At 64.2% G+C, this 56000-nt stretch carries 52 protein-coding genes and 1 pseudogene (2 of these 53 running past the window's edge); 35 read left to right on the top strand and 18 right to left on the bottom strand.

Features of this window, described 5'->3' with window-relative positions:
* The 10 genes from BMY68_RS18805 to pcaC all read left to right on the top strand — a co-directional run.
* Positions 1 to 489, top strand: the 3' portion of a protein-coding gene (locus tag BMY68_RS18805) for a 4-hydroxybenzoate transporter PcaK (protein ID WP_085530014.1). 858 nt of this gene lie to the left of the window's left edge; 489 of the gene's 1347 nt are visible here — the last part of the coding sequence; the start codon falls outside the window, past its left edge; it ends in the stop codon at positions 487 to 489.
* 311 nt (positions 490 to 800) lie between these two features.
* Positions 801 to 1658: a CoA transferase subunit A gene (locus BMY68_RS18800; protein ID WP_009042497.1), complete on the top strand. Its 858-nt coding sequence runs from the start codon at positions 801 to 803 to the stop codon at positions 1656 to 1658.
* Positions 1655 to 2437: a CoA-transferase subunit beta gene (locus BMY68_RS18795; protein WP_175534862.1), complete on the top strand. Its 783-nt coding sequence runs from the start codon at positions 1655 to 1657 to the stop codon at positions 2435 to 2437. The genes BMY68_RS18800 and BMY68_RS18795 overlap by 4 nt, the downstream gene beginning before the upstream one ends.
* Positions 2434 to 3639 (top strand): 3-oxoadipyl-CoA thiolase, encoded by a 1206-nt coding sequence (pcaF, locus tag BMY68_RS18790; RefSeq protein ID WP_175534861.1) that lies wholly within the window; start codon positions 2434 to 2436, stop codon positions 3637 to 3639. Before BMY68_RS18795 ends, pcaF begins: the two co-directional genes overlap by 4 nt.
* A gap of 29 nt (positions 3640 to 3668) precedes the next feature.
* Complete coding sequence (gene pcaH / locus BMY68_RS18785; RefSeq protein ID WP_007926590.1) at positions 3669 to 4373, top strand: protocatechuate 3,4-dioxygenase subunit beta; 705 nt, start codon at positions 3669 to 3671, stop codon at positions 4371 to 4373.
* 1 nt (position 4374) lies between these two features.
* Positions 4375 to 4941: a protocatechuate 3,4-dioxygenase subunit alpha gene (gene pcaG, locus BMY68_RS18780; protein ID WP_085530017.1), complete on the top strand. Its 567-nt coding sequence runs from the start codon at positions 4375 to 4377 to the stop codon at positions 4939 to 4941.
* A gap of 199 nt (positions 4942 to 5140) precedes the next feature.
* On the top strand, positions 5141 to 6436 hold the full coding sequence (locus BMY68_RS18775; RefSeq protein ID WP_016702068.1) for an MFS family transporter: 1296 nt from the start codon (positions 5141 to 5143) through the stop codon (positions 6434 to 6436).
* Positions 6437 to 6483: 47 nt separating this feature from the next.
* Complete coding sequence (locus tag BMY68_RS18770) at positions 6484 to 7848, top strand: 3-carboxy-cis,cis-muconate cycloisomerase (RefSeq protein WP_085530018.1); 1365 nt, start codon at positions 6484 to 6486, stop codon at positions 7846 to 7848.
* 11 nt (positions 7849 to 7859) lie between these two features.
* On the top strand, positions 7860 to 8660 hold the full coding sequence (pcaD, locus tag BMY68_RS18765) for a 3-oxoadipate enol-lactonase (RefSeq protein WP_085530019.1): 801 nt from the start codon (positions 7860 to 7862) through the stop codon (positions 8658 to 8660).
* Between the two features lie 10 nt (positions 8661 to 8670).
* Positions 8671 to 9063, top strand: a complete 393-nt coding sequence (gene pcaC / locus BMY68_RS18760) for a 4-carboxymuconolactone decarboxylase (RefSeq protein ID WP_009042505.1) — start codon at positions 8671 to 8673, stop codon at positions 9061 to 9063.
* Positions 9064 to 9286: 223 nt separating this feature from the next.
* Here the strand turns inward: pcaC and BMY68_RS18755 are convergent, their stop codons facing one another.
* The 4 genes from BMY68_RS18755 to emhA all read right to left on the bottom strand — a co-directional run bounded on the left by BMY68_RS18755 (position 9287) and on the right by emhA (position 16616).
* Positions 9287 to 10552 (bottom strand): OprD family porin, encoded by a 1266-nt coding sequence (locus BMY68_RS18755; protein ID WP_085530020.1) that lies wholly within the window; start codon positions 10550 to 10552, stop codon positions 9287 to 9289.
* A gap of 299 nt (positions 10553 to 10851) precedes the next feature.
* Complete coding sequence (gene adeC, locus BMY68_RS18750) at positions 10852 to 12312, bottom strand: AdeC/AdeK/OprM family multidrug efflux complex outer membrane factor (protein WP_062823453.1); 1461 nt, start codon at positions 12310 to 12312, stop codon at positions 10852 to 10854.
* Positions 12309 to 15455: an efflux RND transporter permease subunit EmhB gene (gene emhB, locus BMY68_RS18745; RefSeq protein WP_085530021.1), complete on the bottom strand. Its 3147-nt coding sequence runs from the start codon at positions 15453 to 15455 to the stop codon at positions 12309 to 12311. The genes adeC and emhB overlap by 4 nt, the downstream gene beginning before the upstream one ends.
* Positions 15456 to 15458: 3 nt before the next feature.
* A complete protein-coding gene (emhA, locus tag BMY68_RS18740; RefSeq protein ID WP_009042509.1) occupies positions 15459 to 16616 on the bottom strand; it encodes an efflux RND transporter periplasmic adaptor subunit EmhA in 1158 nt (385 codons plus the stop codon).
* 264 nt (positions 16617 to 16880) lie between these two features.
* Here emhA and emhR point away from each other — a divergent pair, with 264 nt between their 5' ends.
* Together emhR and BMY68_RS18730 are read left to right on the top strand one after the other, a co-directional pair.
* Positions 16881 to 17513: an efflux system transcriptional repressor EmhR gene (gene emhR, locus BMY68_RS18735; protein ID WP_009042510.1), complete on the top strand. Its 633-nt coding sequence runs from the start codon at positions 16881 to 16883 to the stop codon at positions 17511 to 17513.
* Between the two features lie 162 nt (positions 17514 to 17675).
* Positions 17676 to 18563 (top strand): DMT family transporter, encoded by an 888-nt coding sequence (locus tag BMY68_RS18730; protein ID WP_009042511.1) that lies wholly within the window; start codon positions 17676 to 17678, stop codon positions 18561 to 18563.
* A 117-nt stretch (positions 18564 to 18680) separates the two neighbouring features.
* Here BMY68_RS18730 and BMY68_RS18725 read toward each other — a convergent pair whose 3' ends face one another.
* The 3 genes from BMY68_RS18725 to BMY68_RS18715 are packed head-to-tail and all read right to left on the bottom strand — an operon-like array spanning position 18681 to position 21253.
* A complete protein-coding gene (locus tag BMY68_RS18725) occupies positions 18681 to 19730 on the bottom strand; it encodes an alkene reductase (RefSeq protein ID WP_009042512.1) in 1050 nt (349 codons plus the stop codon).
* A 28-nt stretch (positions 19731 to 19758) separates the two neighbouring features.
* The gene (locus tag BMY68_RS18720; RefSeq protein WP_085530022.1) at positions 19759 to 20925 is read right to left on the bottom strand and encodes an MFS transporter; all 1167 of its coding nucleotides are present in this window, start codon (positions 20923 to 20925) and stop codon (positions 19759 to 19761) included.
* Between the two features lie 13 nt (positions 20926 to 20938).
* Complete coding sequence (locus BMY68_RS18715; RefSeq protein WP_007926562.1) at positions 20939 to 21253, bottom strand: ArsR/SmtB family transcription factor; 315 nt, start codon at positions 21251 to 21253, stop codon at positions 20939 to 20941.
* Between the two features lie 153 nt (positions 21254 to 21406).
* Here BMY68_RS18715 and BMY68_RS18710 point away from each other — a divergent pair, with 153 nt between their 5' ends.
* On the top strand, positions 21407 to 21988 hold the full coding sequence (locus BMY68_RS18710) for an acyl carrier protein phosphodiesterase (RefSeq protein WP_009042514.1): 582 nt from the start codon (positions 21407 to 21409) through the stop codon (positions 21986 to 21988).
* 26 nt (positions 21989 to 22014) lie between these two features.
* Here BMY68_RS18710 and BMY68_RS18705 read toward each other — a convergent pair whose 3' ends face one another.
* Both BMY68_RS18705 and olsB read right to left on the bottom strand, forming a co-directional pair.
* Positions 22015 to 22809 (bottom strand): lysophospholipid acyltransferase family protein, encoded by a 795-nt coding sequence (locus BMY68_RS18705; RefSeq protein ID WP_009042515.1) that lies wholly within the window; start codon positions 22807 to 22809, stop codon positions 22015 to 22017.
* On the bottom strand, positions 22809 to 23564 hold the full coding sequence (olsB, locus tag BMY68_RS18700; RefSeq protein ID WP_007926556.1) for an L-ornithine N(alpha)-acyltransferase: 756 nt from the start codon (positions 23562 to 23564) through the stop codon (positions 22809 to 22811). Before olsB ends, BMY68_RS18705 begins: the two co-directional genes overlap by 1 nt.
* Positions 23565 to 23704: 140 nt before the next feature.
* On the opposite strand from olsB, the gene BMY68_RS18695 reads away from it, so the two are divergent.
* From BMY68_RS18695 to BMY68_RS18655, 9 genes and pseudogenes are all read left to right on the top strand, one after another.
* Positions 23705 to 24580: an acyl-CoA dehydrogenase family protein gene (locus BMY68_RS18695; protein ID WP_085530023.1), complete on the top strand. Its 876-nt coding sequence runs from the start codon at positions 23705 to 23707 to the stop codon at positions 24578 to 24580.
* Between the two features lie 167 nt (positions 24581 to 24747).
* On the top strand, positions 24748 to 25845 hold the full coding sequence (locus BMY68_RS18690) for a serine hydrolase domain-containing protein (protein WP_085530024.1): 1098 nt from the start codon (positions 24748 to 24750) through the stop codon (positions 25843 to 25845).
* The gene (locus BMY68_RS18685; protein WP_085530025.1) at positions 25842 to 26171 is read left to right on the top strand and encodes an amidase; all 330 of its coding nucleotides are present in this window, start codon (positions 25842 to 25844) and stop codon (positions 26169 to 26171) included. Before BMY68_RS18690 ends, BMY68_RS18685 begins: the two co-directional genes overlap by 4 nt.
* Before the next feature lie 214 nt (positions 26172 to 26385).
* A pseudogene (locus BMY68_RS18680) lies at positions 26386 to 27595 on the top strand (M20 aminoacylase family protein); the annotation flags it as partial.
* A 74-nt stretch (positions 27596 to 27669) separates the two neighbouring features.
* Positions 27670 to 28980, top strand: a complete 1311-nt coding sequence (locus BMY68_RS18675; RefSeq protein ID WP_092160507.1) for a citrate-proton symporter — start codon at positions 27670 to 27672, stop codon at positions 28978 to 28980.
* Positions 28980 to 30437, top strand: coding sequence for an amidase (locus BMY68_RS18670; RefSeq protein WP_085530027.1), 1458 nt, complete (start codon positions 28980 to 28982; stop codon positions 30435 to 30437). The genes BMY68_RS18675 and BMY68_RS18670 overlap by 1 nt, the downstream gene beginning before the upstream one ends.
* An 86-nt stretch (positions 30438 to 30523) precedes the next feature.
* Complete coding sequence (locus BMY68_RS18665) at positions 30524 to 31291, top strand: IclR family transcriptional regulator (protein WP_007927441.1); 768 nt, start codon at positions 30524 to 30526, stop codon at positions 31289 to 31291.
* A gap of 185 nt (positions 31292 to 31476) precedes the next feature.
* Positions 31477 to 32067 carry a YceI family protein gene (locus BMY68_RS18660; RefSeq protein WP_085530028.1) on the top strand — a complete coding sequence of 197 codons (591 nt, stop codon included), beginning with the start codon at positions 31477 to 31479 and terminating at the stop codon, positions 32065 to 32067.
* Between the two features lies 1 nt (position 32068).
* Entirely contained in the window at positions 32069 to 33226 is a 1158-nt protein-coding gene (locus BMY68_RS18655) for a phospholipase D-like domain-containing protein (RefSeq protein ID WP_062823445.1), read from the top strand.
* Between the two features lie 61 nt (positions 33227 to 33287).
* Here the strand turns inward: BMY68_RS18655 and bglX are convergent, their stop codons facing one another.
* Positions 33288 to 35609 carry a beta-glucosidase BglX gene (gene bglX / locus BMY68_RS18650; protein WP_009042524.1) on the bottom strand — a complete coding sequence of 774 codons (2322 nt, stop codon included), beginning with the start codon at positions 35607 to 35609 and terminating at the stop codon, positions 33288 to 33290.
* Positions 35610 to 35863: 254 nt separating this feature from the next.
* Here bglX and BMY68_RS18645 point away from each other — a divergent pair, with 254 nt between their 5' ends.
* The 6 genes from BMY68_RS18645 (at position 35864) to BMY68_RS18620 (ending at position 40609) form a co-directional block, all read left to right on the top strand.
* Positions 35864 to 36472, top strand: a complete 609-nt coding sequence (locus tag BMY68_RS18645; protein ID WP_085530029.1) for a LemA family protein — start codon at positions 35864 to 35866, stop codon at positions 36470 to 36472.
* Positions 36473 to 36545: 73 nt separating this feature from the next.
* A complete protein-coding gene (locus tag BMY68_RS18640) occupies positions 36546 to 37295 on the top strand; it encodes a TPM domain-containing protein (RefSeq protein ID WP_062823442.1) in 750 nt (249 codons plus the stop codon).
* 29 nt (positions 37296 to 37324) lie between these two features.
* Complete coding sequence (locus BMY68_RS18635; protein ID WP_085530030.1) at positions 37325 to 37942, top strand: TPM domain-containing protein; 618 nt, start codon at positions 37325 to 37327, stop codon at positions 37940 to 37942.
* Positions 37943 to 38179: 237 nt separating this feature from the next.
* Positions 38180 to 39397 (top strand): class I SAM-dependent methyltransferase, encoded by a 1218-nt coding sequence (locus BMY68_RS18630; RefSeq protein WP_085530031.1) that lies wholly within the window; start codon positions 38180 to 38182, stop codon positions 39395 to 39397.
* A 248-nt stretch (positions 39398 to 39645) separates the two neighbouring features.
* Positions 39646 to 40227, top strand: coding sequence for a DJ-1/PfpI family protein (locus tag BMY68_RS18625; RefSeq protein ID WP_025806788.1), 582 nt, complete (start codon positions 39646 to 39648; stop codon positions 40225 to 40227).
* Between the two features lie 76 nt (positions 40228 to 40303).
* Positions 40304 to 40609 (top strand): ribbon-helix-helix domain-containing protein, encoded by a 306-nt coding sequence (locus BMY68_RS18620; RefSeq protein WP_009042529.1) that lies wholly within the window; start codon positions 40304 to 40306, stop codon positions 40607 to 40609.
* 178 nt (positions 40610 to 40787) lie between these two features.
* On the opposite strand, the gene BMY68_RS18615 is transcribed toward BMY68_RS18620, so the two are convergent.
* From BMY68_RS18615 to BMY68_RS18600, 4 genes are all read right to left on the bottom strand, one after another.
* Complete coding sequence (locus BMY68_RS18615; RefSeq protein WP_062823440.1) at positions 40788 to 41141, bottom strand: DUF6124 family protein; 354 nt, start codon at positions 41139 to 41141, stop codon at positions 40788 to 40790.
* A 529-nt stretch (positions 41142 to 41670) separates the two neighbouring features.
* The gene (locus tag BMY68_RS18610; protein WP_085530032.1) at positions 41671 to 44244 is read right to left on the bottom strand and encodes a TonB-dependent receptor; all 2574 of its coding nucleotides are present in this window, start codon (positions 44242 to 44244) and stop codon (positions 41671 to 41673) included.
* A 120-nt stretch (positions 44245 to 44364) separates the two neighbouring features.
* Positions 44365 to 45336, bottom strand: coding sequence for a FecR family protein (locus tag BMY68_RS18605; RefSeq protein WP_085530033.1), 972 nt, complete (start codon positions 45334 to 45336; stop codon positions 44365 to 44367).
* Complete coding sequence (locus tag BMY68_RS18600; RefSeq protein WP_062823437.1) at positions 45333 to 45872, bottom strand: RNA polymerase sigma factor; 540 nt, start codon at positions 45870 to 45872, stop codon at positions 45333 to 45335. The genes BMY68_RS18605 and BMY68_RS18600 overlap by 4 nt, the downstream gene beginning before the upstream one ends.
* Before the next feature lie 216 nt (positions 45873 to 46088).
* Between BMY68_RS18600 and BMY68_RS18595 the strand changes: the two genes are divergently transcribed.
* On the top strand, positions 46089 to 46424 hold the full coding sequence (locus tag BMY68_RS18595; protein ID WP_085530034.1) for a YegP family protein: 336 nt from the start codon (positions 46089 to 46091) through the stop codon (positions 46422 to 46424).
* Between the two features lie 171 nt (positions 46425 to 46595).
* On the opposite strand, the gene BMY68_RS18590 is transcribed toward BMY68_RS18595, so the two are convergent.
* Together BMY68_RS18590 and BMY68_RS18585 are read right to left on the bottom strand one after the other, a co-directional pair.
* On the bottom strand, positions 46596 to 47483 hold the full coding sequence (locus BMY68_RS18590; RefSeq protein WP_085530035.1) for a dihydrodipicolinate synthase family protein: 888 nt from the start codon (positions 47481 to 47483) through the stop codon (positions 46596 to 46598).
* Between the two features lie 30 nt (positions 47484 to 47513).
* Complete coding sequence (locus BMY68_RS18585) at positions 47514 to 48296, bottom strand: aldolase (RefSeq protein WP_009042534.1); 783 nt, start codon at positions 48294 to 48296, stop codon at positions 47514 to 47516.
* 159 nt (positions 48297 to 48455) lie between these two features.
* On the opposite strand from BMY68_RS18585, the gene BMY68_RS18580 reads away from it, so the two are divergent.
* Entirely contained in the window at positions 48456 to 48998 is a 543-nt protein-coding gene (locus BMY68_RS18580) for a helix-turn-helix domain-containing protein (RefSeq protein ID WP_085530036.1), read from the top strand.
* A 134-nt stretch (positions 48999 to 49132) separates the two neighbouring features.
* Here BMY68_RS18580 and BMY68_RS18575 read toward each other — a convergent pair whose 3' ends face one another.
* Positions 49133 to 50152, bottom strand: coding sequence for a DUF4917 family protein (locus tag BMY68_RS18575; RefSeq protein ID WP_085530037.1), 1020 nt, complete (start codon positions 50150 to 50152; stop codon positions 49133 to 49135).
* A 157-nt stretch (positions 50153 to 50309) separates the two neighbouring features.
* Between BMY68_RS18575 and yiaY the strand changes: the two genes are divergently transcribed.
* The 5 genes from yiaY (at position 50310) to BMY68_RS18550 (ending at position 54903) form a co-directional block, all read left to right on the top strand.
* Entirely contained in the window at positions 50310 to 51458 is a 1149-nt protein-coding gene (yiaY, locus tag BMY68_RS18570; RefSeq protein WP_085530038.1) for an L-threonine dehydrogenase, read from the top strand.
* Between the two features lie 142 nt (positions 51459 to 51600).
* Entirely contained in the window at positions 51601 to 52017 is a 417-nt protein-coding gene (gene fos / locus BMY68_RS18565; protein ID WP_085530039.1) for a fosfomycin resistance glutathione transferase, read from the top strand.
* Positions 52018 to 52144: 127 nt separating this feature from the next.
* Positions 52145 to 52783 carry a LysE family translocator gene (locus BMY68_RS18560; protein WP_085530040.1) on the top strand — a complete coding sequence of 213 codons (639 nt, stop codon included), beginning with the start codon at positions 52145 to 52147 and terminating at the stop codon, positions 52781 to 52783.
* A 110-nt stretch (positions 52784 to 52893) separates the two neighbouring features.
* A complete protein-coding gene (locus BMY68_RS18555) occupies positions 52894 to 54240 on the top strand; it encodes a sensor domain-containing protein (protein ID WP_085530041.1) in 1347 nt (448 codons plus the stop codon).
* A gap of 138 nt (positions 54241 to 54378) precedes the next feature.
* Positions 54379 to 54903: a DUF4142 domain-containing protein gene (locus tag BMY68_RS18550; protein WP_053259906.1), complete on the top strand. Its 525-nt coding sequence runs from the start codon at positions 54379 to 54381 to the stop codon at positions 54901 to 54903.
* Between the two features lie 16 nt (positions 54904 to 54919).
* On the opposite strand, the gene BMY68_RS18545 is transcribed toward BMY68_RS18550, so the two are convergent.
* Positions 54920 to 56000 carry the 3' portion of an MFS transporter gene (locus BMY68_RS18545; protein ID WP_225970762.1) on the bottom strand. The gene runs 161 nt beyond the window's last position, so 1081 of the gene's 1242 nt are visible here — the last part of the coding sequence; its start codon lies off the right edge, out of view; it ends in the stop codon at positions 54920 to 54922.

Raw genomic sequence — 56000 nt, 5'->3', positions numbered from 1 at the left:
CCGACCCTGATGCGCGACAGCGGCGCGAGCATGGAGCAGGCGGCCTTTATCGGCGCGCTGTTCCAGTTCGGCGGGGTACTCAGCGCGGTGGCGGTGGGCTGGGCCATGGACCGCTTCAACCCGCACAAGGTCATCGGCACCTTCTACCTGCTGGCCGGGATCTTCGCCTACGCGGTCGGGCAAAGCCTGGGCAACATCACCTTGCTGGCGACCCTGGTGCTGGTCGCCGGCATGTGCGTCAACGGCGCGCAATCGGCGATGCCATCCCTGGCCGCGCGCTTCTACCCGACCCAGGGCCGCGCCACCGGCGTGTCGTGGATGCTCGGCATCGGTCGCTTCGGGGCGATCCTCGGGGCCTGGATGGGCGCCACGCTGCTGGGGCTGGGCTGGAACTTCGAGCAAGTGCTGACCGCGCTGGTGATCCCAGCCGCGCTGGCGACCACGGCGGTGGTGATCAAGGGCATGGTCAGCCATGCGGACGCGACCTGAGCGAATGAGCAAGGCGCTCCCGAAGGGGGCGCTGAATACCTGTAGCCGCTGCCGCAGGCTGCGATAAGGCCGAAGGCCTTCAGCGTCCTGAGATCTTCGCGACCGTTCTCCGAACGCGGCCCGGGTCGATCGCAGCCTGCGGCAGCGGCCACAACACAATCGATAGTCAGACAACAATCTGTTCGATAAACGAACGCTCAGTCGATTATCGGATTGTTTGGCTTTTTCCCTCGGCTTAATCTTCAGTCACTCCGGCGCATCCTTCGGCGCCTTTTTCTTCCAGTCGCTCAATAACAATCGGGAGATCCCCCATGGCTGAAATCCTTTCGCTGCACGACGCGGTGAAGCAGTTCGTCAACGACGGCGATACCGTCGCGCTCGAAGGCTTCACCCACCTGATCCCCACGGCCGCGGGTCATGAAATCATTCGCCAGGGCAAAAAAGACCTGACCCTGGTACGGATGACCCCTGACCTGATCTACGACCAGTTGATCGGTGCCGGTTGTGCCCGCAAGCTGATTTTCTCCTGGGGCGGCAACCCGGGCGTCGGCTCCCTGCATCGCCTGCGGGACGCGGTCGAGAAGCAATGGCCGCACCCCCTGGAAATCGAAGAGCACAGCCACGCCGACCTGGCCAACGCCTACGTGGCGGGCGCCTCGGGCCTGCCGTTCGCGGTCTTGCGCGCTTATGCCGGTTCCGACCTGCCGAAGGTCAACCCGCTGATCAAGAGCGTGACCTGCCCATTCACCGGTGAAGTGCTGGCGGCGGTGCCATCGGTACGTCCTGACGTCACCGTGATCCATGCGCAGAAAGCCGACCGCAAGGGCAATGTGCTGTTGTGGGGCATTCTTGGCGTACAGAAGGAAGCCGCCCTGGCCGCCAAGCGCTGCATCGTCACCGTGGAAGAAATCGTCGACGACCTGAACGCCCCGATGAACGCCTGCGTGCTGCCGACCTGGGCCCTGAGCGCGGTCTGCCATGTGCCGGGCGGCGCCCATCCGTCCTACGCCCACGGGTACACCGAGCGCGACAACATCTTCTACCAGGCCTGGGACCCGATCGCCCGCGACCGTGAAACCTTCACCGCCTGGATCAACGAATACATCCGCGGCAGTGCTGACTTCAGCGAATTCCAGGCCAAGCTGGCCGCAGCAACGGGGGCCAAATAATGACTTACTCCACCAATGAAATGATGACCGTTGCCGCCGCCCGCCGCCTGCAGAACGGCTCGGTGTGTTTTGTCGGGATCGGCCTGCCGTCCAAGGCCGCCAACCTGGCGCGCCTGACCTCGTCGCCGGACGTGGTGCTGATCTACGAGTCCGGCCCGATCGGCGCCAAGCCCAGCGTGCTGCCGCTGTCCATCGGTGACGGCGAGCTGGCCGAGACCGCGGACACCGTGGTGCCGACCGGCGAGATCTTCCGCTACTGGCTGCAAGGCGGGCGGATCGACGTCGGTTTCCTCGGCGCCGCCCAGGTCGACCGTTTCGGCAACATCAACACCACGGTGGTCGGCGATTACCACCAGCCGAAAGTCCGCCTGCCGGGCGCCGGCGGCGCGCCGGAGATCGCCGGCTCGGCCAAGAGCGTGCTGATCATCCTCAAGCAATCGTCGCGTTCCTTTGTCGACAAGCTCGACTTCATCACCTCGGTCGGTCACGGCGAAGGCGGCGATTCGCGCAAGCGCCTGGGCCTGCCAGGGGCCGGGCCGGTGGGGATCATCACCGACCTGTGCATCATGGAGCCGGAAGCCGGCACCCATGAATTCGTGGTGACCTCGCTGCACCCGGGCGTGACCCGCGAGCAGGTGGTCGCCGCCACTGGCTGGGCGATTCGTTTCGCCGACCAGGTGGCGGAAACCGCTGCCCCGACCGAGGTCGAATTGACCGCCCTGCGAGACCTGGAAACCCGCACCGCCGCGGCCCATGGCCAAACCCCGGGAGAAGCCTGATGCGCGAAGTGTTTATCTGTGACGCCATTCGTACCCCCATCGGCCGCTTTGGTGGCGGCCTGTCGACGGTGCGGGCCGACGATCTGGCCGCCGCGCCGATCAAGGCACTGATCGAGCGCAACCCGTCGGTGGACTGGAACGCGGTGGACGAGGTGTTCCTCGGTTGCGCCAACCAGGCCGGCGAAGACAATCGCAACGTGGCGCGCATGGCGCTGCTGCTGGCCGGGCTGCCGGAAACCATTCCGGGCGTGACCCTCAACCGCCTGTGCGCTTCGGGCATGGATGCCATCGGCACCGCCTTCCGCGCCATCGCCAGTGGCGAGATGGAGCTGGCCATCGCCGGCGGCGTCGAGTCGATGTCCCGCGCGCCCTTTGTCATGGGCAAGGCCGATACCGCTTTTTCGCGCAACATGAAACTGGAAGACACCACCATCGGCTGGCGCTTCATCAACCCGTTGATGAAGGCCCAGTACGGCGTGGATGCGATGCCGCAGACCGCCGACAACGTCGCCGACGATTATCAGGTGTCGCGTGCCGACCAGGATGCGTTCGCCCTGCGCAGCCAGCAGCGTACCGCCGCGGCGCAGGCCGCCGGGTTCTTCGCCGAGGAAATCGTCCCGGTGCGTATCGTCCACAAGAAGGGCGAGACCCTGGTCGAGCAGGATGAGCACCCGCGGGCCGATACCTCGCTGGAAACCCTGAGCAAACTCAAGCCGGTCAACGGCCCGGACAAGACCGTCACCGCCGGCAACGCCTCGGGCGTCAACGATGGGGCGGCGGCGCTGATCCTGGCGTCGGCCGAGGCGGTGAAAAAGCACGGCCTGACCGCCCGTGCCCGGGTGCTGGGCATGGCCAGCGCCGGCGTGGCGCCACGGGTGATGGGCATCGGCCCGGTGCCGGCGGTGCGCAAGTTGACCGAACGCCTGGGCGTGGCGGTCAGCGATTTCGATGTGATCGAACTCAACGAAGCCTTCGCCAGCCAGGGCCTGGCAGTATTGCGCGAACTGGGCCTGGCGGACGACGCGCCACAGGTCAACCCCAACGGCGGCGCCATCGCCCTCGGCCATCCGCTGGGCATGAGCGGTGCGCGCCTGGTATTGACCGCGCTGCACCAGCTGGAAAAGACCGGTGGCAAGAAAGGCCTGGCGACCATGTGCGTGGGTGTCGGCCAGGGCCTGGCATTGGCCATCGAGCGCGTCTGACGCGCTTCTTATAAGAACGAGGAACGAGCATGACCGACAAGCCCGGTTACCGGCGCCCGCAACCAGGTACTCAGCCTGATTACCTGCACCCGGCCTACAAATCCACCAACACCCGCTCGCCGTCCAAGCCGCTGGTGTTCCTGCCCCATTCGCTGTCGGAAATCACCGGCCCGACCATCGGCGCCGATTACCTGCAGGACAAGGACAATGACCTGACCGCCCAGCATGCCGGCGAGCCCCAGGGCGAGCGCATCATCATCCACGGCCGGGTGCTGGACGAGAACGGCCTGCCGGTGCCGGGGATCCTGGTGGAGATCTGGCAGGCCAACGCCGCCGGTCGCTACAACCACGACCGCGACCTGCACGACGCACCGCTGGACCCGAATTTCACCGGCACCGGGCGCACCGTCACCGATGCCGATGGCTGGTACCAGTTCCAGACCATCAAGCCCGGTGCCTACCCCTGGGGTAACCACCACAATGCCTGGCGTCCGGCGCATATCCACTTCTCGCTGTTCGGCCCGAGTATCCTCACGCGCCTGGTGACCCAGATGTATTTCCCGGGCGACCCGCTGCTGGCCTACGACCCGATCTACAACTGCGTGCCGGACACCCGCGCCAAGGAACGCCTGATCGCCAGCTTCGACCTGGAGAAAACCATTCCGTCCTACGCCCTTGGCTACCGTTGGGACATCGTCTTGCGCGGCCGCGATGCCACGCCGATGGAGAAATAAGATGACGCTGACTGCGACCACATCCCACACCGTCGGCCCGTACTACCACATCGGCCTGACCTGGCTGAACCGCGAAGACCTGACCCAGGCCGAGACCCTCGGCGAACGGGTGGCGATCAGCGGCCAGGTGGTGGATGGCAACGGCGATTTCGTCAACGACGCCATGCTGGAAATCTGGCAGGCCAACGCGGCCGGCAAGTACGACCACCCGGAAGACGATCAGGCCAAGGCCCTGGACCCGAACTTCCAGGGCTTCGGCCGGGTGCCGGTGGATGGAGAAGGGCGTTTTTGCTTCACCACTATCAAGCCGGGTACCGTACCTGGCCTGAAAGGCTCGACCCAGGCGCCGCACCTGGTGGTGCTGGTGTTTGCCCGGGGCCTGGTCAAGCACCTGCTGACCCGTATCTACTTCGACGGCGAGCCGGCCAACGCCGCCGATCCGCTGCTGGCCTGCGTGCCCGAAGAGCGTCGCGCCACCTTGCTGGCCAAGGCCGATGCGCCGGGCCACTACCAATGGAACGTGATCCTGCAGGGTACCGACGCGGAAACGGTGTTCTTCGATTATTGAGTGTGCCTGGGGGGATCGCGAGCAAGCTCGCTCCTACATGACCGCAGTTGAATCACGGCATCGTGACCGACCCATATCCTGTAGGAGCGAGCTTGCTCGCGATAAGGCCGAATAGGCCGACATCTCCAAGGTCGTCTTGCGGAACGGGACTGTTACAAAGTATGTCTAGACTCACCACGTCCCCAAAGAGTGAAAAGCCATGACAACGTTAACCAGTCACTACACGACCGAGGAGCGCAGCAAGAGGATCTTCGCGATCGTCGGCGCTTCCTCCGGCAACCTGGTCGAATGGTTCGACTTCTACGTCTACGCCTTCTGCGCGATCTACTTCGCCCCGGCGTTTTTCCCCTCCGACGACCCCACGGTGCAACTGCTCAATACCGCCGGCGTGTTCGCCGCCGGATTCCTGATGCGTCCTATCGGCGGCTGGCTGTTCGGCCGGGTGGCCGACAAGCACGGGCGCAAGAATTCCATGATGATCTCGGTACTGATGATGTGCGCCGGCTCCTTGGTCATCGCCTTCCTGCCGACCTACGCCAGCATCGGTGCCTGGGCACCGGCGCTGCTGCTGATGGCGCGGCTGTTCCAGGGCCTGTCGGTGGGCGGTGAATATGGCACCACCGCGACCTACATGAGCGAAGTCGCGCTCAAGGGCCAGCGCGGGTTCTTCGCGTCCTTCCAGTATGTGACCCTGATCGGCGGGCAACTGCTGGCGGTGCTGGTGGTGGTGATCCTGCAACAGTTCCTCGACGAGGCGGAGCTCAAGGCCTGGGGCTGGCGGATTCCGTTCGTGATCGGCGCCATTGCCGCCCTGATCTCCCTGCTGCTGCGGCGCTCGCTGAAAGAAACCACCAGCAAGGAAATGCGTGAAGACAAGGACGCCGGCAGCGTGGCCGCGCTGTTCAAGCATCACTCGAAGGCCTTTGTCACCGTGCTGGGCTACACCGCTGGCGGTTCGCTGATTTTCTACACCTTCACCACCTATATGCAGAAATACCTGGTGAACACCGCCGGCATGCACGCCAAGACCGCCAGCTACATCATGACCGGCGCGCTGTTCCTTTATATGTGCATGCAGCCGCTGTTCGGCATGCTGGCGGACAAGATCGGCCGGCGTAACTCGATGCTCTGGTTCGGCGCGTTGGGCACACTGTGCACCGTGCCTATCCTGCTGACCTTGAAAACCGTTACCAGCCCGTTCCTGGCCTTTGTGCTGATCACCCTGGCCCTGGCGATCGTCAGTTTCTACACCTCCATCAGCGGCCTGGTAAAAGCCGAGATGTTCCCGCCGCAAGTGCGGGCGCTGGGGGTCGGCCTGGCCTATGCGGTGGCCAACGCGCTGTTCGGCGGTTCGGCGGAATACGTGGCCCTGGGCCTGAAATCCCTGGGCATGGAAAACACCTTCTACTGGTACGTGACGGCGATGATGGCGATTGCCTTCCTGTTCAGCCTGCGCCTGCCGAAACAGGCGGCGTACCTGCACCACGATCTGTGACCTGTCCGCGTGCGTCCGTCGCGGACGCACGCCCCAAAGGATTGTTTATGAGCACACCGGCGAGCAACCAACTGTTCGATGCCTACTTCACCACCCGCGATATGCGCGCGGTGTTCTGCGACCAGGGGCGGGTCCAGGCCATGCTCGACTTCGAGGCCGCGCTGGCCCGGGCCGAGGCCCGGGTCGGGGTGATCCCGGCCGCGGCGGTGGCGCCGATCGAGGCGGCCTGCCGGGCCGGACTCTATGATTTTTTCGCCCTGGGCCAGGCCATCGCCACGGCGGGCAACTCGGCGATTCCGCTGGTCAAGGCCCTGGGCAAACAGATCGCCAAGAGCGACGCCAGCGCCGAGCGTTATGTGCACCTGGGCGCCACCAGCCAGGATGTGATGGACAGTGGGCTGGTCCTGCAACTGCGGCAGGCGCTGAGCCTGATCGACAACGACCTGGCGCGCCTCGGCGGCATCCTGGCCGCCCAGGCCCAGCGCTATGCCGACACGCCCATGGCCGGCCGCACCTGGCTGCAACATGCCACGCCGGTCACCCTCGGTATGAAGATCGCCGGATGGCTGGGGGCAGTGACACGCAGTCGCGAGCGCCTGGCGCAGCTCAAGCCACGTCTGCTGGTGCTGCAGTTCGGTGGTGCCTCCGGCACCCTCGCGGCCCTGGGCGAGCAGGCCCTGCCGATTGCCCAGGCCCTGGCCGAGGAGTTGCAACTGAGCCTGCCGGAACAGCCCTGGCATACCCAGCGCGACCGGCTGGTGGAGTTCGCTTCGGTGCTCGGCCTGATCGCCGGCAGCCTCGGCAAGCTCGGCCGTGACATCAGCCTCCTGATGCAGACCGAGGCGGCGGAAGTCTTCGAGCCGTCGGCGCCGGGCAAGGGCGGTTCCTCGACCATGCCGCACAAGCGCAACCCGGTGGGCGCGGCGGTGTTGATCGGCGCGGCGACCCGGGTTCCCGGGCTGCTGGCGACAATGTTCAGCGCCATGCCCCAGGAGCACGAACGCAGCCTGGGCCTGTGGCACGCCGAATGGGAAACCCTGCCGGAGATCTGCTGCCTGGTGTCCGGCGCCTTGCAACAGGCGCTGCTGGTGGCCGACGGGCTGGAAGTCGACGCCGCGCGCATGGCCAGGAACCTCGACCTGACCCAGGGGCTGGTGCTGGCGGAGGCCGTGAGCATCGCCCTGGCCCAGCGCCTGGGCCGCGAGACCGCGCACCATCTGCTGGAGCAATGCTGCAAGCGCGCGGTGGCCGAACAGCGGCATCTGCGCGTGGTGCTGGGGGATGAGCCGCAAGTGACCGCCGAGCTGTCGGCGGCGGAACTGGATCGCCTGCTGGACCCGGCGCATTACCTCGGCCAGGCGCACGCCTGGGTCGAGCGCGCCGTGGCCGAACATTTAGCCTTGAACGCCTGAAGGAGACTGCCGTGGCATTCGTACAACTCGCCGATGGCGAACTGCATTACCAACTGGACGGCCCGGCCGATGCGCCGGCGCTGGTCCTGTCCAACTCCCTGGGTACCGACCTGCACATGTGGGACATGCAGATTCCGGTCTTTACCAAGCACTTCCGGGTGCTGCGTTTCGACACTCGCGGCCACGGCAAATCCCTGGTTACCGAAGGCCCCTACAGCATCGAGCAATTGGGGCACGATGCGCTGGCGCTACTGGACGCGCTGCATATCCAGCGTGCGCATTTCTGCGGCCTGTCCATGGGCGGGCTGATCGGCCAGTGGCTGGGTATCAATGCCGGCGAGCGCCTGAACAAACTGGTGGTGTGCAACACCGCGGCGAAGATCGGCGACCCGTCGGTATGGAATCCACGGATCGAAACCGTACTGCGTGACGGCCAGGCGGCCATGGTCGCATTGCGCGACGCCTCGATCGCCCGCTGGTTCACCCCGGACTTCGCCGCGGCCCACCCGGACCAGGCCAAGCTGATCACCGACATGCTGGCGGCCACCTCGCCCGAGGGTTATGCCGCCAACTGCGCGGCGGTGCGCGATGCGGATTTCCGCGAGCAACTGTCGGCTATCGAGGCGCCGACCCTGGTGGTGTCCGGCACCGAAGACGCGGTCACGCCGCCCTCGGGCGGGCACTTCATCCAGGAGCGCGTGCGCGGCGCCGAATACGCCGAGTTCCATGCGGCGCACCTGTCCAACGTCCAGGCTGGCGCTGCGTTCAGCGAGCGGGTCGTGGCATTTTTGCTGGCCGACCAGCGTATTTAAGGAGCCCCCCGTGGACGAGAAACAACGTTACGCCGAAGGCATGCAAGTGCGTCGCGCGGTGCTGGGCGATGCCCATGTCGATCGCAGCCTGAGCACCCTGACCGAGTTCAACTCGGAGTTCCAGGAAATGATCACCCGGCACGCCTGGGGCGATATCTGGACGCGTCCGGGCCTGCCGCGCCATACCCGCAGCCTGATCACCATCGCCATGCTGATCGGCATGAACCGCAACGAAGAGCTCAAGCTGCACCTGCGCGCCGCCGCCAACAATGGCGTGAGCCGCGCCGAGATCAAGGAAGTGATCATGCAGAGCGCGATCTACTGCGGCATTCCGGCGGCCAACGCGACCTTCCACCTGGCCGAGTCGGTGTGGGACGAGCTGGGCGTCGAATCCCGCGCCTGATAACCCACGACTTATAAAGAAACGCGGCGCCGAGCAACTCGGCGCCGCTGCGTTTTCCCTGTCGGAGCGAGCGTGCTTGCGATGAGCCTGAGAGCGCCGCGTTCAGCCCGTCAGTACGCGCCATCGTTGACGGTCATCGCGAGCAAGCTTCGCTCCTATAAAAACAAGGCCAGCCCCGGGGAATGGGGCTGGCCTTGTTTTTGGTGTGGCCGAGCGAGTGGGCTTACAGCAGGCTGATCGGGTAGCTGATGATCAGGCGGTTCTCGTCGAACTCGTTGGTGCTGAAGTCGCGGCGCATGGTCGAGTTGCGCCATTTGACGTTGAGGTTCTTGAGCGTGCCGCTCTGCACGGTGTAGGCCAGTTCGCTCTCGCGTCCCCATTCCTTGCCGTCGGTGATGGTGCCGGTGTGCACGTTGTCGCCCTTGATGTAGCGGTTCATCAGGGTCAGGCCGGGGATGCCGACCGCGACGAAGTTGTAGTCATGGCGCAGCTGCCAGGATCTTTCCTGGGCATTGTCGTAGCTGGCGTTGTAGCTGTCGTTGGCCAGGGTACCGCCGCTGGTGCCGTTGACGCGCATCCAGGCGTTGTCGCCGGTGAGTTTCTGCAGGCCGACGTAAAAGGTGTGGCCGCCGTACTTGGCCGAGAACAGGCCTGACCAGGTCTTGTTGTCCAGGTCGCCGGCGCGGGCGCTGCCATCCTCCTTGCCGTAGAAGAAGCCGATGTTGGCGCCCAGGGTCCAGTCGCCCAGCGGCTGGCTGTGGATCAGGTTGAGGTATTGCTGGCTGTAGATGTCCTTGAGCTGGGCGTTCCACACCCCGACCTGGGTGCGCTTGTCGTTGAAGCTGTATTCGCCGCCCTGGAAGTTGAAGCGGTCGGAGGTGAAGGCCGCTTTGCCGGTCATCGACATGTCGCTCATGCTGCTGTCGTCACGCGGGCTGTTGGCGCGGAACTGGCCGCCGTAGAGGGTCAGGCCGTCAATTTCCTTCGAGGTGATCTGGCCGCCGCGGAAGGTCTGGGGCAGGGAGCGACCGTCGTCCGAGCGCAGGATCGGCAGCACCGGCATCCATTCGCCGACCTTGACCTCGGTCTGCGACAGGCGGGCCTTGAATGCCACGCCCGTGCGGCCGAAGTGGTCGGCCGGGCGCCCGTCGTGATCCAGCGGCAATAACTGGGTACCGCCGGTGCCTTTGCCGCCATCGAGCTTCAACGAGTACAGCCCCAGTACGTCCATGCCGAACCCGACGGTGCCTTGGGTGAAGCCGGATTTGGCGTCGAGGATGAAGCTCTGCGTCCATTCTTCAGCCTTGCCCTGGGCCTTGCCCGGGTTGGTGAAGTTGCGGTTGATGTAGAAGTTGCGCAGGTTCAGGTTGACCTTGGCGTCTTCGAGAAAGCCGGACTCCGCGGCCATGACCGGCAGGGCCGTGCCGGCGATGCCGACGGCCAGCAGGCTGGGCAGCAGTGAATAGGGAGTGCAAGTGGATGGCTTCATGGATCGGGCTCTCTAATTGTTAGGGGTGAGGCTGGGCGCTGCGGCAACGTCAAGTTGCAGACAAGGTTGAAACCGGGAGGGTGGAGGGAACGGAATCAGCCGGAGCGGGCAGGGCGCGGGGTCATGATGACGAACCTGTTGTTATTGGTTTTTGCAGGTGCGGGGAATGGTGCGTTGGATCAACGACCCTGTTCAATTGGCCTTGGCGGGTTTTGGGCGATTAACGAACACAAGTGGCGACTGCCTTCGGCCCATAAAAAAACCCACCGCAAGGTGGGTTTTTTTCAAGCGGCATGCACTCAGAACAGCTTCAGTGGCGGTGCCTCTTTGCTCACTTCCACTTTCTGCGAACCTTGCTCGTTCCAACCGCCGCCCAGGGCCTTGTACAGATTGACCTCGCTGGTCAGCTGCGCAAGCCGGTCGGTGATCAACGCTTGCTGCGCGCTGAACAGCGAGCGCTGGGCGTCGAGGAAGGTCAGGTTGCTGTCGACACCGATGCGGTAGCGACGCTCGGCCAGGCGGTAGTAGTCCTGGTTGGCGTTGACGAAGTCACGCTGGGCCTGCAACTGCTGGTTGTAGGTCTGGCGTGCGGCCAGGCCATCGGAGACTTCCTGGAAGGCGGTCTGGATGGACTTCTCGTACTGCGCGACGTTGATGTCTTTCTGGATTTTCGAGTAATCCAGGCTGGCGCGCAGGCTGCCGGCGTTGAAGATCGGGATATTGATCTGCGGCGCGAACGACCAGGTGCCCGAGCCGCCCTTGAACAGGCCGCCCATATCCGGGCTCAAGGTCCCGGCATTGGCGGTCAGGCTGATGCTCGGGAAGAACGCCGCGCGTGCCGCGCCAATACTGGCGTTGGCGGCTTTCAGGTTGTGCTCGGCGGCGAGGATGTCCGGACGGCGTTGCAGCAGTTCCGACGGCAGGCCGGCGGGCAACTCGCTGAGCAGGTCGGCCGACAACGGCTGCGGGCTCGGCAGGTTGGCCGGGATCGAGGTACCCAGCAGCAGGGTCAGGCTGTTTTCGTCCTGGGCCACCTGGCGGGTATAACGCGCCAGTTGCACCCGGGCGTTTTCCACCGAGGTCCGCGCCTGGCTCAGGTCCAGGGCCGAGGCCACGCCGACTTCGTTGCTGCGCGAGGTGAGGCGGTAGCTCTCCTCGTAGGCCGCCAGGGTGTCCTGGGTCAGCTTGAGCAGTTCCTTGTCGGCCTGCCAGGTCAGGTAGGCATTGGCCACGCTGGCCACCAGGCTGATCTGCGTGCTGCGCCGGGCCTCTTCGCTGGAGAAGTAGGTCTGCAAGGCCTGCTCGCTCAAGCTGCGAACGCGACCGAACAGGTCCAGCTCATAAGCACTGACACCCAGGGTTGCCGAGTACTGGCTGGAGATGGCCGCTTCACCGGTCTGCGACAACCGTGCCGGGGTGCGTTGACGGCTGCCGCTGCCGTTGGCCGAAACCGCCGGGAACAGGTCCGCGCGCTGGATCTGGTACTGCGCGGCGTAGGCGTCGATGTTCAGCGCCGCGACCCGCAGGTCGCGGTTGTTCACCAGCGCGGTCTGGATCAACTGCTGCAGGGCAGGGTCATGGAAGAACTGCCGCCAGCCCTGTTCGGCGGCTGCCTGGTTGGCAGCCTCCGCAGGCGAATAGGCCGGCCCTTGCGGGTATTGCGCCGCGACCGGCGCTTGCGGCTGCTGATAATCCGGTATCAGCGAGCAACCACTCAGCACGGCGGCGGTGATTGCGAGGGAGAGTAGCGACTTGCTCATTGGCCAGCCTCTTCAGGAGTTTCAGTAGTTTGCGCTTCGTCTGCCTTGCGACGACCCATCTTGGACACGGTGACGAAGAACAAAGGCACCCAGAATATCGCCAGGACAGTCGCGGTGAGCATACCGCCAATCACCCCGGTACCGATCGCATGCTGGCTACCCGAGCCTGCGCCGGTGGAGATGGCCAGCGGTACCACACCGAGCACGAAGGCCAGGGAGGTCATGATGATCGGACGCAGACGCATGCGGCAGGCTTCGATCGCCGCGTCCACCAGGCTGCGACCCTGCTCGTGCAGTTCCTTGGCGAACTCGACGATCAGAATGGCGTTTTTCGCCGCCAGGCCGATGGTTACCAACAGCCCCACCTGGAAGTACACGTCGTTGGACAGGCCGCGCAGGCTGGTCGCCATCAGCGCACCGATGATCCCCAGCGGCACCACCAGCATGACCGCGATCGGAATCGACCAGCTTTCATACAGCGCCGCCAGGCACAGGAACACCATCAGCAGCGACAAGGCGTACAGCGCGGGAGCTTGCGAGCCCGACAGGCGTTCCTCGTAGGACAGCCCGGTCCAGGAGATACCGACACCGGCCGGAAGCTTCTTGGCGATGGCTTCGACTTCGGCCATGGCTTCACCGGTACTGTAGCCCGGCGCCGGGGCACCCAGGACTTCCACCGCTTCCACGCCGTTGTAACGAGCCAGTTTCGGCGAACCGTAGATCCACGTGCCCTTGGCGAAGGAGGCGAACGGTACCATGGTCCCGGCGCTGTTGCGCACGTACCACTTCTTCAGGTCCTCGGGGCTCATGCGAGCGTTAGGCTGACCCTGGATGTACACCTTCTTCACCCGACCGCGGTCGATGAAGTCGTTGACGTAGCTACTGCCCAGGGCAATCGACAAGGTGTTGTTGATGTCGGAGATGGTCACGCCCAGGGCGCTGGCCTTCTCGTCATCGATTTCCAGCTGGTACTGCGGCTCGTCGTTCAGGCCGTTCGGACGCACCTGGGACAGGATCTTGCTTTGCGCCGCCATGCCGAGGAACTGGTTGCGCGCTTCCATCAGTTTTTCGTGGCCGATACCGGCGCGGTCCTGCAGGAACACGTCGAAACCGGTGGCGTTACCCAGCTCCAGTACCGCCGGCGGGGCGAAGGCGAACACCATCGCATCGCGGAAGCTGAAGAAGTGCTGCTGGGCCCGGGCCGCCAGGTTGAACACGCTGTTTTCCACGGAGCGTTCGTCCCACGGCTTGAGCATGATGAACGCCATGCCCGAACTCTGGCCACGACCGGCGAAGTTGAAGCCGTTCACGGTGAAGACCGAGGCCACGGTGTCCTTTTCCTTGTCCAGCAGGTAGGCGCGCATTTCATCGACTACCACCTGGGTCCGCTCGGAACTGGAGCCGGCCGGGGTCTGTACCTGGGCGAACAGTACGCCCTGGTCTTCTTCCGGAAGGAACGCGGACGGGATGCGCATGAACAGCCAGATCATGCCGACCACGATCAGCACGTAGGCCAGCAGGTAAGGCGCCTTGTGTCGCAGGATGTTGCCCACGCCACGCTCGTAGCTTTTGACGCTGCGGTCGAAGTTACGGTTGAACCAGCCGAAGAAACCTTTTTTCGGCGTGCCGTGCTCGCCGTGGGGAATGGCCTTGAGCATGGTGGCGCACAGGGCCGGAGTGAAGATCAGGGCAACCAGGACCGACAACGCCATGGCCGAGACCACGGTGATCGAGAACTGCTTGTAGATCACACCGGTGGAACCGCTGAAGAACGCCATTGGCAGCAGTACCGCCGACAGCACCAGGGCAATACCGACCAGGGCGCCCTGGATCTGGCCCATGGACTTCTTGGTCGCTTCCTTGGGCGACAGGCCTTCCTCGGCCATTACCCGCTCGACGTTTTCCACCACGACGATGGCGTCGTCCACCAGCAAGCCGATGGCCAGCACCATGCCGAACATGGTCAGGGTGTTGATGCTGAAGCCGGCGGCCGCAAGGATACCGAAGGTACCCAGCAACACCACCGGAACGGTCATGGTGGTGATGACGGTGGCGCGGAAGTTCTGCAGGAACAGGAACATCACCAGGAACACCAGCACGATCGCTTCGACCAGGGTTTCAACCACACCCTTGATCGACTCGGTCACCACCGGGGTGGTGTCGTACGGGAACACCACTTTCATCCCTTGCGGGAAGAACGGTTCCAGGTCGCTGATGGTCTTGCGCAGGGCCTTGGCGGTGTCCAGGGCGTTGGCGCCGTTGGCCAGTTTCACGGCCAGGCCGGAAGCCGGGGCACCGTTGAACTGGGCACTGACGGAGTAGTTTTCACCGCCCAGAGCCACATCCGCGACATCGCCCAGACGCACTTGCGAGCCGTCCGCGTTGACCTTCAGCAGGATGGCCTTGAACTGCTCGGCAGTCTGCAGGCGGGTCTTGCCGATGATGGTGGCGTTCAGTTGCTGGCCTGGCAGGGCTGGCAAGCCACCGATCTGGCCGGACGACACCTGGACGTTCTGCGCCGCCACGGCGTTTTTCACGTCGACCGGAGTCAGGTTGAAGTTGTTCAGCTTGGCCGGGTCGAGCCAGATACGCATGGCGTACTGGGCACCGAACACCTGGAAGTCACCCACGCCCGCGGTCCGCGAGATCGGGTCCTGCATGTTGGACACGATGTAGTTCGAGAGGTCGTCCTTGGACATGCTGCCGTCCTCGGAAACCACACCGATCACCAACAGGAAGTTCTTCACCGCCTTGGTTACGCGGATACCCTGTTGCTGCACTTCTTGCGGCAGCAGCGGGGTGGCCAGGTTCAGCTTGTTCTGCACCTGGACCTGCGCGGTGTCCGAGTTGGTGCCCTGCTCGAAGGTCGCAGTAATGGTCATGCTGCCGTCGGAGTTACTTTCCGAGGACACATAACGCAGGTTGTCGATACCGTTGAGCTGCTGCTCGATGACCTGGACCACGGTGTCCTGCACGGTCTGTGCGGAAGCGCCTGGGTAGGTCACGGAGATGGCGATCGCTGGAGGCGCGATGCTCGGGTATTGGTTGATCGGCAATTTGAGGATCGATAGAGCCCCGACCAGCATGATCACCAGGGCGATTACCCAGGCGAAAATCGGACGGTCGATAAAAAATTTCGACATGGTTTACTCCCCTTTGCCGCCTGCAGCTTTGTCAGTTGCCTGTGCAGTGGCCGGGTTTTTTGCTGGAACGTTGGTCGCTTCGCTGGCTTTGACTTCGACGCCAGGTCGGACGAATTGCAGCCCTTCGGTGATCAGGCGATCACCGGCCTTCAGGCCGTCCTCGATCAGCCACTGGTTGCCGACGGTGCGGCTGGCCTTGAGCTGACGCAGTTCAACCTTGTTGTCCGGACCAACCACCAGGGCGGTCGGTGTGCCCTTGAGGTCGCGGGTCACGCCTTGTTGCGGGGCGAGGATCGCCGCGGCATTCACGCCGGCCTGCAGTTGCGCGTGCACGAACATGCCGGGCAGCAGGGTGTGTTCCGGGTTCGGGAACACCGCGCGCAGGGTCACGGAACCGGTGGTTTCGTCGACCGACACTTCGGAGAACTCCAGCTTGCCGTCGAGCTTGTACTGGCTGCCGTCTTCCAGGGTCAGCTTGACCTTGGCGGCGTTGTCGCCGGCCTTCTGCAGGCGACCGCTTTCCAGCTCGCGGCGCAGCTCGAGCAGTTCCACCGACGACTGGGTGACGTCGACGTAGATCGGGTCGAGTTGCTGGATGGTCGCCATGGCGGTGGACTGACCGTTGCTGACCAATGCGCCTTCGGTGACCGAAGAACGGCCGATACGCCCGGAGATCGGCGACAGCACCTTGGTGTAGCGCAGGTCGATCTGGGCGCTCTGCAGCGCGGCTTCCGATTGCAGGCGATTGGCGACGGCGGTGTCGTATTCCTGGCGGCTTACGGCTTGCTCGTCGACCAGCTGCTTGTAGCGATCGGAGATCGACTTGGTCGATTGCAGGTTGGCCTGGGCGCTCTTGAGGGTCGACTCATAGACCGACGGATCGATCTGATAGAGCTGCTGACCTTCCTTGACGTCGCCGCCTTCCTTGAACAGACGCTTGAGAATGATGCCGTTGACCTGAGGACGGACTTCGGCGATCCGGAACGCAGTGGTGCGCCCTGGAAGCTCGGACGTCAGGGTAAAGGCTTGAGGTTGCAGGGTGACTACGCCGACCTGAGGGGCTTGTGGGGCGGGAGCCGCCTCTTCCTTTTTACATCCGCTGAGCAGCGATGCCAGGGCGACGGCAGTGACCAGAGCGGTAACAGCTGGCTTGAGTTGCATGAAGATCCTCGGGTCAGGCGCGCAAAATGCGCACTCGAAAAGTGGAAGGGTAAAAAACGAGTGCTGAGTGGATAAGTAGCTTGCTAAGGAATATACTTACGTTCATGGTTGTTTGTAAATACCTTGGCGGCGTACCCATTCGGTTACAAAAGCCGTTGCAAGTGTCGAATTGTAGGTTGGGCAAACGGCACCCGAGATGCCGTTCCATATTTATTCAGATGAGCTTCATGCATCGCTGAAACATCCTGATCGAGGTTTACTGCCATGGTCCGTCGTACCAAAGAGGAAGCTCAAGAAACCCGCAAACAGATACTCGAGGCGGCCGAAAAAGCCTTCTATGAGCGCGGTGTGGCGCGTACCACCCTGGCCGATATCGCGACTTTGGCCGGTGTCACGCGTGGAGCTATTTACTGGCATTTCAGCAACAAGGCGGATCTGGTGCAGGCCATGCTCGATACCTTGCGCGAGCCGCTGAATGAAATGGCCAGGGCCAGTGAAGACGAAGAGGAAGTCGATCCGCTGGGATGCATGCGCAAGCTGCTGATTCATTTGTTTCATCAAATTGCCCTGGACCCGAAAACCCGACGCATTAATGAGATTTTGTTTCACAAGTGCGAATTCACCGATGAAATGTGCGACTTGCGGCGCCAGCGTCGCGCGGCCAGCCTGGATTGCAACGTGCATATCGAGCTGGCGTTGCGCAATGCCGTGAAGCGGGGACAACTGCCCGAGAACCTCGATACTGCCCGGGCGGCCATCAGTATCCACGCCTATATTGATGGCATTCTTTATCAGTGGCTGTTGGCGCCGGACAGTTTCGAACTCCATAAGGAAGCGGAGCGCTGGATCGATACCGGATTGGACATGCTGCGCCTGAGTCCCAGCCTGCGTAATTGAGACAAAATGCGGAATTACGTCGGCAGATGTCAACGTTTGCGCGTTATAAAACGCGATGTTTTATTCGTCACGGCTCACCGGGATGCCTTTATATACGTGCCGACTTTATCTTGATAGATAGCGAGCTACGTATTTTGTAGGGAAATTGTTGCGAGTATGTGAATGAGTGTGAGTACCGCGGCTTATAAGGGCACCGAGCAACCGGTCAAAGGTATAGCACTGATTTGCCTGGCGGTTTTGCTGTTCGCCAGTCATGACACCCTGTCCAAATACCTGTCCGGGTTCTACCCCATCGTTATGGTGGTCTGGGCCCGGTATGTGGTGCACACGCTGTTGATGCTGGTGGTGTTCGTGCCACGCAGCGGTTTCTCCGCCGTGGTGCGCACCAAGCGCCCGGGCCTGCAACTGTTGCGCGCCTTGTGCCTGATCGGCACCAGCCTGTTTTTCACCACCGGCCTGCGTTATATCCCCCTGGCCGAGGCCACCGCGGTTAACTTCCTCGCGCCTTTGCTGGTTACCGCCTTGTCCGTGCCGCTGCTGGGCGAGCGGGTGACCCGCAGCCAGTGGCTGGCGGTGCTGGCCGGTTTCGTCGGGGTATTGATAGTGATTCGTCCGGGCGGTGCCTTGTTCACCCCGGCGATCCTGCTGCCGCTGTGCTCGGCCTTGTGTTTCGGCTTCTACCAGTTGCTCACCCGCAAGCTCAGCGGGGTCGACAGCCCCACCACCAGCAACTTCCTCACCGGGATTCTCAACAGCCTGATCATGAGCGCGGCGCTGCCGTTCTTCTGGAGCACGCCGACCCTGGGGCACGCCCTCTTCATGATCGGCCTCGGTACCTGCGGCATGCTCGGCCACCTGTTGCTGACCCAGGCTTTCCGCCATGCCGCGCCGGCGATGCTGGCGCCATTCAGTTACGGGCAGATCCTGTTCGCCGGCATGTACGGCTACCTGATCTTCGATCACACCCCGGACAGCTTCGGCATAGTCGGGATCGCGGTGATCTGCCTCAGCGGCCTGGCCGTGGCCTGGGGCCAGCGCAAACGCGGTTGATTGCCTGGCGCCTGTGTCACCTTGGCAGGCATCCCCTTGCTCCTATGGAGGCATGTTTGCGTGACGCAGTAAAAAGCCCCGGCTCTTGCGAGTCCGGGGCTTTTTTATTGAAGCGTCTTACAGCGTCGGGTAGTCGATATAGCCGACCGGGCCCTTGGCGTAGAACAGCTCGGGACGCGCGTCGTTCAGCGGTGCATCGGCCTTCAGGCGGGCCGGCAGGTCCGGGTTGGCGATGAAGGGCACACCGAAGGCCACGGCATCGGCCTTGCCGCTGGCCAGCCAGGCATTGGCGCTGTCCTTGGTGAAGCGTTCGTTGGCGATGTAGGGGCCGCCGAAGGCTTCTTTCAGTTGCGGGCCAAGGCTGTCGGCGCCTTCTTTCTCGCGCGAGCAGATAAAGGCGATACCGCGTTTGCCCAGCTCGCGAGCGACATAGGTGAAGGTTTCGGCCAGATTGTCGTCGCCCATGTCATGGGAGTCGGCCCGTGGCGCCAGGTGTACGCCGACACGGCCAGCGCCCCAGACTTCGATGGCGGCGTCAGTCACTTCCAGCAGCAGGCGGGCGCGGTTTTCCAGGGAGCCGCCGTACTGGTCGGTGCGCTGGTTGGTGGAGCTTTGCAGGAACTGGTCGAGCAGGTAGCCGTTGGCGCCGTGGATTTCCACGCCGTCGAAGCCGGCAGCCTTGGCGTTCTCGGCGCCAACGCGGTAGGCGTCGACGATGTCGGCGATTTCAGCGGTTTCCAGGGCGCGCGGGGTCGGGTAGTCGGCCAGCGGACGCACCAGGCTGACGTGGCCCTTGGGCTGGATGGCGCTGGGCGCGACCGGCGCTTCGCCGTTCAGGTAGCTCGGGTGGGAAACCCGGCCCACGTGCCACAGCTGCAGGAAGATCTTGCCGCCCGCGCCGTGAACGGCCTTGGTCACATTGCTCCAGCCGCGCACCTGGTCGTTGGACCAGATGCCCGGGGTGTCCGGGTAGCCGACGCCCATCGGGGTCACCGAGGTGGCTTCGCTGAGGATCAGGCCGGCGGAGGCGCGTTGTACGTAGTACTCGGCCATCAGCGCGTTCGGCACGCGGCCCTCGTCGGCGCGGCAGCGGGTCAGCGGCGCCATGATGATGCGGTTGGCCAGCTCGAGGTCGCCGAGTTTGATCGGATCGAAAATAGTCGTCATGAAATACACCCTTCTTTAGATGAACGTATCAGTTGGTGGCAGGAGCCAGATCGGCGTTGCCGCCCTGGCGAAAGGTAATCAGCGTCACCAGCAGGGCCAGGACCGCCAGCGCGGCGGCCGCCAGCGGCACGTTGACCAGGCCGTAGCCGTGGGCAATGACGCTGCCGCCGACCCAGGCGCCCAGGGCGTTGCCGATGTTGAAGGCGCCGATGTTCAGCGTGGACACCAGGTTCGGCGCGGCCTTGCCGAAGGTCACCACGTTGACCTGCAGGGCGGGCACCGCGGCGAAGCAGGCGGTGGCCCAGAGGAACAGGGTGACTTCGGTGGGGATCAGCGCGACGCTGGTCCAGGTCAGCACGGAGCTGGTCACGGCCATGGCGATCAGCACGCCGACCAGGGTTCCCGACAGGCTCTTGTCGGCCATCTTGCCGCCGATGATATTGCCCAGGGTCAGGCCCAGGCCGATCAGCACCAGGGTCCAGGTCACGCCCTGGGGCGAGACGCCAGTCACCTCGCCCAGCAGCGGGGCGACATAGGTGAACAGGGTGAACACCGAGGCGGAGAACAGCGCGGTCATGCTCAGCGACAGCCAGATCCCGGCGCCCTTGAGGGCGATCAGTTCCGAACGCATGTCGAGCTTCTCTTCGTCGCGCTTGGCGGGCAGGAAGCGGATCAGGCCGATCAGGGCAATCACGCCGATCACGGTCACCGCCCAGAAGGTCGAACGCCAGCCGGCCTGCTGGCCCAGGGCGGTGCCCAGCGGTACGCCGAGCACGTTGGCCAGGGTCAGGCCGGTGAACATCAGGGCCACGGCGGAAGCACGCTTGTTGGCGGGCACCAGGCCTGCCGCCACCACCGAACCGATACCAAAGAAGGCGCCATGGCACAGGGCGGTGACCACACGGGCGAACATCAGCACGTCGTAGTCACTGGCCAGCGCACACAGCAGGTTGCCGACGATGAAAATCCCCATCAACGCCACCAGGGCGGCCTTGCGCGGCAGCCTGGCGGTGGCCAGGGCCATGAACGGCGCGCCGATCGCCACGCCCAGGGCGTAGCCGGTCACCAGCCAGCCGGCGCCGGGGATCGACACACCCAGGTCGTTCGCCACATCGGGCAGCAGGCCCATGATGACGAACTCGGTGGTGCCGATGGCGAAGGCGCTCAAGGCCAGGATGAGGAGCGAGAGGGGCATTGTCGGGTCCTTGTCAGTCTTTGATGCGAAGTTCTGCGGTCAGCTTCTCGAGGAAGGCCTGGATCACATCTTCGTTGCGTTTGAAAAAGTGCCATTGGCCGGCTTTCTGGCTGCTGATCAGGCCGGCCCGTTGCAAGGTCGCCAGGTGCGCGGAGACGGTCGACTGCGACAGGCCGCAGCGTTGGTCGATCTGTCCGGCGCAGATGCCGTACTCATGGTTGTGGGTCTGATCGGGGAACTGGACCTTCGGGTCCTTGAGCCAGATAAGGATGTCTCGTCGTACTGGGTGCGCCAGGGCTTTTATTATTTCGTCGAGGTCGATGGACATGGCGGTGCTCGTTTTCCGTAAAACGTTATATCGCGATGAGGCGAACTTTAAATCGCTATTTCGCGATATACCAATATGATTTTGATCTGAGATCAGCGTTAATCGGTATATCGGGTTATAACGATATGTGAGGCGCGGTGCTAAGCTGCGCGAATGAATTATCTCGCACATCTGCATCTCGGCGGCCAGCGCCCCGGTCAATTACTCGGCAGTTTGTATGGCGACTTCGTCAAAGGGCGCCTGCAGGGCCAGTTCGACCCGGAAATCGAGGCGGCGATCCAGCTGCATCGCAGCATCGACATCTTTACCGACCGCCATCCGTTGGTGGGCGAGTCGCTGTCGCGTTTTTCCCTGACCCGCCGGCGTTATGCCGGCATCGTCCTGGACGTGTTTTTCGACCACTGCCTGGCCCGGGACTGGATGCTCTATGCCGACCGGCCGTTGGAGTTGTTCACTTCGGACGTATATCGGGTGCTGGCGGCCGAACCCCGGCTGCCCGGGCGCCTGGCGCAGATCGCGCCGCATATGGCCGCCCATGACTGGCTGGGTTCCTACCGCGAGTTCGAGGTGCTGGAGCAGGTGTTGCGGGGGATTGCCCGGCGCCTGTCACGCCCGGAAGAACTGGCGGCGGCGATGGGCGAGCTGGAGCGGCTGTATCAGCCGTTGAGCGAGGATTTCCGGGCGTTCTACCCGCAGTTGCAGGCATTCGCCGCGCAACATATGCAGCCGCGGTAGGAGCCGGCAGGCCGGCTCCTCCTGGCTCAGGCGGCGATCAGGTCGCTGGCACGCCGTGGCTCGGCTGGCTGGGCGATGTCGCCAAACAGAACCTTCTGCACCGCCTGTTGCGCCTGGAACGCCAGCGCGGCGCGCTCCTGGCCCTGGCAGGCAATCGGCTGCAGCAGATGGATTTCCACCCGGCCTTGATCGTTGGCGAACAAACGCATCAGGTGCGACAGCAAGTCGTCGTCGCCGATGAACGGCGCCAGCGGATCGATATCACCATCGCGCAGGTAACGAATGGCCACCGGCTGCAACGCCACGTCGGCGTCGATGGCGCTGGCCAGCAGGCGACCGTGGAAGGTGCGCAGGCTGCGGCCGTCGGTGGTGGTGCCTTCGGGGAACATCAGCAGTGGGTGGGTCTGCTGCAGATGGCGGGTCATCTGTTTGCGGATCAACTGGCTGTCGCCCGAACCGCGGCGGATAAACAGGCTGCCCGCCTTGGCGGCCAGCCAGCCGGCGACCGGCCAGGTGCGCACTTCGGCCTTGGACAGGAACGACAGCGGCGTCAGCGCGCCGAGCAGCGGGATATCGGTCCAGGACACGTGATTGCTGACCCACAGCATCGGCTGCTTCGGCACCTCGCCGTGCACCGTCACGCCGAAGGGCAGGGCATTGCTCAGGCGCGCCATGAAAAAGCGCGACCAGCGCTGGCGCCGGACCATGGAATGGGCGACGCCCAGGCGCTCGAACACGCCGAACACGCAGGCCATGCTCAGGCCCAGCGCCACCACCAGCAGCACCCGGGCGATGCGCCCGTAGACCCGTAGCCGGCGCATCACACGGCCGCCTTGAAGTGACGGGCGTAGCGCGGGCACAGCTCGTCGCGCTTGAGCAGGATGAACACGTCGGCCACCTGGAAATCCTGGTCCCAGCACGGCTCGCCGCAGATCTTCGCGCCCAGGCGCATGTAGGCCTTGAGCAGCGGCGGCATCTCGGCGATGACGTTGGACGGGATATCGAGGTTCGGCAGCGGGTTCTTCGGTTCGGCGCGCAGGTGCTCGGTGCACAGGTAGCGTTCGCGCAGGCGCTGCATGATCGCGTGGGCCTGCACGCCGCCGTCCTGCATCGGGATGCTGGCGCAGCCCATCAAGTAGCTGTAGCCGCCCTGGTTGAGCACTTCGGCCAGCTCGCCCCAGAGCACGGCGATGGTGCCGCCGTTGCGGTAGGCCGGGTCGACGCAGGTCCGGCCGATCTCGAGGATCGGGCCCTTGAGCTGGACCAGGCCGTGCAGGCTGAATTCTTCTTCGCTGTAGAAACGCCCCAGGCTGCTGGCGGCCTGGTGGTCGAGCAGGCGGGTGGTGGCGACCAGGCGGCCGCTGTTCAAGTCACGTACGCCGATGTGGCTGCAGTGGACATCATAGTCATCCATGTCCAGACCCAGCTCAGCGCCTTTCAGTTTGGCGTTGAATTCGCCGCTGAAGACGTTGAAGCGCAGGGCCTGGGCTTCTTGCAGGGCCGCGGCGCCCACCAGGCGCTCGGCTTGCAGGCGGCGTTCATTGCCGGTGTCGCTGATGCGGGCGATCTGAGTCATTGTGAATCTCCGTGCGGGCCACTGACCCGCCTTGGGTTGCAGCCGATCGACTTTGTTGTGCAAAGTCAGGCTATGTAGCCCCGGTGTCATCGCCATGAAGCTTTGGTGATGCTTATATGACAGCCCCTGAGGACCCGCTTATGCCCTGGCAAGCCCTGTTGCACAGCCGTCGCCGGCTGCCCGCCCACCCGGACCTGGCCGAAGGTTATGCCGTGTTGTTACAGGAACTGGGACCGGTGACGCCCTTCGAGCTGGCGGTGCGCGGTGGGCGGTTGATGGCCACCCCGGGGCTGGCCTTCCTGGTGGGCTACCAGGCGGCCTTGCGCATGCTCTGGCCCAGCGCGCCGCTGAGCCTGGGCGCGCTGTGCGCCACCGAGCAGCGCAGCCTGCGCCCGGCTGACATGCAGACCCGGCTGCGGGACCTGCACCTGAACGGGCGCAAGGATTTCGTCACCGCCGGCGATGCCGCCGACTGGCTGCTGATCGCCGCCCGCTGCGAGGCGCAAGGCGAGTCGCCGCGCCTGAGCCTGGCGGTGGTCCATGCCGGCGAGCCCGGGGTCAAGGTCGACAAGCTGCCGGCGATCCCGCTGATGCCGGACATCAGCCACGGCCGCCTGCAATTGGATAACGCCCTGTGCGAACGGCTGGCGGGCGACGGTTGGGATGCCTATGTCAAACCCTTCCGCACCCTGGAAGACATCTATGTACTCAGCGCCATGACCGCCTGGCTGTATGGCGTCGGCCAGGACAACGACTGGCCGCAGACCCTGCTCCTGCAATTGCTGGCCTTGCTCGCCGGTTGCGCGGAAGTCAGCCGGCAGAACCCCTCGCTGAGCAGCGGGCATGTGTTGCTGGGTGGCCTGTTCGCCCAGTTCGACGGGCTCAAGCCGGCCCTTGAGCAGGCCTTTGCCGATGGCCCGGAGCTGTGGGCCGAATTGTGGAAGCGCGATCGGGCGGTGCTGGACCTGGCGGCGGGGGCGCGGAGCAAACGCCTGGCCAAGGCGCTGGCTCTATAGAAGGAGGGACCGCTGTGCGGCCCATCGCGAGCAAGCTCCTACATAAGCAGGGTCGCTTTTCTGTAGGAGCGAGCTTGCTCGCGATAGGTCCGCAGGACCGCCGGCCGGACAAAAACTGTCATCTCTCTGGTCTACCCTCAGCGGGTTCCCTTGCCCGAGTTCCCGCCATGCTCAAAGGCTCGACCCTGCTGCTTGCGTTGCTGTTGATGCTCCCACCCGCCTGGGCCGAGAACTGGCCCGGCGCGCAATGGAGCAAGGGCCCCGCAGCCAGCGGCCCGGCCCTTGAGGCATTGGAGGCCTATGCCTTCGCGCCCCGCAACGAGGCGACCCGCCTGGGCATCCGCAGCGACGCCTTGCTGGTGATCCGCGATGGCCAGTTGATCTATGAGCGTTATGCCGGCCCGACCAACGCCGATACCCCGCACCTGACCTGGTCCATCAGCAAAAGCCTGTTGGCCGCGGTGCTGGGCGTGGCCTATGGCGAAGGGCGTTTCCAGTTGCAGGACAAGGCCGCGCGCTTCCTGCCGGCGCTGCGCCAGCACCCGGACATCAGCCTGGCCGACCTGCTGCACTGGGCCTCGGGCCTGGACTGGCAGGAGGATTACGAGTACGCGCCCCTCAAGTCCTCGGTGGTGGCCATGCTCTACACCCGCGGCCACGGCGATATGGCGAGCTTTACCGCCGAGCACCCGGCCTTCAGCCCGCCGGGGCAGGTGTTTCGTTATTCCAGCGGTGACAGCAACCTGCTGTCGGCGGCCCTGAAAGGCATGCTGGGCGCCCAGCGTTATGCCGACTATCCCTGGCAGGCGCTGTTCGAGCCCCTGGGCATTACCCACGCCGTGTGGGAAAGCGATGCTACCGGCACCTTCGTCGGTTCCTCCTATGCCTACCTCACTGCCCGCGATCTGGCGCGGGTCGGCCTGTTGATGCTGCGCGACGGGCGCTGGGGCGAGCGCCAGTTGCTACCCAGGGACTGGGTCGAATTCAATCGCACGCCGTTCGCCGGTTATCAGGCCAATCAGGACGAGTTGGTGCCCGGCGGCCATTGGTGGCTCAACCGCGCCGTTGGCGGCGCCCCGTCGCCCTGGCCGGATGCGCCGGCCGATACCTTCGCGGCACTGGGCCATTGGGGGCAGGCGCTGTACGTGATCCCCAGCGCCGGGCTGGTGATCGTGCGTTATGCCGACGACCGCGACGGCAGCTATAGCCACAACGCATTGCTCAAGCTGGCCCTGGCGGCCTTCGCCCGGCAGGTGCAGCCATGAGCCGGCGTCCGTGGCTCGTGCGCCATCCCTTTGCCAGCCTGCTGTTGCTGGCGCTGTTGGCCTTGCTCGGCTGGGGCTGGAGCGAGCGGGTCGCCCTGCGGGCCTTCCCGGACATCCTCAGCGCCTACAGCGCCAAGGAGTACTGCTCCTGCCGCTACGTGATGCACAACGCCGCCGAGTACTGCGAAGGTTATGTGCAGCAGTACTTGCCACTCAAAAGCCTGCAGGACGATGCCGAGCACAAGCGGGTCAGCGCCAGCGGCCTGGGACGCAGCCACAGCGCTGTCTGGCTGGGCGAACGCCAGGGCTGTCGACTGGAGCCCTGAACGGCGCCGCGTAAAGATCGGTAATCCTTTCCCGGGGCTGCCAGCCCCCATGCTGATTGGCTCCCCGCACAAGGTTCCACCCTGTGGAACCACATTTGATTGTCGCGGCAGGCGGCTCGCGGTTATCTGAGGGCACGCCGCGATCACGCCTTGCCGCACCGTGAGACGCTCCGAAAAAAAGAACGGGATTACACCCGGCCCGAGGAGATACGTCATGACCCGTTTCCCGCATATCTTTGCCTGGCTCGACGACGTCGCCAGCGACCTGCGCGCCGTGCGCCAGGACATCCACGCCCACCCCGAACTCGGTTTCGAGGAGAACCGCACCTCGGCGCTGGTCGCCCGTTCCCTGGAGGAGTGGGGCTACCAAGTGCATAGCGGTATCGGCAAGACCGGCGTGGTCGCTGTGCTGCGCAATGGCAACAGCCCGCGCCGGCTTGGCCTGCGCGCCGACATGGACGCCTTGCCGATCATCGAGAACAGCGGCGTGGCCTACAGCAGCCGCCACAGCGGATGCATGCATGCCTGCGGGCACGACGGCCACACCGCCATGCTTCTCGGCGCGGCGCGTTACCTGGCGGCCACGCGCCAGTTCGACGGCACCCTGACCCTGATTTTCCAGCCGGCCGAAGAAGGCCAGGGCGGCGCCGAGGCGATGCTCGCCGACGGCCTGCTGGAGCGTTTCCCCTGCGACGCGTTGTTCGGCATGCACAACATGCCGGGGCTGCCGGCCGGTCACCTGGGGTTTCGCCAAGGGCCGATGATGGCCTCCCAGGACCTGCTCACCGTGACTCTTGAAGGCGTGGGCGGGCACGGTTCGATGCCGCATCTGACGGTCGACCCGCTGGTAGCCGCGGCCAGTGTGGTGATGGCCTTGCAAACCGTGGTGGCGCGCAACATCGATGCCCAGGAGGCGGCGGTGGTGACGGTCGGTGCGCTGCAGGCCGGCGAGGCGGCCAACGTGATTCCGCAACAGGCGTTGCTGCGCCTGAGCCTGCGGGCGCTGAACGCACCAGTGCGCGAGCAGATGCTCGAACGGGTCAGGACGATCATCCACACCCAGGCCCAGAGCTTCGGCTGCTCGGCCAGCATCGAACACCGCCCGGCCTATCCGGTGCTGGTCAACAGCCCGGAGCAGACCGAATTCGCCCGCCAGGTCGGGGTGGCGCTGCTGGGCGAGCAGGCGGTCGACGGCAACACGCGCAAGCTGATGGGCAGTGAAGACTTCGCCTGGATGCTGCAGCGCTGCCCTGGCAGCTACCTGTTCATCGGCAACGGCCTGTCCCGGCCGATGGTTCACAACCCCGGCTACGACTTCAACGACGACATCCTGCTGACCGGCGCCGCCTATTGGGCCGCGCTGGCCGAGAGCTGGCTCGAGCCGGCCTGAGTTTTCCCTTTCTTCTGCCGCTGAATCGGGCGCCGTGGCGCCCGGCACTTCCCATAAGGGGCCGACTCGTTACCCGAGAGGCCCGACAAGAATAGAAGGACAGCGCTCATGCACACCTCGAAATCCAGTGTTTCGCGTACCCGGCAAGTGGTCGCCGCAGTGATCGGCAACGCCCTGGAGTGGTACGACTTCATCGTCTACGGCTTTCTGGCCAGCATCATCGCCCGGCAGTTTTTTCCCTCCGACGACGAGTACGCCTCGCTGCTGATGGCCCTGGCCACCTTTGGCGTGGGCTTTTTCATGCGCCCGGTGGGCGGCATCCTGCTGGGCATGTATTCGGACCGCAAAGGCCGCAAAGCGGCCATGCAACTGATCATCCGCTTGATGACAGTCTCCATCGCCCTGATCGCCTTTGCCCCCAACTACGCGGCCATCGGCATGGGCGCGCCGCTGATGATCGTGGTCGCGCGCATGCTGCAGGGCTTCGCCACCGGCGGCGAATACGCCAGCGCCACGGCCTTCCTGGTGGAAAGCGCGCCGGCGCACCGCAAGGGCCTGTACGGTTCCTGGCAACTGGTCGGGCAATGCCTGGCGGTGTTCTCCGGGGCGGCGATGGTGGCGTTGGTCACTCATCTGTTCTCGCCCGAGGACCTCGATCTGTGGGGCTGGCGCCTGCCGTTCGTCATCGGCTTGCTGATCGGCCCGGTGGGCCTGTGGATCCGCAAGTACATGGAGGAGCCGGAAGCCTTCGTCGAGGCCCGCAGGCAGGTGCGCGGCAACGGCCCGGGCCTGATGCAGGTGCTGCGCGAGCACCGGCGCAGCATCCTGGTGTCCATGGGCCTGGCCTGCGGGGCGACGGTGTCGTTCTACGTGGTGCTGGTGAACATGCCGACCTTCGCCCACAAGAACCTCGGCTTGCCGCTGGACCAGGTGTTGCTGGTGCAGATGTTCGCGGTGGCGCTGATGACGGTGGTGATTCCATTGTCCGGCGCCCTGTCGGACCGGCTGGGGCGGCGCCCGGTGTTGCTGGCCTTCACCCTGGCGTTTTTCGTCATGGTGTACCCGCTGTACGTCTGGGTCGCCGCGGCGCCCTCGATCGAGCGGCTGCTGGTGATGCAGGTGCTGCTGTGCAGCGCCATCGGCGGTTTCTTTGGCCCGGCGCCGACGGCGCTGGCCGAACAGTTCCCGGTGCAGGTGCGTTCCACCGGGGTGTCGGTGGCTTACAACGTGGCGGTCATGGTCTTCGGCGGTTTTGCCCCGCTGATCGTGACCTGGCTCAGCAAGGTACTGGGCACCCCGGTGGCTCCGGCGTTTTATGTCTTGTTTGCCTGCGTGTTGACGCTGCTGGGCACTTATTGCCTGCATGAGGCACCCAAAGAGAAGAAACCGAGCACACTGAATTTCGGGGTGAAGCCTTGATGGATATCGCAATACAAGACCTTGGACCTATTGTCGAACTGGGCGCCGTCGAGCTGTCCCGGGCGATCCACGCCCGCAGGTTTTCCTGCCGCGAAGTGATGTCGGCCTACCTGGACCGGATCGAGCGCTGCAATCCCCGGGTCAATGCCCTGGTGTCCCTGCGCGAGCGCCAGGTGCTGCTGGCCGAGGCCGAGGCGCGCGACCGCCAGCTGGACCGGGGCCAGTCCCTGGGCTGGATGCACGGCATGCCGCAGGCGATCAAGGACCTGGCGGCCACCGCCGGGCTGCGCACGACCCTGGGCTCGCCGCTGTTCGCCGAACAGATCCCGGCCCATGACGCCATTTGCGTGGAGCGGGTCCGGGCCAGCGGGGCGATCATCGTCGGCAAGAGCAACGTGCCGGAGTTTGGCCTGGGCTCGCAGACCTACAACAAGGTGTTCGGCACCACCGGCAATGCCTACGACCCGACGTTGAATGCTGGCGGCAGCAGTGGCGGGGCGGCGGTGGCCCTGGCGCTGCGCATGCTGCCGGTGGCCGATGGCAGCGACATGATGGGCTCGTTGCGCAACCCGGCGGCCTTCAACAATGTCTTCGGCCTGCGCCCGTCCCAGGGGCGGGTGCCCCACGGCCCGGCACCGGAGCTGTTCGTCCAGCAACTGGCCACCGAGGGGCCGATGGGCCGCAGCGTGGCCGATATCGCGTGCCTGCTGGCCACCCAGGCCGGGTACGACCCGCGGGTGCCCTTGTCGCTCAAGGACGACCCGGCGATCTTCAACGAGCCTTTGCAGCGGGACTTTCGCGGCACGCGTGTGGGCTGGCTGGGGGACTACGACGGCTATCTGGCCATGGACGATGGTGTGCTGGCGCTGTGCGAGTCGGCGCTGGGGGATTTTCGCCAGCTGGGCTGCGAGGTCGAGGCCTGCCAGCCGGCGTTTTCCATGGCGGCGCTGTGGCAGTGCTGGCTGGTGCACCGGCATTGGCTGGTCCAGGGCAACCTGGGGCCGCTGTATGCCGACCCGCAGAAGCGCCAGCTGCTCAAACCCGAGGCGCAGTGGGAAGTCGAGGGCGGGCTGCGCCTGAGCGCGGCGGATGTCTACCAGGCCTCGCAGATTCGCAGCGACTGGTACCGGGCCCTGGAGCGCCTGTTCGAACGTTACGATTTCCTGCTGTTGCCCAGCGCCCAAGTGTTCCCTTTCGATGCAGGGGTGCCTTGGCCGCGCCTTGTCGGAGGGCGGGAAATGGACACTTACCATCGCTGGATGGAAGTGGTGATCGGCCCGACCCTGGCCGGCCTGCCGAGCCTCAGCGTGCCGGTCGGCTTCAATCCGGCGGGCTTGCCCATGGGCATGCAGATCATCGGCCCGGCCCAGGCCGACCGGGCGGTGTTGCAGCTCGGTCATGCCCACGAACAACTGACGCAGTGGGTCAGGCGCCGGCCGCCGGGTCATCCGTTGTAACCCTCGAACCGGGGTGTGCGGGTTTATCGGGCCCGCATCTTGCTGCGTAAAACGCTCATCCATCCGCTTATCAGGGAGGTCGGCATATGGCCAGCAAGGTAGAAACCGGCAGTGTGCGTTCGGTCGAACGGGCCTTGGCGATCGTCGAACTGCTGGGCCAGCACCAGGCCCTGGGCCTGGAGGAGCTGCACTACCTGACGGCGCTGCCCAAGGCCACGGTGTCGCGCATGCTCCTGACGTTGCAGGAGCAGGGCTGGATCTATCGCGGCCTGAGCGACCGGCGCTACCGGCTGTGCGCCAGGCGGCTGTTCGGCGACCAGCAGCAACGCTTCAAGCGGCAACTGGTGGAGCGCGCCGCGCCCTGGTTACAGGCGCTGAGCGAGCGCACCGGGCTGGTGGTCGACCTGTCGTGTTTCGACGGCGAGCGCCTGGAGGTCATGGAAAGTTCGATCCCGGCGGTGCTGCGCAAGCGTTATCCGCATAACTGCCAGATCGTCGGCCACTATTCGAGCCTGTTCCATTCGGCGATGGGCAAGGCGTGCCTGGCCGAGCTGGATCACGAGCAGGTCCAGCGCCTGGCCGTCCGCGAGCGGGTGCCCCAGGAGGACCAGTACCGCGCCTGCGAACAATCCCAGCATCAAGGGTTCGGCCAGCGCACCGAAGGTTATTGGGAGTACCCGGTGCGGCTGCCGTTCCTGATCCGCGCCGTGGCCTTGCCGATTCGTGACCAGGGCCGGCTGGTGGGCAGCATGGCCCTGCACTGGCCGATGGACCAGGCGCCGGTGGAGCGGGTGCTGAGTTTGCACCTGGACAGCCTCGCGGCGACTGTCCACGATGTCGAGCGCAGCCTGTAGCCGCTGCCGAAGGCTGCGATCTGCCGGCACAGCCGTGACATTCTCGCGGGCGCAGGAGGTCCTGCGGGTCTTTCGCAGCCTGGGGCAGCGGCTAGGGAATTCACCGTTCGGGGCTGGTCGCTGTTTGCAAGCGCACGCGGGCCGGTTAAGGTTCGGCTCAGATTTCTCGACCCCATGAGTCTTCCATGTTCAACGCTTCTTTCCCTAAAGCCCTGGGCGCTTTGCTGCTGGCCTGCGCGGCCTGGCCGGCCCAGGCCAACTGGTACCTGGACAACGAGTCCTCGCGCCTGTCGTTCGTCACCACCAAAAACGCCAATGTTTCGGAAGTCCATCGTTTCCTGGTCCTGCACGGCAAGGTCGACGCCAAGGGCATGGCGCAGCTGGAAGTCGAGCTGGACTCGATCAACAGCGGGATTCCGCTGCGTGACGAGCGCATGCGCAAGGAGCTGTTCGAGATCGAGCGGCATCCGGATGCTCTGATCAATGCTCAGATCAACCTGCGTCCGATCAACGACCTGGCGCCCGGCGCGCAGATCGAGCTGCGTTTGCCGGTCAATGTCACCCTGCACGGCAAACAGCATGAATACAGCGCCGAACTGCTGGCCACGCGCCTGGACGATCGGCGTTTCCAGGTGGTGACCCTGGAGCCGTTGATGCTCAACGCCGCCGATTTCGACCTGGTGCCGGGGCTCGAAACCCTGCGCAAGGCGGCCGGCCTGTCGGCGATCAGTCTGTCGGTGCCGGTGGGTGCGGTGCTGATCTTCACGGCGCGCTGATATGGCGGGCGCGGTCTTTCCCTGGCGTGAAGGCAATCGTTTCGAGTTGCTGATCGACGGTCCGAGTTTTTTCCCGCGGATGCTGGTGGCGATCGCCCGTGCCCGTGAGCAGGTGGAACTGGAGCTGTACCTGGTGGAGGCGGGCGCCTGTGCCGAAGCCATGGTCCAGGCCCTGACCCAGGCCGCGGAGCGCGGGGTGCGGGTGCGTTGCCTGTTCGACGACTACGGCAGCCTGGCCTTCACCCTGGGCCTGCGCCAGCGCCTGACGGGCGCCGGGGTCGAACTGCGCTTCTACAATCGCCTGAGCTGGCGCCGCGGGGTGCGCAACCTGTATCGCGACCATCGCAAACTGTTGCTGGTGGATCAGGAACTGGCAGTGGTCGGCGGCACCGGGGTGACCGATGAATTCTGGAACCCGCTGCAGGACAGCTGCGACTGGCATGAGGTCATGGTGGAAATCAGCGGCCCGCTGGTGCTCGACTGGCAGATGCTGTTCGACCGGCAGTGGATTGCCAACCGCCATCGCACCGCCTGGAAGCCGGCGTCGAACTTCGGCTTGCCACGCCTGCCGCGGGTGCCGGCCCAGGGCGAGGGCATGGGCCGGGTGGCCTATGCCGACGCCCGGCAACACCGGGATATTCTGCAATCGCTGGTGCGCGCGCTGAACAGCGGGCAACGGCGAATCTGGCTGGCGACCCCGTATTTCCTGCCGACCTGGAAGGTCCGCCGCTCACTGCGCCGTGCCGCCGGGCGCGGAGTGGACGTGCGCCTGCTGCTGACCGGGCCGCGCACCGATCACCCGTCGGTGCGTTATGCCGGGCATCGTTATTACCCGCGCCTGCTGCGGGCCGGGGTGAAGATCTTCGAATACCAGCCGCGTTTCCTGCACCTGAAGATGGTGCTGATCGACGATTGGGTGAGCATCGGCTCGTGCAATTTCGATCACTGGAACCTGCGCTTCAACCTCGAGGCCAACCTCGAAGCCCTCGACATGCCGCTCACCGATGCGGTGGTTGCAAGCTTCCTCGCCGACTTCGACCAGAGCCAGGAAGTCAGCCTCGAAGCCTGGAAGAACCGCCCGCTGTGGCGGCGGGTCAAGCAGCGGATCTGGGGCTGGGTGGACCGGCTGGTGGTCAACCTGCTCAATCGCCGCGACTGAACGGGCCTTGGCCTGAGCAAGCTCGCTCCTACGAGAACGATAGGAGCGAGCCTGGGAGGGGTTACAGCAGTTCGAAGCTCTGTTGCTTGACGTCCCGGGAGTCCAGGCCGATCTCGACCTTGAACTCGCCCGGCTCCGCGGCGTACTTGAGCTGGGCGTTGTAGAACTTCAGGTCGTCTTCGCTGATGCTGAAGTGGATCACCTTCTGTTCGCCGGCCTTGAGCTGCACTTTCTGGAAGTTTTTCAGTTCCTTGATCGGGCGGATCATGGAGCCGGCGACGTCCTGGATATACAGCTGCACCACGGTTTCGCCGTCGCGCTTGCCGGTATTTTTCAGGGTTACGCTGGCGTCGAGCTTGCCGCTCTTGTTCAACGTGGTCGACGACAGGGCCATGTCCGACAGGCTGAAGGTGGTGTAGCTCAGGCCATACCCGAACGGAAACAGGGGACCGGTGGTGTCGTCGAAATACTGCGAGGTGTAGTTGCCTGGTTTGCCCGGGGTGAACGGCCGGCCAATGGTCAGGTGGTTGTAGTAGGTCGGGATCTGCCCCACCGAACGCGGGAAAGTGATCGGCAGCTTGCCGGACGGGTTGTAGTCGCCGAACAGCACGTCGGCGATGGCGTTGCCGCCTTCGGTGCCGCTGAACCAGGTTTCCAGGATCGCGTCGGCCTGCTCGTTCTCGTCGAGCAGCGCCAGCGGCCGGCCGTTCATCAATACCAGCACCAGCGGCTTGCCGGTGGCCTTGAGGGCCTTGATCAGCTCGCGCTGGCTGGCCGGGATGTGCAGGTCGGTACGGCTCGAGGACTCGTGGGACATGCCCCGCGATTCGCCCACCGCCGCCACCACCACGTCAGCCTGCTGCGCGGCCTTCACCGCTTCGTCGATCAACTGCTGGGCCGGGCGCGGGTCGTCCACCACTTCCGGGGCATCGAAGTTGAGGAAGTTCAGGTAGTCGACCACCGCCTTGTCGGCGGTGATGTTCGAACCACGGGCGTAGATCAGCTGCGCCTGATCGCCCAGGGCGCGGCTCATGCCGTCGAACAGGGTGACCGATTGCGCCGGCACGCCGGCGGCGGCCCAACTGCCCATCATGTCGATCGGTGCCTTGGCCAGCGGACCGACCAGGGCGATCTTGCCGGCCTTTTTCAGCGGCAGGGTTTCATTGGCGTTCTTCAGCAGCACCAGGCTGCGGCGCGCCACATCGCGGGCATCGCTGCGGTGCAGGCGGCTTTCGGCGTTGGTGTCGGCCGGGTCTTCTTCGGCCTTGCCGATGCGCAGGTAGGGGTTGGCGAACAGGCCCATGTCGTACTTGGCGGCCAGCACTTCGCGCACGGCGTTGTCCAGGTCGCGCTGGCTGACGTCGCCGGACTTGATCAGCCCCGGCAGTTCCTTGGCGTACAGCGAGTCGTTCATGCTCATGTCGATGCCGGCCTTGATCGCCAGCTTGGCGGCTTCGCGGCCGTCCTTGGCGACGCCGTGGCGCATCAGCTCGACGATGGCGCCGTGGTCGCTCACCGCCAGGCCCTTGAAGCCCCACTCCTTGCGCAGCAGGTCGTTCATCAGCCAGGTGTTGGAGGTGGCCGGCACGCCATTGATCGAGTTCAGCGCCACCATCACCCCGCCGGCACCGGCGTCGATCGCGGCGCGGTAGGGCGGCAGGTAGTCCTGGTACATCTTTACCGGGCTCATGTCGACGACGTTGTAGTCGCGACCGCCTTCCACCGCGCCGTACAGGGCGAAGTGCTTGACGCTGGCCATGATGCTGTCGGCGTTCTTCGGGCTGTCGCCCTGGTAGGCCTTGACCATGACTTTGGCGATGCGCGAGACCAGGTAGGTGTCTTCGCCGAAGCCTTCGGAGGTGCGGCCCCAGCGTGGGTCGCGGGAGATGTCGACCATCGGCGCGAAGGTGATGTCCAGGCTGTCGGCGCTGGCTTCCCGGGCGGCGATGCGCCCGGAGCGGCCGATGGCGTCCATGTCCCAGCTCGACGCCAGGGCCAGGGGGATCGGGAAGATCGTGCGGTGGCCGTGGATCACGTCATAGGCGAAGAACATCGGGATCTTCAGCCGGCTGCGCATGGCCGCGTCCTGCATCGGCCGGTTTTCCGGGCGGGAGATGGAGTTGAAGGTGCCGCCGATGCGCCCGGCGGCGATTTCCTTGCGGATCAGCTCGCGGGGCATTTCCGGACCGATGCTGATCAGGCGCAACTGGCCGATCTTTTCATCCAGGGTCATCTGCTTGAGCAGGTTGTCGATGAAAGCGTCCTTGTTCTGCAGGACCGCGTCCGAAAAGGGTTTTTCCTGGGCCGATACCGGCGTGGCGGCGGCGAGGGCAGGGTGACTGGCCAGGCTGATCAGCAAACCCAGCAAACACAGCTTCTTCATGAATATTGTTCTCTAGGGCCTAAAACAGACGCGATCAGTACGCGTCGAGCGGCCGAAAATTGGGAGAGCGGCTAATAAAGGAACGACTATTGTTGTTCGGATAAATGCAGCACACTTCTGAACTCTTTTTCGCGCTGGGCATCTTTTAGCCGATTGGCCCGATGCAATCCAGTGGTGGCGGCAGATTATGCCCAATGCACTCGATTCAAAGGGTTACAGGTTCCATCCCCTAGGTTGCAAGGAGCGTCACCACCATGAACGTACGACAGAGCCTTCGCTCAAGCTGGCCCGTGATGGCATTGCTGCTGCTCAGCAGCCTGCTCAGCGGCTGCGGGATCAACAACATCCCGACCCTCGACGAACAGGCCAAGGCGGCCTGGGGTCAGGTCCAGAACCAGTACCAGCGTCGCGCCGACCTGATCCCCAACCTGGTGGAAACGGTCAAGGGCTACGCCAAGCACGAACAGGAGACCCTGACCGCGGTGATCGAGGCGCGGGCCAAGGCGACGTCGATCCAGGTCGATGCCAGCACCCTGGACAACCCGGAAAAACTCAAGCAGTTCCAGCAGGCCCAGGACCAGCTGACCGGCGCCTTGAGCCGTTTGATGGTGGTGTCCGAGCGGTATCCGGACCTCAAGGCCAACCAGAACTTCCTGGCCCTGCAGTCGCAGCTCGAAGGCACCGAGAACCGCATCGCCGTGGCGCGTCGCGATTTCATCCTCGCGGTGCAGAAGTACAACACCGAGATCCGTACCTTCCCCGGCCGCCTGTGGCACAGCGTGATGTACAGCAACCTGCCGGTGCGCGAGACCTTCGAGGCCACCAGCCCCGACGCCGACAAAGCGCCGCAAGTGAAGTTCTGATCAGCAGCGGCTACCCGCGGATCGTGCGAGCGACCGCGGGATCCGCCCCGGCGTTACCACGGATGAGGTTCCAATGCGCGTGTTGAGAGTGGGTGTGGTGCTGTTGCTCTGGGTATTGGCGATAACGGCCCAGGCCGAGCTGAAGTTCCCGGCGCTGAGCGGGCGGGTGGTGGACAACGCCCAGATGATCGAGCCGGCGGTGCGCCAGCAACTGACCCAGGAGCTGGCCTCCCACGAACAGTCCACCGGCGAGCAGGTGGTGGTCGTGACCCTGCCGGACCTGCAAGGCACCAGCATCGAGGACTTCGGCTATCAGCTGGGGCGCTACTGGGGCATCGGCCAGAAGGACAAGAACAACGGCGCCTTGTTGATCGTCGCCCGCGACGATCGCAAGCTGCGCATCGAAGTCGGTTACGGCCTGGAAGATCGCCTGACCGACGCGCAAAGTTCGGTGATCATCAACCAGGTCATCACCCCGGCCTTCAAGGCCGGCCATTTCAGCAAGGGCATCAGCGATGGCGTATCGGCCATGCTGCTGGTGCTGGGCGGCAATCCACTGGACGAACCGAGCGCTGCCTATGACGGTGGCGGCGAGCGCGGCAGTGAGTTTTTCGAGCGGCATCCCGGCGCGCTGGTGTTCCTGGTGCTGCTGTTTATCGTGACGATCTTCGTCTGCCAGTTGCTTGGCATCCTGCCCAGCGGTGGCGGCGGGCGTGGCGGTTCCGGAGGTTTTGGCGGGGGCGGTTTTGGCGGCGGAGGCGGTGGGGGCTTCAGCGGCGGCGGTGGTAGTTTTGGCGGCGGCGGATCGTCAGGCGGCTGGTGACTAACAATAATCGATGAGTATGGGAAGACATGGCACTACTGAGTGAGTACGAACAACGGCAGGTCGCCGAGGCGATCGCCCGGGTCGAACAGCAGACCGATGCCGAACTGGTCACCGTGCTGGCCGCCCGCGCCGACGACTACGCCTATATCCCGTTGCTCTGGGCCAGCCTGCTGGCGCTGATCGTGCCGGGCGTGGTGCATTACGCCACCGGCTGGATGAGCATGCACCTGTTGCTGCTGGTGCAGTGGGCGACCTTTATCGTGCTCTGCCTGGTGTTCCGCATTCCGCGGATCACCACCCGCCTGATTCCGCGCTCGGTGCGCCACTGGCGCGCCTCGAACCTGGCCCGCCGCCAGTTTCTCGAACAGAACCTGCACCACACCGTCGGTAGCACCGGGATGCTGATCTTCGTCTGCGAAGCTGAGCGTTATGTGGAGATCCTGGTGGACGAGGGCATTTCCAGGCGCCTCGACGACAAGACCTGGGACGCCATCGTCCAGGCCTTCACCCAGCAGGTGAAGCAGGGGCAGACCCTGCAAGGCTTCATCAACTGCATCGAGGCCTGCGGCGAACTGCTCAAGGTGCATGTGCCGGTGACCCATGTGCGCAACGAACTGCCCAACCGCCTGGTGGTCCTGGCCTGATTTTCCCCGCTCCTGTAGCCGCTGCCGCAGGCTGCGCCAGGTCCGCAGGACCTCCAGCGATCTTGAGAGCGCCACGGCCTTTCGGCCGATCGCAGCCTTCGGCAGCGGCTACAGGAGGCCCCATCGCCTGGAATTCTGCGCCGCCGGGTAAATAACTCCGTGCCCCGGCGGGCCATCCCCCCTAAAATACCCGCCATTCCCCGATTCACACCCCGCATCGCCCGAGGCACCTTTTACATGTCCGCAACCGCAACCCCCGCCAGCCTCGCGCCGGATCATCACGCCCAGTTTCTCGAATTGCTGGAAACCAGCCTGGCGCAGAACGCCTTTATCAAACTGGTGCTGGCCAAGCATGTGGGGGCCGAGGCGGATTTGCAGCGGTTGATCATCAAGCAACTGACGGTCAAGGAGCAGCCGTGCCTGTCCTTCGTCTACCGCTACAAGACCCGCGACATCACCAAGAATTTCTCCCTCGATGAAGGCGTGGCGCTGATTGCCGGGCTGCTGCCGGCGTCGTTCAAGAACGCGCACTTGCTGTCGCTCACCGATGAAGTGCAGCTCGAATACAGCAAGAAGGGCAAGAGTTCGCTGTTCAAGGGCAAGGCCCAGCAGCAGCGCGAAGTGCCGTCCGCCGAGCACAACCGCGAGAAGAATCGCTACCTGGAGCTGAGCCGGCCGTTCCTCACCGACCTGGGGGTGACCAACAAGCAGCACGAGCTGATCCCGGCGATGTCGCGCAAGTGGAAGCAGATCAACAAGTTCATCGAGGTCTTCAGCCATGCGCTGAGTTCGTCGCCGATCAACCTGCAACAGCCGGTGCGGGTGGCGGACTTCGGCTCCGGCAAGGGCTACCTGACCTTCGCCATCCACGACTACCTGTGCAACACCTTGCAGGCGCAAGGGCAGGTGACCGGCGTGGAACTGCGCGAAGACATGGTGACCCTGTGCAACGCCGCGGCGGCGCGCCTCGACCATCAGGGCCTGGAGTTCAAGTGCGGCGACGTGCGCAGCGTGGCGCCGAGCGAGCTGGACGTGATGATCGCCCTGCATGCCTGCGATATCGCCACCGACTACGCGATCCATACTGGCATTCGTTCCGGCGCGGCGATCATCATGTGCTCGCCGTGCTGCCACAAGCAGATCCGCCCGCAGATGCAGAGCCCGGCGCTGCTCAAGCCGATGCTGCAATACGGCCTGCACCTGGGCCAGCAGGCGGAGATGGTCACCGACAGCCTGCGCGCGCTGTTCCTCGAAGCCTGCGGCTACGAGACCAAGGTCTTCGAGTTCATCTCCCTGGAACACACCAACAAGAACAAGATGATCCTCGCGGTCAAACGCGCCGAGCCCCAGGACCCGACCCAGCTGCTGGCGAAGATCGGCGAGCTCAAGGCGTTCTACCACATCAGCGAGCACTGCCTGGAGACCCTGCTGCGGGCCGACGGCTACCTGGGCTGATCACGCTCCTGTAGCCGCTGCCGCAGGCTGCGAACGACGGCGCAGCCGGCGCAAGGGCGGCCCACTCCATCGTGCAGATGCACCGCAGTGCCGATCGCAGCCTGCGGCCGTAGGAGCGAAGCTTGCTCGCGATGAACGATGACGCGGTGTACGGACGCGTTGCAGGCGTAGTACCGGGTTATTACCCGGCCTTGCGGATAGGGACTACCTTGAATACTCCTGTTTTCCCTTGAAGAGGAGTCATCTCCATGGCCGCGAAAAAAATCCTCATGCTGGTCGGCGATTACGTCGAGGACTACGAAGTGATGGTGCCGTTCCAGGCGCTGCTGATGGTCGGCCACACCGTGCATGCGGTGTGCCCGGACAAAAAGGCCGGGCAGACCGTGCGCACGGCGATCCACGACTTTGAAGGCGACCAGACCTACAGTGAAAAACCGGGCCATCAGTTCGCCCTGAATTTTGACTTCGCCAAGGTCGAGGCCGCCGATTACGACGCGCTGCTGATCCCCGGCGGTCGCGCCCCGGAATACCTGCGGTTGAACGAAAAAGTCCTGCAACTGGTGCAAGCCTTCGACCAGGCCGGCAAGCCAATTGCCGCCGTCTGCCACGGCGCCCAGCTGCTGGCCGCGGCGGGCATTCTCGAAGGCCGCGAGTGCAGCGCCTACCCGGCCTGTGCCCCGGAAGTGCGCCTGGCCGGCGGTACCTACATCGATATTCCCGTGACGGACAGCCACGTCCAAGGCAATCTGGCGACGGCCCCGGCCTGGCCGGCGCACCCCAGCTGGCTGGCCGGTTTCCTCGGCCTGCTGGGCACCAAAATCACCCTGTAAACGGATGACTTGCTGGCGCTGCTTTTCTGTCAGGAAGCAGCGCCATCGTCCTACCTCCAACCGAGGAGCACCCAGCATGTGCGAGCTCTACGTCAAAGCCGACCCGATCCTCTACGAGTCCCGTTCGCGCTCGCTGCGCATCTGCGGGGTGGTCACCACCCTGCGCCTGGAAAACCAGTTCTGGGACATCCTCAGTGAAATCGCCGAGGTCGATGGCATGACCACCAACCAGCTGATCGCCAAGCTCTACGAAGAGGTGATGGACTACCGCGGCGAAGTGGTGAATTTCGCCTCGTTCCTGCGGGTCAGCTGCACCCGCTACCTGAGCCAGCGCCGCAGCGCCACGCCGGAACTCAGCGTGGTGCGCAGCGCCACCAAATAACCCCGCACACTGTACCCTGTAGCCGCTGCCGAGCCTGCGAGGCTGCGATCGCCCGCGTAGCGGGCGCCAAGCCAGGCAACACCACGTATCAGACATACCGCGTTGTCAGGTTTTACGGGGCTGTGCCCCGATCGCAGCCTCGCTGGGGCTCGGCAGCGGCTACAGGGGCCGTTTCAGGTCAAGAGGTCGGGCGGGTGCCGTCGAGCAGGGCGTCCACCACTGCCCGGGCCATTTCCACCGAATGCACCATGGACCAGATCAGCCCGCGCTCGATGCCGCTGGCGCGTTCGGTGATTTCATCGGACACCTCCTCGGCACATTTGAGCAGCAGGGACACGTGCATCAGTGCGTCTTCGGCATTGACCCCGGGCTGCACGGCGAACAGCGGATTGCCCTGGCCATCGCGCAGGCCAAAGGGGCGGCGGCGAGTGCCTTGCAAGGTGGCGATCAGGCTGGCGTTGGCGCGATCCAGTTCCGGGTCGCGCAGTTTACGAGGAGATTGCAGGGGTGGATCGGGGACGAGCTTTTTCATGTGTGTCACTCACTCAGTAGTTCCTAGGACTGCCAAGCTCACTTCCACATGAGGGGTGGCAGTTGTGCGTGGGTGTGGAAGACCGGGACTGAGTAACCCGGCACACCCGAAGGTGTCCCGCGCACAACCGCCATAAAAGGCGCCGTCGACGAAAATACGTCGACGCCTGCTTACGAGCGCTCATGCTTACTCAGGACCGAACTTCCACATCCGGGCCGCTGATTTTGCAGCGACCCAGGCAGACTGCCTGATCGATTTGAGGGGTACAAGGCGCTCAAAGGCGTTGGGGATTTTCTAGGAAATACCTTACAAAACAAAGCGAAACTTCTTCTCCGTCCAGCACCTCTCCCTGACCAATACCTGTAGCCGCTGCCGAGCCTGCGAGGCTGCGATAGGTCCGCAGGACCTCAGACGGTCGCAAGATCGCCGCGCCCCTTCGGGTCGATCGCAGCCTCGCAGGCTCGGCAGCGGCTACAGGGGTTGCAGCGATTGCAGGGGTTACAGCGGTTACAGGGGCAGCGCCCCCGGTTCAGAAGAACCGGGTCACGCTGATCTTGGCGTTACGCCCAAGGCTGGAGGCGTTTTCGCCGCTCAGGGGCGGGCGGTAATCGCGGTTGAACATGTTGTCCAGGGTGAAGTTGACTTCCGTGCCCTTGAGGTACGGCTGCTGCGGTTTCCAGTTGGCGAACAGGCCCTGCACGTTGTAGCGGTCGTTCTCGTACTGGTCCCAGTAGGAGTCGCCCAAGGCGCTGGCCGGGCCGCTCGGGTAGACGTCGCTCGGCACGCGGTCGGTCTGGCGTACCCACTGGCCCTGCCAACCCACTTGCGCATCCCACTGCGGAATTTTCACCCCCAGGGTGGCGACCCACTTGCGCGGCGGAATGTCCCGCGCCCAGACATTCGGCCCCCAGGGGTTGGTGTAGGCGCCTTCATGCTTGCCGGTGATCCAGGAGTAGGACAGCGAGCCGAACAGGTAGGTCGAATCGTAGAAGCTCTCGACCTCGAAACCCTTGATGGTCAGGTCGCCGATATTGCGGTAGACCCCGATCGTCGGCTGGTTGCACACCTGGCCAATGCTCTTGCCGCCGCTCAGTTGCTCGGGGCAGCCGATCCCCAGGTTCTTCATGATTTCGTCTTTGATCTCATTGCGGAACACGGTGGTGCGGATTTGCACGCTATCGGCATCGCTGAACACATTGGCGAAGCTGGTGATATTACCGGCGCGCAACGCGGTGATGCGCTCCGGATCGAGGTCGCGGCTGGTGGCCGAGCGGGTGGTGCCCGGCGCCTGGACTTCGTACTGCTCGTCGATCACTGGCGCGCGCCAGGTCTTGCTGTAGTCGGCGAACAGGGCGAATTGCGGGGTAACCGTCCAGAACGCCGACAGCCGTGGCGACCAGCCGGTGTAGGTCTTGTCGCCATAATCGTGGCCGACCACCGGGTCGGGGCTGTTGTAGATCGGCGCGTCGTTTTTCTGCCCACGGTTGCGCACATGGTCGTAGCGCAGGGACGGGGTCAGGGTGAAGTTGCCCAGGGTGATGGCGTCCTGGATATAGAAGGCGTTGTTGTCGACCTTGCCATGGGGCATGAAGCCCGGCTGGTAATGCCCGTTGTTGTACTTGGGCACCTCATAGGTCTTGCCCGGCATCCACATGTCCACCTCGCGGGTGTGCTTGCGGATCTGGATGCCATGAGTCAGGGCATGTTCCAGCGGGCCGGTGCTGAAGCGGCTGGTGTTTTTCAGCGAGAGGATCCTGTCCTCGTAACCCACGGTGATCTTGCGGCCACCGGAGGCGGGCTGGGTGTAGGCGTTCGGGCCGCGCTCGTCGGTCTGGTCGGTCTTGGAATCGGAGTACTTGGCCTCGAAGTCGATCCACGGGTTGTCCAGCGGCGTGTACTGGTACTTGGCCTGCCAGGTGGTGTCGATGGTATTGCGCTGGGCCAGGAAGCGCCGGGTGGCGCCGTCGTAGCCGTACTTGTCGATATCGTTCTGGGTCGGCGGCGTCGGGTAGCTCTTGGCCGAGAAGGGCGCCCAGATATCGCTGTTGGAACGCATATAGCTGAAGCCCAGGCGGTGTTCGTCGGTCAGCTGCATGTTCAGCTTGAACAGCTCGCCGTCCAGGTCCTGGGCGGTGTTGGGCAGGCGCTTGGGGTTGATCGGGTAGGCGTTGCGCGGGTCCGGCTGGGCGCTGGCCAGTTTCATGTCGTCGCCGTCGCGCTTGGTCCAGTAGGCCAGGGCATCGAAACGCCGGTCCTCGGTGCGCCCGTACACCGCGCCGGTGTAGGCCTGCTCATGGCTGTTGCTGCTGTAGCCATACTTGAGCATGGCACCGGTGTCGCGGCCTTCCTGCAGCAGGTCGGGGGCGTCCTTGGTCTCCATGTGCACGGTGCCGCCGAAACCACCGTTGCCGGTCTCGGGTGAGTGCGGACCCTTTTCCACTTCGATGCGCTTGATCAGTTCCGGCTCGATGAAGATCGAGCCCTGCTGGTAGCGTTCGAAGCCGCTCTTGGTCGCGCCGTCGACGCTCATCGGCACGTCTTCGGCGTCGCCCAGGCCCCAGATGTTGATGGTCTGGCCGCCGGGTTTGAGCGAGCCGCCGAGGCTGACGCCGGGCAGGGTGGCGATCAGGCTGGGAATGTTGGTGGCCTGGTGGCGGTCGATCTCGGCCTGGTTCAGGGTCGAGCGGCCGACCGTGGCGGAGTCCACTTCCAGGCCGCTGCCGATGACGCTCATGGCCCCCAGCTGCAGCGCCGAACTGCGGGTGCTGCTGTTTTCCGCGGGGCGCACCACGTAGGTCTGGTCGACCTTGACCAGGCTGAACTCGCTGCCGCCCAGCAGTTGCCGGATCGCCGCCTCGGGGCTGAAATCGCCCTTCAGCGCCGGGGCCTTCACGTTGCGCAGCAACTCTTCGTCGAACAGCAACTGGATCTTCGCCTGCTGCGCCACCTGGCTCAGCGAGGCCGCCAGCGGTTGGGCGGGCAGGGCAAAGTTGAACGATTCGACTTGAACCTGGGCCTGGGCCTGCAGGCTGAACGCCAGGCAGGTGGCGAGCAGGGTCGGACGCGAACAGATGAGCTGCAAGTGATAAGGCGCACGAAACATGAAATCCCCCGGAGCGGCGACAAAGGCCAGAAAAGGTGTGCGTAAACAACGCAGACCGGAGGAAGACGCGTCAGCAAAATAAAACCTCATATGCGAATGAAAAATATTCGCATATGGGTTTCAGCGTCGGGCTTCGATGCGCACGCGGCCGTCGGCCAGGGCCACGGTTTTCACCGGGATCAGCGCCGGCAGGGCCTTGATCAGCGCATCCGGATCCTGCACATCGAGGTTGCCCGAGACCTTGAAGTTGCCCAGCGCGCCATCGGCCAGCAACACCGGCTGGCGGCGATAGAGGTTCAGCTCGTCCACCAGGCTGGCCAGGTCGCGATTGCGAAAGGCCAGGTGGCCGCCGCGCCAGTCGGCGACCTCGGCGACGTTCACCGCCTGTTCCCGCAGGGTGCCGCTGGCGTAGTCATAGATGCCGCGCTGGCGGGCGCCGAGCAGCAGCGAATCGGGCTTCTGCGCATCGGGAACGAACGCCACCTGGCCATGGGCGACGCTGACCACCAGTTGTTTCTCGCCGCGTCGCACATCGAAGCCGGTGCCGACCACCCGCACCCGGGCGTTGCCTGCATGCACCCACAGCGGCCGTTCCTTGTCGGCGGCGGCTTCCAGGTACAGCTGGCCCTGGTCCAGGTAGAGGTTGCGCTGCTGCGCGGTGAAGTCGATGCGCAAGCGGGTGTTGGCGTTGGCGTACAGGGTGCTGCCATCGGGCAGGTTGAAACTGCGCATGCCCGTGCTCTGGGCGACGATCTGTTGCGAATGGATCGCCGGCGGGGCGCCCAGCTCGATGGCCAGCAGCGCGCAGACCAACGCGGCGGCGACCGCCAGGGCCGGGCGCCAGCGCGGCTTTTTGCGCAGCGGCAGCGGCGTCGGTTGGTTCAGTGGTTCGAGTTCGGCCAGGTCGGCCCACAAGCGCTCGAACTCGGCGTAGGCCCGGGCATGGGCCGGTTCGCTGGACCAGGTCTTGAAGGCGTCGCGGGTGGCCTGGCTGCGATCGTCGCGATTGCGGGTGAACCAGCCGGCCGCCTGGGCATCGATGCTGTCGATCGGGTGCTCGTGCTCATGTTGAGGGTCGCGGGGGCGGGTCATTGCGCTTGCTCCTTGCCGTGTTCCTGTTCCAGGCGCTGCTTGCAGTGCAGCAGGGCAAAGGCGATGTGTTTTTCCACCATGCTCAGGGAGATGCCCATGCGTTCGGCGATCTGCGCCTGGCTCAGGCCTTCGAAGCGGTGCAGCATAAGGGCTTCGCGGCGGCGCGGCGAGAGTTCGGCGAGCACGCTCTTCAAGCGCTCCAGGCGTTGCAGGCGCTGGGCCGCGGGCAGAGGCTCGTGATGTTCATCGGCCAGTGGCTCGGGTTCTGCTGCCTGTTGTTCGTGGTGCACCTTGTGCCTGACCTTCTGCCGGCGCCAGTGATCGCGCAGCAGGTTGCGCGCCATCTGGAACAGAAAGGCGCGGGGTTGTTCGACCTTGGCCCGGTCGCGGTAGTCGAGCCATTGGGTGAAGACGTCCTGGGTCATGTCCGCCGCATCGCTGGCGTTGTCCGTGCGTTTACGCAGGTAATGCAGGATGTCCGCATAGAACCCGCGGACGGGGTCCGCCGAGGTGGGGTCGGGCTTGAAGCGAGACATGAAAATCCTTCGCAAGGGCTGCCGGGCAGAAAGGTCGCGAATGATATCGAGAATTATTACTATTTGTCTGCATGAGTTTCGCATCATGAACCGGATGCGGTTTTTCCTGTCTGATGCTGCGTGCCTCAGCAACACACCCCAAAACGCTGGTAAACCGGCAAAGACAGGCTTTAATCCGAAGTGCATTCGCATCTTTGGACACTCAGGAGCAGGACCATGGCTGGATGGTATGAATTGAGCAAAAGCAGTGACGGGCAGTTCCGCTTCGTTCTCAAGGCTGGCAATGCTGAAACCATTTTGACGAGTGAGTTGTACGCTTCCCGCGGCGCCGCCGAAAACGGCATCGCTTCGGTGCAGACCAACAGTCCCAACGAGGCCCGCTACGCCAAGGAAGTCTCCAAGGACGGCAAGCCTTATTTCAACCTCAAGGCCGCGAACCACCAGATCATCGGCAATAGCCAGCGCTATTCGTCCGAGGCGGCGCGCGACGGCGGTATCGAAAGCGTCAAGACCAACGGTCCAACCACCACCATCAAGGACAAGACCGTTTAGTTTCTGCTCTGAAACAAAAGAGCCCGACAGGACAACCTGCCGGGCTTTTTATTGGGCGCTGTCCCGTGCTGTAGGAGCGAGCTTGCTCGCGATAAGAACTCGAGGATCAGGCGGTGCAGCTACCGGCCTCATCGCGAGCAAGCTCGCTCCTACAGGGGGGAGGCGGGACGTTTAGCGCACTGCGTTCAACATGGCCTGCAACTGATTGCGCCCGGCTTCATTCAGCGGGAACACCGGCAGGCGCGGGTCGCCGACCTGCAGACCGGTCATGTTCAACCCGGCCTTGATGGTGGTCGGCAGGCCGCCCTTGAGGATGAAGTCGAGCACCGGCAACTGGCGGTAGAACAATTCGCGCGCGCGCTCCAGGTCGTTGTCCAGCACCGCCTGGTACAGGTCGAGGTTGAGCTGCGGGATCAGGTTCGCCGCGGCGGTGCACCAGCCCTTGGCGCCGGCGGCGAAGGCTTCCAGGGCCAGCGGGTTGCAACCGTTGTAGAACGGCACCTGGCCTTCGCCCAGCAGTTGCAGCTTGTGCATGCGCTGGATGTCGCCGGTGCTCTCCTTGACCATGGTCACGTTTTCCACCGCATGGAAGATCCGCAGGATCAGTTCCACCGACATGTCGGTGCCGCTGGTGGCCGGGTTGTTGTAGAGCATGATCGGCACGCCGACGCTGTCGCCGATGGCGCGGTAGTGGGCGAGGATCTCGGCTTCGCTGAGCTTCCAGTAGGACGTCGGCAGGACCATCACCGCATCGGCGCCCTTGGCCTCGGCAAAGCGCGCGCGGCGCACGGCCTTGGCGGTGGTCAGGTCGGACACGCTGACGATGGTCGGCACGCGCCTGGCGATGTGGCGGATGCTGAACTCGGCGACCTGGTCCCACTCGGCGTCGCTCAGGTAAGCGCCTTCGCCAGTGCTGCCCAGGGGCGCGATGGCCTGCACGCCGCTGTCGATCAGGCGATCGATGGAACGGCCGAGGGTGTCCAGGTCCAGTTGCTCACCGTTGGCGGTGAACGGGGTGATGGTGTAGCCGATGATGCCGTGAATGTTGGCGTTCGACATGGCGACGCTCCTTTAGCGAATGAGGTGGGTTCAGTTCAGGCAATCGGCGTGTTGCTTGAGGTTCTGCCGAGCGTAGTAGTTGAAGGCGGCGGCGTGACGCTTGGGCTTGGAGATCCAGTCATGGGCCTCGCGGCCGAGCTCCGGCTGGATTGGCTTGATGGTGCCGGCGGCCATGGCCAGCAATTGCAGCTTGGCGGCGCGCTCGATCAGTTGGGCGATCACGCAGGCTTCCTCGATGCTGGCGCCGGTGGACAGCTGGCCGTGGTGCGAGAGCAGGATGGCGCGCTTGTCGCCCAGGGCCGCGGAGATGATCTCGCCTTCTTCGTTACCCACCGGCACGCCCGGCCAGGCCTTGAGAAAGGCGCAGTCGTCGTACAGCGGGCACAGGTCCATGTGGGAAATTTCCAGCGGCACTTCGATCATCGACAACGCGGCGACGTGGGTCGGGTGGGTGTGGATGATGCAGTTCACATCGGGGCGGGCGCGGTACACCCAGCTGTGGAAACGGTTGGCCGGGTTGGGCATGCCGTGACCTTCGAGCACCTCCAGGTCTTCGTTGACCAGCAGCAGGTTGCCCGCGGTGATCTCGTCGAAACCCAGGCCCAGTTGCTGGGTGTAGTAAGTGCCCGGCTGCGGGCCACGGGCGGTGATCTGCCCGGCCAGGCCGGAGTCGTGACCGTTCTCGAACAGGATGCGGCAAGTCAGGGCCAGCTTTTGCCGGTCGGTCCACGTATTATCCGCCAGGGTGTTTTGCATCTGGGTCAGGGCTTGCCTGACCAGCTGTTCTTTGGGTAGTGCTAATGTCTTGGCCATATCGGAGTCCTTGGGTCGTTGCAATGGACGTCGGATTTGCCAGCTCCCGCTGCTCGCAAGGTCGTTGGGTGAAAGCAAATGACACTAAAGAGGCTATATGACACTTTGTGTCATTGGCAAGGACAAATCGTCGCCTCCTTGATGGGTTAACCGTTCCACATGTCTATCCGTTTGAAATTATTGAGAAAAAAACTTGGCGTGACGCTGGAGGCCCTGGCCGAGAAATCCGGCATGACCAAGAGCTACCTGTCGAAAGTCGAGCGCGGCCTGAACACGCCCTCGATCGCCGCGGCGTTGAAACTGGCCAGGGCGTTGAACGTGAACGTCGAGGAGCTGTTCGCCGAAGACAAGGTCAGCCTGGACAGCTACAGCCTGGTGCGCAGCGACGAACGCCAGTCGCTGGCGGCCAACGACCAGGCGCCGGGTTATGCGGTGCTGGCGCATCAGGTCAGCGAGCGCAGCCTGCTGCCGTTCATCATCTACCCGCCCAGGGAGTTCACCGACAAGAGCTTCAAGGAACACTTGGGGGAGGAGTTTCTGTTTGTCCACGAAGGGCAGGTGGAAGTGGATTTCATGAATGAGCGGGTGATCCTCAACCGGGGCGACGCGCTGCACTTCAACGCGCAGAAACCCCACCGCCTGCGCTCGGTGGGCGAGGTGCAGGCGCAGTTGCTGGTGGTGGTGCACAGCAGCGAGGAATAAGGGACACGATGTAGCCGCTGCCGAAGGCCTTCAGAGATCTCAACACCGTGCGCCCCCTTCGGGGTCGATCGCAGCCTCGCAGGCTCGGCAGCGGCTACAGAGGTGGCGCTCCGCAGACGCCTGCCCGCGATCTTTCAGCGTTCGACCGGCACCGACAGCGCAGGATCGCCCAGCGCATGGCTCTTCGAATCGAAGAAGCGCAGCGTCACTTCCACCCCCTCGAACAGTTTGGCGTAGCGCCGCTTCTGGTTCTGGATGAAGGCCTTGCTGCGCGGCTGGATCGAGATCGCCAGGGTCCGCACTTTGGACTGGCGGATGGCGCTCACCAGGTGGCTGTCCTGGGAGCCGAGGTCGTGGCCGAAGATGCACAGCGCGTCGCTGTGATTCAGCAACTGCTGGTAGCAGAACGACAGGTAGTCGCTGCCGCGAATGCTCTTGAGCTTGTCCGCCACCGGGCCTTCGCTGACGAACAGCGGCACATCGTCGAGGGTCTTGAGGGTGTTGTTGATGGCGAAGTTGCCCAGCAGCGTGCCCTCGGTGGAACCCAGCTTGCGCGCAGTGCCGTCCTGGTTGCGCACTAGGTGCAGGCCGCCGTGCAGGTACAGCACGCGGGTCTGTTCGCTGGCGGTCTGGCTGATGTCGAAGCTCGGGTCGGCGCCCTGGAACAGGTCGTCGATGCCCTGGGCATCGTGCTGGATCGCCCAGTAGTTGAGCAGGTCGTAGTTGCTGGTGAACACCGTGCGGTAGCGGCGCAGTTCCTGGTTGATCTGCGACAGCGTCGCCGGCCGCACCAGGCGCCACGGAATGTGCACCGCGTGTACGGTATTGATCAGCGCTTCCTTGATCGCGTAGTAGCGATTGCGCGGCGCCGCGGAGCTGACAGCCAGGGCCTTGTTGACCCGGCTGGTGGTCTTCAGCGCCCCCAGCACCTGCTCGAAACTGCGGGTCTGCAGGGCGTCGAACACGCTCAGTTCAGAGGGGCTCAGGGGCTTTTCTTCGACGGTGCGGGCGTTCTCGAACAGCGAGTCGTAGGCGAAGTCTTCCCACACCGCGCGGCTGGCGCCGTTGCCGATCAGCAGGCCGGCGATCGGCGTGCTGGCGCGCAAGGCGTTCCAGTCTTCAAGGTCGGCATCAAATTCCTGGAAATCCATCATCGCGGTTCGTCGTCTCAAGGCAGAAGGTGTACAGGGCGCCGACTTTATCACGACCGACCCTTGAGCCAGATCAACAACGCGCGTGACCGATGGGTCGATCCTGTGCGCATTTGTCGGATCGGCACGGCTGATCCAATCCCAGCCTGGAGGACGCGCCATGAGCAGCACTTTTTTCATTCCCGCCGTGAACATCATGGGTATCGACTGTCTCGACGAGGCCATGGTCGCGATCCGCAACTACGGTTTTCGCAAGGCGCTGATCGTCACCGACGCCGGCCTGGCCAAGGCCGGGGTGGCCGGGATGATTGCCGAGAAGCTGGCGATGCAGGACATCGATTCGGTGATCTTCGACGGCGCCAAGCCCAACCCGAGCATCGGCAACGTCGAGAAGGGCCTGGCGCAATTGCAGCAGAGCGGCTGCGACTTTGTGGTCTCCCTCGGCGGCGGTTCGCCCCATGACTGCGCCAAGGGCATCGCCCTGTGCGCCACCAATGGCGGGCATATCAGCGACTACGAGGGCGTCGACCGCTCGGCCAAGCCGCAACTGCCGCTGATCGCGATCAACACCACCGCCGGCACCGCCAGTGAAATGACCCGTTTCTGCATCATCACCGACGAGCAGCGTCACGTGAAAATGGCCATCGTCGACCGTAATGTCACGCCGCTGCTGTCGGTCAACGACCCGGCGCTGATGGTCGCCATGCCCAAGGGCCTGACCGCCGCCACCGGCATGGACGCGCTGACCCACGCGATCGAAGCCTATGTGTCCACCGCGGCCAACCCGATCACCGATGCCTGCGCGCTGAAAGCCATGACCATGATCAGCCAGAACCTGCGCCAGGCGGTGCACGACGGCAGCGACCTGGTCGCCCGGGAAAACATGGCCTACGCCCAGTTCCTCGCCGGCATGGCCTTCAACAATGCGTCGCTGGGTTTCGTGCATGCCATGGCGCACCAGCTGGGCGGTTTCTACGACTTGCCCCATGGTGTGTGCAACGCCGTGCTGCTGCCCCATGTGCAGAGTTTCAATGCCATGGTCTGCGCCGGACGCCTGACCGATGTGGCCCACGCCATGGGCGCGGACATCCGTGGCTTCAGCTCGGAGGAGGGCGCGCAGGCGGCCATCAGCGCCATTCGCAGCCTGGCCCGGGATGTCGAGATCCCCAGCGGCTTGCGTGACCTGGGCGCCAAGCTGACGGACATCCCGATCCTGGCCGCCAACGCCCTGAAAGACGCCTGCGGCCTGACCAACCCACGCGCCGCCGACCAGCGCCAGATCGAGGAAATCTTTCGCAACGCGTTCTGATACCTACAGATGTTCTACCGCGCGCTCGGGCCCTTGCTATCCTGGGTGCGCCAGCGCTGGTCCCAATGCACGAGCTATTAGCGGTCGTCTTGCCAACCGGCCACTGGCAGGAAAACGGACCTTCCTCTTCCAAGGACTTTGCATGCTCACCGGCCTCAACCACCTGACCCTCGCTGTGACCGACCTGAATCGCAGCCTGGGGTTTTACCGCGACCTGCTGGGCCTGCGCCTGGAAGCCTGCTGGGACAGCGGCGCCTATTTGTCGCTGCCGGGCCTGTGGTTGTGCCTGTCGCTGGACCCGTCGCGCCGCTCGGCCGAAGTGCCGGACTACACCCATTACGCCTTCAGCATCGAGTCCGGGCATTTCCTGGCGTTCGTCCAGCGCCTGCGGGCTGCTGGCGTGCGGGAGTGGCGCGACAACCGCAGCGAAGGCGCCTCGTTCTATTTCCTCGACCCCGACGGCCACCCGCTGGAAGCCCATGTCGGCGATCTGGCCTCGCGTTTGCGCGCCTGCCGGCAGCAGCCCTATGCCGGGATGACGATCTTTACCGACGAATGACCGCCCGCCGCCGCTTCAAGACGGCTGGCTGTCGTTATGGCGACCCTGGTGGGGTGGTGCGGGGGCGCACAAGCCGGCAGAATCCTGCGATCAAAACCGCGCCACCTTCGGCGCTTCGGAGTGAGGCATGACTTCTTCGCTGTTACTGGCCGTTCTCGCCTCGGGCTTTATCTATGGCATTACTCCCGGGCCGGGCGTGCTGGCGGTCTTCGGTATCGGCGCGGCGCGCGGGCGGCGGGCCGGGGCCGGCTTTCTCTGCGGGCATCTGCTGGGCGACGTGATCTGGTGCAGCACCGCGCTGATCGCCATCGTCGGCGCGCGGGAGATCGGCAGCACGGCCTTCGATGTGCTCGGCGTGCTCAGCGGCCTGTATCTGTTCTGGCTCGGCCTGCGGGCGATCCGCAGCCAGCGCAGCAGCGGGCAGGAGCCCCAGGGCCCGGCGCGCCAGCCGTTCTGGCACGGCATCCTGTTCGGCCTGACCAACCCCAAGGCGTACCCGGTGGCCGTGGCGACCTTTACCGCGCTGCTGTCCAGCCGTGCCGAGCTGCTCAACTGGTCGATGCTGCCCTGGCTGATCTTCCTCAGTTTCCTCGGCGGCATCGGCGCATACGCTATTCTGATTGGCATCGTCGGTGCGCGGCGGGTGCGGACCCTGTATCAGCGCCACGAACTGGCGATCACCCGGCTTTGCGGCGTGATGTTCATCGGGTTTGCCATCAACGCCTTGCTGCATGCCGTTCCGGGATTGCTGGCGAACAAGGCATAAAGGCTGTCCGCAAGGTTGCGACAGCCACGGACCCGCAGCGGCCCTGCGCCGCTGCCAGAACCAGGGATTGATACTCGGCGCTTTATCTTCACAGGCAGTGTCGTTCCCTGATGGCAACCAACAACTCCGCGCCCCTGGCCAGTTTCATCGACCTTCTGCTGGACGCCGTCTGTGCGGTGGATGTGGAAGGCCGTTTCGTCTTCGTCAGCGCCGCCTGCGAGCGGATTTTCGGTTACACGCCGGACGAACTGGTCGGCCGGCGCATGATCGAGCTGGTGCACCCCGCGGACCGCCTGCGCACGCTGCAGGCCGCCGAGCGGATCATGGCTGGCGAATCCATGCCCAACTTCGAGAACCGTTACCTGCGCAAGGACGGGCAGGTCGCGCATATCCTCTGGTCGGCGCGCTGGTCCGAGGTCGACCAGCTGCGCATCGCCGTGGCCCGCGACATCACCGAGCGCAAGCAGGCCGAGTCGCGGCAGGCGGCGCTGTATGCGATTTCCGAAGCGGCCCATGCCACCGAGGACCTGCTGGCGTTGTTCCGGCGCGTGCACCGGATCATCGGTGAATGGCTGCCGGCGCTGAATTTCTCCGTGGCGCTGTACGACGAGCAATGCCAGGCGCTGAGCTTTCCCTATCACGTCGACGACCGCGAGCGCTGTCCGGAGCAGCCGGGCACGCTGACCGGCAGCCTGTGCGCCGAGGTGATCCGCAGTGGCCAGCCGTTGCTGCTGACTCCCGGCAATTATGGGCCGCTGTCACCGCTGTCGGATGCCGCCGACCCGTACTCGCCCTGCTGGCTCGGGGTGCCACTCAATTCGCAGAAAGGCACCATCGGCGCGCTGATCGTCAAGAGCGCGCCGGGCGACGAGCAATACACCGAGCAGGACAAGGAACTGCTGCAATACGTTTGCGCCCAGCTCGCCACCGCCATCGAGCGCAAGCAGCTGCATGCGCGCCTGCAGTACATGGCCCAGTACGACCAGCTGACCCAGTTGCCCAACCGCGAATTGCTCCGTGAGCGCCTGCGCAGTGCCCTGGCCCGTGCCCGTCGCGAGTCCGGGCGCATGGCCTTGCTCTACGTCGATCTGGACCGGTTCAAGCAGGTCAACGACACACTTGGCCACGCCGTCGGCGACATGCTGTTGCAGGCGGTGGCCAACCGCCTCAAGGCCTGCGTGCGCGAGAGCGACACCGTGGCGCGGATCGGTGGCGATGAGTTCGTGGTGCTGCTCGGCTGTATCCAGCATGCGGAAGATGCCGGCATCGTCGCCGGAAAGATTCGCCGGGCGCTCGACGAGCCGCTGCGCCTGGATGGCCATCAACTGAGCATTCTGCCGAGCATCGGCATCGGCCTGTTCCCCGAACACGGCCATGACGAAAAGCAGCTGTTCAAGCACGCCGACGAGGCGATGTACGCGGCCAAGCGCGCCCAGCGGAGCCCGTCCCGGGCCTGAAAGAAGCGGCCGATCAGGCCGTTTTTTTGCCAACCGTTCGTCGTGGCCGATGCAACTTTTTCAAACCTTCGATGGCCTGAAAACTCTCACTCTGTGCAGGCGCCGTGCGCCGTCAACTGATCAAAGGAGGCCGACACCATGAGCTTCATGGCCACCCATCTGTCTCGCACCTGCCTCGCGCTGCTGCTCGGCCTGAGTGCCAGCGCGGCGTTCGCCCAGTCCCCCGCGGAGTTTATCGATGAGGCTTCGGCCAAGGGCATGGCAGACATCGAGGCCAGTCGCCTGGCCCACCAGAAGACCTCTTCCAAGGCGGTCAAGGACTACACCATCGTGGTCATCAACGACCGCACCACCGCCAACCAGCACCTGGCGAAAATCGCCAGGAAACTCGACCTGCCCGTAGCGCCCCGGGAAGAAGTGATCAGCAAGGCCAAGGCGCTGATCCCCGAAGTGCCGGAAGGCGAAGCCTTCGATGCCGCCTATGCCGAGAGCCAGGTCAAGGCCACCGAAGAAGCCATCGAACAGATCCAGCAACAGGCCCAAATCACCGAGGTCCCCGAACTCAAGGCCTTCGCCGAAGAGACCCTGCCGAAACTGCGCAATCACCTGCAAATGGCCAAGGCCCTCAAGGCTGGCCGGCCCCTGGATCAGTTGGATGGTTGAGCAGCGGTGTGCCGCCTCAGGTATTGACCAGCCAGCGAGCCTGGCGACTGCCGCGCCAGTTGAAGCTGCTCAGTGCCAGCAAGAGTAAGAGTATCGAGTAGATGGCGTAGGTCCCGAGCCTGTCGTAGGCCCAGCCCGCGAGCAAAATGCCCACGAGCCCGGCAAAGCGGCTGATGAAGTCTATCGAGCCATACCAGCTACCAATGATTTCCTTGGGCACGGTGAGCTGGATGGCACTGGCCGTGGTACGGAAATACAGCGTGGTACCGAACTGGAATACGAACATGCCGGTGCCCGCGAGCCAGATATTGCCGCGCAGGCATAACGTGATGCAGACCCCCGAGATCATGATCAGGTGCGACAGCAATATCGTGCTCGGCACCCGGGAGGCCTGGCCACTGGCGCGCAAGGCGAGTCCGCCGGCTATGGCACCTGCCGCTCCAACGGAGAACAGGTAGCCGGTCTGCACTTCGGAAAACCCATGAAAGCCCCGAAGCAGGGGGACCCACAGGAGCGCCAGCACGCTGACCACCAGCAGGCAGGTGGCATAAGAGGCGAGGAAATACCGCCACCGTGGAGCGCGCAATAGATCGATGGTGGCTCTCGAAGCGCCGGTGACACTTTCCTGGAAACGTTGGACAAACGAGGTGCTGGCAATATCGAGGGGCGAGGTTTGCCCATTCAAGGTACTCAGGCTGATCGTCAAGGCGAGCGCGGCCAGCATGAAGGCAATGGAGGCCAGCAGTGAGATCGACAAGCCGACGTTGAAAATGACCAGGGCTCCGATGACCGGCCCCAGGGTTCTGGCGACGCCATTGAAGGTGGCGAGCAGGCCGTTGATTCTGGGGATGTCGCCAGCAGTGAAAAGGAACGGGATCAAGGCAAACAGGATCAGCCGTGAATACTGATGGATCAGGTCGACAAAGAAGGCAAAGAACCACACCCATTCCACGGAGCGGTCGTAGACCCGAAGCACAAGAACGGCCAGGGCAAACACCGCGATGTTTACCAGTTGCGTGGCAATGAACAGTTTCCATTTGTTGAAACGATCGATAAAACCCGCGCCTAGCAAGGTCACCAGTATTTCAGCGCTATAG

Origin of the sequence: Pseudomonas sp. NFACC41-3 (assembly GCF_900109505.1) — a bacterium.
Lineage (GTDB): Bacteria > Pseudomonadota > Gammaproteobacteria > Pseudomonadales > Pseudomonadaceae > Aquipseudomonas > Aquipseudomonas chlororaphis.
This window is presented reverse-complemented; position numbering and strand designations above follow the sequence as displayed.

What these genes read in the sequence shown, in the direction of transcription:
- BMY68_RS18800 (WP_009042497.1), top strand. Translation starts at nt 801, where the DNA reads ATGGCTGAAATCCTTTCGCTGCACGACGCGGTGAAGCAGTTCGTCAAC.
- pcaH (WP_007926590.1), top strand. Translation starts at nt 3,669, where the DNA reads ATGACCGACAAGCCCGGTTACCGGCGCCCGCAACCAGGTACTCAGCCT.
- pcaG (WP_085530017.1), top strand. Translation starts at nt 4,375, where the DNA reads ATGACGCTGACTGCGACCACATCCCACACCGTCGGCCCGTACTACCAC.
- BMY68_RS18775 (WP_016702068.1), top strand. Translation starts at nt 5,141, where the DNA reads ATGACAACGTTAACCAGTCACTACACGACCGAGGAGCGCAGCAAGAGG.
- BMY68_RS18770 (WP_085530018.1), top strand. Translation starts at nt 6,484, where the DNA reads ATGAGCACACCGGCGAGCAACCAACTGTTCGATGCCTACTTCACCACC.
- BMY68_RS18755 (WP_085530020.1), bottom strand. Translation starts at nt 10,552, where the DNA reads ATGAAGCCATCCACTTGCACTCCCTATTCACTGCTGCCCAGCCTGCTG.
- adeC (WP_062823453.1), bottom strand. Translation starts at nt 12,312, where the DNA reads ATGAGCAAGTCGCTACTCTCCCTCGCAATCACCGCCGCCGTGCTGAGT.
- emhB (WP_085530021.1), bottom strand. Translation starts at nt 15,455, where the DNA reads ATGTCGAAATTTTTTATCGACCGTCCGATTTTCGCCTGGGTAATCGCC.
- emhA (WP_009042509.1), bottom strand. Translation starts at nt 16,616, where the DNA reads ATGCAACTCAAGCCAGCTGTTACCGCTCTGGTCACTGCCGTCGCCCTG.
- emhR (WP_009042510.1), top strand. Translation starts at nt 16,881, where the DNA reads ATGGTCCGTCGTACCAAAGAGGAAGCTCAAGAAACCCGCAAACAGATA.
- BMY68_RS18730 (WP_009042511.1), top strand. Translation starts at nt 17,676, where the DNA reads ATGAGTGTGAGTACCGCGGCTTATAAGGGCACCGAGCAACCGGTCAAA.
- BMY68_RS18725 (WP_009042512.1), bottom strand. Translation starts at nt 19,730, where the DNA reads ATGACGACTATTTTCGATCCGATCAAACTCGGCGACCTCGAGCTGGCC.
- BMY68_RS18720 (WP_085530022.1), bottom strand. Translation starts at nt 20,925, where the DNA reads ATGCCCCTCTCGCTCCTCATCCTGGCCTTGAGCGCCTTCGCCATCGGC.
- BMY68_RS18715 (WP_007926562.1), bottom strand. Translation starts at nt 21,253, where the DNA reads ATGTCCATCGACCTCGACGAAATAATAAAAGCCCTGGCGCACCCAGTA.
- BMY68_RS18710 (WP_009042514.1), top strand. Translation starts at nt 21,407, where the DNA reads ATGAATTATCTCGCACATCTGCATCTCGGCGGCCAGCGCCCCGGTCAA.
- BMY68_RS18705 (WP_009042515.1), bottom strand. Translation starts at nt 22,809, where the DNA reads ATGCGCCGGCTACGGGTCTACGGGCGCATCGCCCGGGTGCTGCTGGTG.
- olsB (WP_007926556.1), bottom strand. Translation starts at nt 23,564, where the DNA reads ATGACTCAGATCGCCCGCATCAGCGACACCGGCAATGAACGCCGCCTG.
- BMY68_RS18695 (WP_085530023.1), top strand. Translation starts at nt 23,705, where the DNA reads ATGCCCTGGCAAGCCCTGTTGCACAGCCGTCGCCGGCTGCCCGCCCAC.
- BMY68_RS18690 (WP_085530024.1), top strand. Translation starts at nt 24,748, where the DNA reads ATGCTCAAAGGCTCGACCCTGCTGCTTGCGTTGCTGTTGATGCTCCCA.
- BMY68_RS18685 (WP_085530025.1), top strand. Translation starts at nt 25,842, where the DNA reads ATGAGCCGGCGTCCGTGGCTCGTGCGCCATCCCTTTGCCAGCCTGCTG.
- BMY68_RS18675 (WP_092160507.1), top strand. Translation starts at nt 27,670, where the DNA reads ATGCACACCTCGAAATCCAGTGTTTCGCGTACCCGGCAAGTGGTCGCC.
- BMY68_RS18670 (WP_085530027.1), top strand. Translation starts at nt 28,980, where the DNA reads ATGGATATCGCAATACAAGACCTTGGACCTATTGTCGAACTGGGCGCC.
- BMY68_RS18665 (WP_007927441.1), top strand. Translation starts at nt 30,524, where the DNA reads ATGGCCAGCAAGGTAGAAACCGGCAGTGTGCGTTCGGTCGAACGGGCC.
- BMY68_RS18660 (WP_085530028.1), top strand. Translation starts at nt 31,477, where the DNA reads ATGTTCAACGCTTCTTTCCCTAAAGCCCTGGGCGCTTTGCTGCTGGCC.
- BMY68_RS18655 (WP_062823445.1), top strand. Translation starts at nt 32,069, where the DNA reads ATGGCGGGCGCGGTCTTTCCCTGGCGTGAAGGCAATCGTTTCGAGTTG.
- bglX (WP_009042524.1), bottom strand. Translation starts at nt 35,609, where the DNA reads ATGAAGAAGCTGTGTTTGCTGGGTTTGCTGATCAGCCTGGCCAGTCAC.
- BMY68_RS18645 (WP_085530029.1), top strand. Translation starts at nt 35,864, where the DNA reads ATGAACGTACGACAGAGCCTTCGCTCAAGCTGGCCCGTGATGGCATTG.
- BMY68_RS18640 (WP_062823442.1), top strand. Translation starts at nt 36,546, where the DNA reads ATGCGCGTGTTGAGAGTGGGTGTGGTGCTGTTGCTCTGGGTATTGGCG.
- BMY68_RS18635 (WP_085530030.1), top strand. Translation starts at nt 37,325, where the DNA reads ATGGCACTACTGAGTGAGTACGAACAACGGCAGGTCGCCGAGGCGATC.
- BMY68_RS18630 (WP_085530031.1), top strand. Translation starts at nt 38,180, where the DNA reads ATGTCCGCAACCGCAACCCCCGCCAGCCTCGCGCCGGATCATCACGCC.
- BMY68_RS18625 (WP_025806788.1), top strand. Translation starts at nt 39,646, where the DNA reads ATGGCCGCGAAAAAAATCCTCATGCTGGTCGGCGATTACGTCGAGGAC.
- BMY68_RS18620 (WP_009042529.1), top strand. Translation starts at nt 40,304, where the DNA reads ATGTGCGAGCTCTACGTCAAAGCCGACCCGATCCTCTACGAGTCCCGT.
- BMY68_RS18615 (WP_062823440.1), bottom strand. Translation starts at nt 41,141, where the DNA reads ATGAAAAAGCTCGTCCCCGATCCACCCCTGCAATCTCCTCGTAAACTG.
- BMY68_RS18610 (WP_085530032.1), bottom strand. Translation starts at nt 44,244, where the DNA reads ATGTTTCGTGCGCCTTATCACTTGCAGCTCATCTGTTCGCGTCCGACC.
- BMY68_RS18605 (WP_085530033.1), bottom strand. Translation starts at nt 45,336, where the DNA reads ATGACCCGCCCCCGCGACCCTCAACATGAGCACGAGCACCCGATCGAC.
- BMY68_RS18600 (WP_062823437.1), bottom strand. Translation starts at nt 45,872, where the DNA reads ATGTCTCGCTTCAAGCCCGACCCCACCTCGGCGGACCCCGTCCGCGGG.
- BMY68_RS18595 (WP_085530034.1), top strand. Translation starts at nt 46,089, where the DNA reads ATGGCTGGATGGTATGAATTGAGCAAAAGCAGTGACGGGCAGTTCCGC.
- BMY68_RS18590 (WP_085530035.1), bottom strand. Translation starts at nt 47,483, where the DNA reads ATGTCGAACGCCAACATTCACGGCATCATCGGCTACACCATCACCCCG.
- BMY68_RS18585 (WP_009042534.1), bottom strand. Translation starts at nt 48,296, where the DNA reads ATGGCCAAGACATTAGCACTACCCAAAGAACAGCTGGTCAGGCAAGCC.
- BMY68_RS18580 (WP_085530036.1), top strand. Translation starts at nt 48,456, where the DNA reads ATGTCTATCCGTTTGAAATTATTGAGAAAAAAACTTGGCGTGACGCTG.
- BMY68_RS18575 (WP_085530037.1), bottom strand. Translation starts at nt 50,152, where the DNA reads ATGATGGATTTCCAGGAATTTGATGCCGACCTTGAAGACTGGAACGCC.
- yiaY (WP_085530038.1), top strand. Translation starts at nt 50,310, where the DNA reads ATGAGCAGCACTTTTTTCATTCCCGCCGTGAACATCATGGGTATCGAC.
- fos (WP_085530039.1), top strand. Translation starts at nt 51,601, where the DNA reads ATGCTCACCGGCCTCAACCACCTGACCCTCGCTGTGACCGACCTGAAT.
- BMY68_RS18560 (WP_085530040.1), top strand. Translation starts at nt 52,145, where the DNA reads ATGACTTCTTCGCTGTTACTGGCCGTTCTCGCCTCGGGCTTTATCTAT.
- BMY68_RS18555 (WP_085530041.1), top strand. Translation starts at nt 52,894, where the DNA reads ATGGCAACCAACAACTCCGCGCCCCTGGCCAGTTTCATCGACCTTCTG.
- BMY68_RS18550 (WP_053259906.1), top strand. Translation starts at nt 54,379, where the DNA reads ATGAGCTTCATGGCCACCCATCTGTCTCGCACCTGCCTCGCGCTGCTG.